Here is a 40,459-nt window from a genome sequence, read left to right as displayed (position 1 = left end):
CACGCATCGGTTCGGTCATCGCAGCGAATCATCTCAAACGCTCGGTATACGTTGACGCGGTGGGAGACGAGGTCGACATCGAATCGTCCGGCCTGCTCGACGGCCTCGATGGCACGGCGCGGGTCGAACGTGCGGAGCTGGTCGAGTGGCTGCTTGCGGAGGAGTTCACTGCCACGCAGATCGGTGAGGCGTTCGCGCCGATGCTCCTGGCGACACGCCGTGCCATGGGTGACGATGGCACCCTGGTGTCGGCTCGTCAGATCAGCGAAGAGGCTGGCATCGATCTGGAACTGCTGGAACGCATGCTGCGGGCGGTGGGCCTGCCCAGGGTGGATGATCCCGAAGCGCCCGTCCTGTCGAAGTCCGACGGGCAGACCTTCGCCAATGCCCAGAAGTTCCTCGAGTTCGGAATCACCGCCGACCACCTCGTGCTGGTCCTACAGGTGCTGGCCGAAGGTCTGACGCGGGCTGCGGACGTGATGCGCTACGCGGCGCTGGCAGCCGTATTGAAACCGGGCGCCACCGAACTGGACACCGCCAAGGCCTCCGAGGCGTTGGTCCAACAGGTCGCGCCGATGCTCGGCCCGCTGATCGAAGACACGTTGCGCCTGCAGTTGATGCACATCATGGAAACCGAAGCGGTGACCACCACCGAACGCGCTGAGGGGCAACCCCTTCCGGGCGCCCGCCTCGTGACGATCGCGTTCGCCGATCTCGTGGGTTTCACCCGCCTCGGTGAGGTCGTCCCTCCGGAGGATCTGGAGAAGCTCGCGCACCGGCTGGCCGATCTGGCCCGGGAGGTCGCGGTGCCCCCGGTCCGGTACGTCAAGAGCATCGGTGACGAGGTCATGCTGGTCAGCAGCGACCCCGTCGCGATGCTCGAAGCGGTCCTGGATCTCTTGGACGCCACCGAGTTGGACGAAGACTTTCCCAGGCTGAGGGTGGGCCTCGCCACCGGGATGGCCGTCAGCAGGGCCGGTGACTGGTTCGGCAGCTCGGTGAATCTCGCGAGCCGCGTCACCGGGGCAGCGCGTCCCGGTGCGATCCTGGTGTCGGAGTCCACCCGTGACGCGATCGGCGAGGTCGACGGGGTGACGTGGTCGTTCGTGGGGGCGAGGCGCCTCAAGAACATCAAGGACGAGGTGAAGTTGTTCCGGGCCCGCAGGGCCGAGAAGGCCTAGCCCCTACCTCTACGCTTAGGTGCACCGTCTCGATCCCGCCGCACTTCGCGAGACGCTCTGCACGACGATTGGAAGACTCATGCCGGAACGGCAGCTCGACCCGGGAGTAGCGAGTTTCCTTGCCGCCCGACCATATACGCGTGAAGAGGTGTTCGCCGAGCCCTGCCCCGTCCCGAACGCGCCTGGCGCGTTCGGCTGGTGGTTCCGTGCGCTTCCCCCGGCCATCGACGTTTCGGGCTGCGAACAACGCGACGGTCTGACGCTTCTTTACATCGGCAGCAGTCCGGGCCCGCCGCCCGCAACCGGGGCGCGGCCGATCGCCCAGGACCTGCACAAGCGCATCAGGTACCACTTCGGCGGCGGCGGCGGCGATGCGCACGGTTCGACGCTGCGCAAGTCACTCGGGCTCCTCCTCGCCAAGGAACTGGGCCTCCAGTTGCGCCGCGTCGGCTCGGGCAAGCGGCAGACGTTCGCAGGGGGAGAGGCGGTCCTCACGCAGTGGATGGCCGAGAACGCGCTGGTGTCATGGGCGATTCGTCCGGAGCCGTGGCTCTTCGAGGACGAACTGATCACCACGTTCGAGGCTCCGCTCAATCTGAACGACAAGTCGCGCAATGCGTTTTATCCGGAGTTGACGAAGATCAGACGCGACGCCGCGAAGAGGGCGGGCAAGATGCGCGTGCTCGCCGAGTGGTGATTAGCGCGATGGCGTGAACCGCCGCAACCGCAGGCTATTGCTCACCACGAAGACCGAGCTGAAAGCCATTGCTGCGCTGGCGATCATGGGATTTAGCAGCCCCAGTGCAGCCAGCGGTATCGCTGCCACGTTGTAGGCGAACGCCCAGAACAGATTGACCTTGATGGTGCCAAGGGTGGCGCGGGACAGCCGGATCGCGTCGGCGGCGGCCCGCAGGTCGCCCGTGACGAGCGTCAGGTCGGATGCCTCGATCGCCACGTCGGCACCGGTGCCCATCGCCAGCCCGAGATCGGACTGGGCCAGCGCCGCCGCGTCGTTGACACCGTCGCCGACCATCGCCACGACCCTGCCCTCGGCCTGGAGGCGCTTGACGTGGTCGACCTTGTCCGCTGGAAGCACTCCCGCGATCACGCCGTCGACCCCGGGGTCGATACCGACCCGGGCGGCCACCGCCAGTGCAGCGCGCTCGTTGTCACCGGTCAATAGAATCGGAGTCAGCCCGAGCCGGCGCATGTCGGAAATCGCCTGTGCGGCAGTGTCCTTCACCGTGTCGGCAACGACGATGACGGCGCGGATCGCATCGTCGACGGCGATCCACACCGGAGTCTGCCCCAGTGACTCGGCGTCGTCGGCGCCCGCGAGCAACTCGGCGTCAGGTTCGAGCCCGCGCTCGTCGCGCAGCCAGGCCAACCGTCCGGCCGCCACGCGTCGGCCCTCCACCACGCCGGTCACGCCCCTACCTCCATGGTTGGCGAACTCGCCGACGGCCGGCAGCGCACCTGCGTCGACCGCACGAGCTGTCACGGCACGGGCGATCGGATGCTCCGAACCGCTCTCCAATGCGCCTGCCAGTCGCAGAATGTCGTCGTCGCCCACCACCTTCACCACGCTCATCCGGCCGGTCGTCACGGTGCCGGTCTTGTCGAGTACGACGGTGTCGACACGCCGGGTCGACTCGAGCACCTGCGGGCCCTTGATCAGGATTCCGAGCTGGGCGCCTCGACCGGTACCCACCAGAAGTGCGGTCGGCGTCGCGAGACCGAGCGCGCACGGGCAGGCGATGATCAGCACCGCGACGGCGGCGGTCAGCGCGGCGGTCGCGGATCCGGTTGCCAGCAGCCACCCCGTGAACGTCAGCACGGCCAGCGCGATCACGATGGGAACGAAGACGGCAGACACCCGATCAGCCAGCCGTTGGACCTCCGCCTTGCCGCTCTGCGCGTCCTCGACCAGTCGCGCCATCTGGGCGAGTCGGGTGTCCCCGCCCACCCTCGTCGCGCGGACCTGCAGCAGCCCGCTGACGTTCACCGTCGCTCCCGTCACCTCGTCGCCGAGGCCGACCTCCATCGGCATGGACTCGCCGGTGAGCATCGACGCGTCGAGGGCCGAGGCGCCACCGATGACCACGCCGTCGGTGGCGACCTTCTCGCCCGGTCGCACGACGAAGACGTCGCCGACGGCGAGTTGATCCACGGGGATGCGCCGCTCGACGCCGTCGCGCATGACGGCCACGTCCTTGGCGCCGATGTCCAGCAGCGCGCGCAGTGCGGCGCCCGACTGCTTCTTGGCGCGGGCCTCGAAGTAACGGCCCGCGAGGATCAAGGTGGTGACGACCGCGGCGACCTCGAGATAGAGGTGGTGGTGCGGTTGTCCCGCGAGCACCTGGTAGGCCGACCAGAGGAACGACGCCAGCACCCCGACGGACACCAGCGTGTCCATCGTCGCCGCGCCGTGGCGCAGGTTCGTCACGGCGGCGCGGTGGAACGGCCACGCCCCCCACGCCACGACGGGGGTGGTCAGTGCCAGGGCCAGCCATTGCCACCCGGTGAACTGCCACGCCGAGACCATCGACACGGCGAGCACCGGCAGGCTGAGCACGGCGGACCCGACCAGCCTGCGCAGGTATCCGCTGTCATGGCCGTGCTCGTGGCGATGAACCGTCGCGGTGTAGCCGGTGGCCTTGACCGCGGCCACCAGGTCGTCGGCAGTCACGCCGTCGGGGAAGTCGACCGACGCCTGTTCGGTCGCGAAGTTCACGCTCGCGTGAACCCCGTCGATTCGGTTGAGCCGTTTCTCGATTCGGGCCGCGCAGGATGCGCAGGTCATCCCGTCGACGGCCAGGGTGAGATTGCTCATGAAGATGTTGCGACGTCGTACCCGGCGTCCTCGATTGCGGCGGCGACCGCTTCGGCGTCCGGCGTGCCGTCGACGCGTACCGTACCCGTGGCCAGTGCGACGTCGACGGCGGTGACCCCGGGGAGTGGCGAGACGGCCGACGTGATCGACGAGACGCAGTGCGCACAACTCATGCCGTGCACTTCCAACAAGACGCTCATGACAACCACTATATACCCGTAGGGGGTATGGGTAGTCGCGCCCGTCAGTTCGCCCCGAACGATCGCGCCAGCGACTTCTTGTCGATCTTCTCGCCTGCCAGGGTCGGCAGCGGCTGCGCGCGGATCTCCCATCGCGTGGGGATCGCGAAGTACGACAGCACGCCCGTCACGTGAGCGGTCAGGTCCTCGGCGGTGGGCGGTTCGGCGTCGGCCTGGTGCACCACCACTGCAACGAGTTCCTCACCGAGGTCGGGGTGCGGGATGCCCAACGCCGCCACCTCCACCACGGTGGGATGCGTGGCGATCGCGGCCTCCACGTGTGGGCAGGCGATGTTCTCGCCACCTCGGATGACGACGTCCTTGCTGCGGCCGTCGATGTAGAGGTAACCGTCCTCGGTGAGGTGGCCCAGGTCGCCGGAGTGCAGCCAGCCGTCGGCGTCGACGGTCTCCGCCGCCTGTACTCCCAATACTGCCGCATCGACCCCGACGTAGCCGTTCATCACCGTGGGCGAGCGGGCCAGCACCTCTCCGACCCCATCGTCGTCCGGGTCGGCGATGCGGATCTCCACGACGGGGTACGGCCGGCCCACGGTTCCGGGATGACGGCTCAGGTCCCGCGCGTCGGCCACCGTGAGGAAACCGCCTGCCTCGGTCATGCCCCAGGTGTTGCTCAGCCCGCGCTCACGCAGCCTGGGCAGCTTGGCCCTGATCCGATCGAGCAGAGCGGTGGTGACGGGCGCCCCGCCAAGGGGCCACGACTTCAGGCTCGACAGGTCGAACGAATCGAAGTCGGGGTGTTCGAGGATGCGAATTGCCATGGTGGGCACCGCACCCCAGATCTGAATGCCCTCCCGCTGAATGAGCGCGAGGATCTGGCCCGCATCGAAGCGTCCCTCGGTCATCACGATCTTCCCGCCGGTCAGGAAGTGGGTGAGCAGGCTCGACAGCCCGCCGACGTGGAACATCGGCGTGGTGGCCAGACTGACCACCTGCGTGGAGTCGTCGTCGAGCAGATGGGGCAGCCGGCCGGTCCGCTGCATGATGTCGTGCTGGTTGTAGATCACCGAGCGGCGCGACAGCTCAACGGCTTTCGGCATCCCCGAGCTGCCTGAGGTGAAGAGAATCAACGCAGGGTCGTCGGCGTCGGTGTCGGGTGCGGGGGAATCGTCGACGTCACCGGCGTCGAACGCCGCACATAGGTCACCGAGGGCGCTGCAGGGGGCGGTGACCGCGAGGTCGCCATCGGTCAGGACGTGCCGGGGTGCCAGAACCTCTACGGCGTGGTCGATTTCGGCGCTGCTCCACCATCGGTTGGCCAGGACGGGCACGGCACCCGACAGCCACAGCGCCCACAGCGCCACCACCCACTCGGGGCTGTTGTATCCGGACACCATGACGCGGTCGCCGGATTCGATGCCAAGGCCGGCGAGGTGCGCCCTGGCCGCGTAGGCCGCGGTGCGAAACCCCGTGAAGGTGATGCGCCGGTCGCCGTGGACGAGGAAGGGTCGGTCGGTCCACACCCGAGTCCCGGAGACCAGGTCGTCGAACGTGGACGGGCCACAGTCGTACACGAGACCGTCGTGGCCGCCGTAGGAACCCGCGCGGACCTCCGCGCTCCACACCTTGCTCGACGTGTGGGTCACTGCGTCGGGATCTGGATGCCCTCCGAGGGCTGGACGATGACGAATCCGTGGCCGTGGAAGGCGACCTGCAGCGCCTCGCCCGAACCTCGTCCGATCAGTGCGCCCGCCTTGAAGCTGGTCTTCAACTGGGTCTGCAGGTTCGCCGACCACGCCACCACGGCGTTGGTGTCGGCGAACGTCGGCGCCTCGGCGGCGTCGAGCACCACCGGCGGGCCGTCGGTCGTCAGTGCCACCCAGCCGGTGCCGCGCAGCGTCGTGTTGAACAGTCCGCCCGTCGCGATGCTGCCGCCCTTGACCCGTTCGATGTTCCAGTCGAGGTTGGCGGAGAAGGCGAGCACGTTCTTGCCGCTGATCGACAGGCCCGAGTTCGTCAGGTTCAGCAGATGCACGTCGTGGGCCTGCTCGGCGAGGAACACGTCACCCTGGCCCTGGCAGCGCATCAGCGGCAGGCCCTCGCCGGTCAGCGCCTTCTTGAGGAACTTGCCCGCGCCGCCGCCTTCGAACGCGAAGTCGACGTTGCCCTGGTAGGCGACCATCGAGCCCTGCCGCGCCATGAACGGATCGCCGAGGCGCACGCGCAGCAGCTTCGCGTTCTGGTTCGCGATCGGCTTGGCTTCCTTCTCGCTGAACCGGCCGTCGACCAGGTCGCCGCTGATGCCCGCGAAAGCGTCACCGGCGGGTTGACCGGGGTCGCCGCCCTGGACCGACGCCTGCGGGCTCGGCGTCTGCTGCTGAGCCTGAGGTGGCGCCCCGCCGAGCGGCGCCCTGCCGGCCTGGCCTTGATGGGACACGTGGTCGGACCAGCCCTGGCCGTCCCACCAGCGATAGTCGTAGCGGCCCTCGGGGTCCGGTTGCCAGCTGCCAGGTCCAGGTCCAGGTCCAGTCACCGTTTCGCTCCTCGGCTCGATTGCGGCGTGTCCACCAAGTCTCGCAGGAAGACTATGGCAACCGTCCGAAGTTCAGGTTGTCTCGCCCTCGGCGAGCCTTCCGACCTGGCATGCTGGGCAGATGTCCAAAGAAATCGATCCGGCGCGGGCGCGCAGTGCCCTCGAGGTCGTCAAGCAGCACCCGGGAATGGTCCTGTTCGTGGCTTCGCCAGGGATCATCGCGGTCGGTGTGGTGTGGGCGCTCGCCGGCGCGGGATGGGCGGTCCTGCTCCTGATCGCCATGGTCGTCGGCGGCAGTCTGGCGCTGGTTCGCAAGTTGCGCTGACGGCGTCGCGCTTTCGCCCTCGGTGAATTTTGCCCCAAACCGGCTGTAACAACGTAATCATGTAATCATGAAACAACATCACCGCGGCCGCCCCGGCGGCTGGCATCAGTCACAGCAACCCGACGCGAGTGACGCGTCTGAGTGGATCGCCGGACGCCTGCCCGAGAGCTGGTTCTCGGGCGATCCGACGGTCGTCGTCGATCGTGAGGAGATCACCGTCGTCGGCCGGCTTCCTGAAATCGATGGCGAGGAAAGCGACGCCCGCGCGTCCGGTCGGGCCGCACGCTTTCGTGAGGAGACGCGATCGGAGCGCATGCGCATCGCCGACGAGGCCGAGCACCGCTACGGTCGCAAGGTCGCCTGGGGCATAGAAATCGGGGCGGTCGGTGACCAAGGATACGAGCGAATCCTGTTCACGCACATCGCCGTTCCGGTGATGACGCGCCTGCGCCAGCCCGAGCGTCAGGTGCTCGACACGCTGGTCGACGCCGGTGTGGCGCGGTCGCGCTCCGATGCCCTGGTGTGGTCGGTTCGGCTCGTCGGCGAGCACACCGACGAATGGCTCGGCAAGCTGCGCGACGCGATGTCGAAGGTCGACGACGTGCGCGCCGAGGGCCCCGAGATCTAGGCCACCTTGCGATTTCGGCGCGTTTGTCCGCGCTCACCGCGGGTCAACGCGCCGAAATCGCACTAATAGCGAGGGGCTCGACTCCGACGTAGGACGAGCTCAGCGCCGACGTCTGCAACAGCGGGTCGATGGACTCGCCGTCGATCAGCAGGTTGCGGTTGACGCCGAAGGACTGCGGCTCGCGCCCGCCACGGGGTCGAAGATCCTCGAACCCCAGCCGTGGTCGACGACCACCAGGCCGCGCCGCAATCCATCCGACAGTGACGCGTCGAGTTCGACGGAGCCGACGGCGGAGAACACCCGCACCCTGTCACCGTCGCCGATGCCAAGTTCCGCCGCGTCGGCCGGATTGATCAACACCTCATTGTGCTTGCCCGAAGGATGCAGGCGGGCAGTTCGTTGAGCCACGAGTTCATCGAATGTCTGCGCCACCGATTGCCGAGGGTGAACGGATAGCCCTCGGGCGCCACCGGACTGGATGCGGCCAACAGTTCGCGCGCACGCGCGACGAACTCCGGTGGCGCGGCGTGCACCAACTTGTCGTCAGTGCGCAGCGCATCCCTGAAGCCCGAACTCCCGCGGCCCCAGCACCAGGCCGTGTGGGTTGTCGACCACGTCGCGTCACTTCAGCTTGCGGCCGTTGATCTTCCGCGACGTGGCGATCAGCAGGCGGTCGATCCAGTGGGGGCTGAACTCCAGTCCCGGTTGACGGCTGAGACGGGCGATCCGACGGGTTGCCGAGATGAACGAGTTGACGCCCTTCGTCCCGAACAGTGGCCCGCGCATCGCGATCGCGAGGTCGATCCAGATGCGCCACTCCTCGCGCGTACCCGGTGGCGGTTCGACCGCCTTGACCCGTACTGTACGAACGGCTCGTCGTGCATGCTGCTGGTGAACGCGGGCAGGTCGTTGCGTTCCAACCAGTGCACGGCGGGCAACAGCCAGTGCGCGTGGCGGTGGCTCTCGCGCTGCACGAAGTCGACGGCCACCAACAGATCCAATTGTTCAAGGGCCGCATCGAGTTTCGCGCCATCGGGTCCGGACACCACCGGATTGCCGGAGTTGATCACCAAGGCCCGGATCTGGCCGTCTCCCGGCGTGGTGATCTCATCGGGCAGGTCGGCGAGGCCGTGGGCGCCCGCGATCATCTCGCGGCCCCGCAACCTGCTCAGGTGGGCGGGTCTTGCGAGGTCGAACATCCGCAGCGCGTCGACGTATCCGCGTTCGAATCGGCGACCGCCGGGCCGGTCCATCCAGCCGGTGATGACGTTGAGAACGTGGCCGAGCCACTCTGCGATGGTGCCCGCTTCGTGCAGGGATACGCCGGTGCGAGTGACCACCATCGCGCCACGGGCAAGAGCGAAGTCGCGCGCTACCCCTTAGATCTGGTGTCGGGGGAGCTCGCACCGGGCGGAGAGGTCGTCGAGATAGGCGGCCTCGACGAGGGCGCGCAACTCGGGCAGGCCGGTGGCCAGATCGCGGCAGTCCTCCTCGTGCTCGAGCCCGTGGTCGAGGATCACCTTGACCATCGCCAGCAGCAGCTCCCAGTCCTGGCCGGGCCGCACCGCCAGGTGTATGTCGGCCCTCTGAGCGGATTCGGTGCGCACGGGGTCGCCCACCACCAGTGTGGCGCCGCCCTTCTGGCGATCGAGGGCACGCCGCCAACCGCCGGGCACGGTCTCCAGCCAGCTCCAGGCGCCGACGGCGGGATTCGTGCCCACCAGCAGGAAGTAGTCACAGTCGTCGATGTCGGACACCGGCGACATGAGCTGAGACCCGTACATCGCCTCCGAGACGACGTGCATGGCGTTCTGGTCGACAGAGCCGACGAAGTAGCGGCTGTGCGTGCCGATGGCATCCAGCCGGCCGTTCATGAAGATGATGTTCGACGACGAGAAGCCCGCCGGGTTTCCGTAGTACACCCCGATGGAGTCGGAGCCACCCGCGTCGATCAGCGCGTTCATCCGGGTCGCGATGTCCCCGATGGCCTCCTCCCACGACGTCTCGACGTACGAATCACCCACGCGGCGCATCGGATTGAGGATACGGCGCGGATGCACGACGAGCTGGTTGGCGGTGCGGCCCTTGGTGCAGAAGTCGTGCCAGCTGTGCGGGTTCTGCTTGTCGGGCCCGATCTTGGTGACCGTGTTGTCTTCGACGGTCACCTCGATACCGCATGACGCCAGGCAGTACCTGCAGAAGGTGTGCACCGTTTTGGGGCCCTGCCATTGCTCACGGCGCCATCCTGCCGGAACCACTCACCGCCGATCAGACGATTGGCATTGAGCAGATCGCTTGTTTCAGGCCTGCGTCATCGACCAGTACTCACCGCGGCGGGCGATCAGTTCATCGTGACTGCCTCGCTCGACGATCCGGCCCGCCTCCATCACCAGGATCACGTCGGCGTCGCGAATGGTTGAAAGTCGATGCGCGATGATGAAACTCGTTCGGTCCCTGCGCAGCTCGGCGGTAGCCTGCTGGACCAGGAGCTCGGTGCGCGTGTCGACCGAACTGGTGGCCTCGTCGAGGATAAGCAGGCTCGGCTGGGCGAGGATCGCCCTGGCGATGGTGATCAGTTGCTTCTCGCCGGTGCTGATGTTGCCGCCGTCGTCGGAGATCAATGTCTGGTAGCCGCCGGGCAGGGTGTGTACGAACCGGTCGACGTGCGCGGCCCGCGCCGCCGCGATGACCTGGTCCTCGTCGGCGTCCGGTCGTCCGTAGGCGATGTTGTCGTAGATGGTGCCGCCGAACAGCCACGTGTCCTGCAGCACCATGCCGATGCAGGACCGCAGCGCGTGGCGGCTCATCGAGGTGATGTCGACTCCGTCGATGAGGATGCGGCCCGAGTCCACCTCGTAGAACCGCATCAGCAGGTTCACCAGCGTGGTCTTGCCCGCCCCGGTCGGTCCGACGATCGCCACGGTGCTGCCGGGTTCGGCGAGCAGCGACAGGTCCTCGATGATCGGGGTGCCGGGACGGTATTCGAAGTCGACGTGCTCGAACTCCACCCGTCCCGGACCACGCCGGTCGGCGGCGGGACCGGGCGGATCGGGTGTCTGCTCCTCGGTGTCGAGCAGGTCGAATACGCGCTCCGCACTGGCGATTCCGGACTGCAGGGTGTTGTACATCCCGGCCACCTGGGTCAGTGGCTGGTTGAACTGGCGAACGTACTGGATGAAGGCCTGAATGTGGCCGAGCGTGATCTGGCCGGTCGCGACCTGCAGGCCACCGACGACGGCGACGCCGACGTAGCTCAGGTTGCCGACGAACGTCGTCGCGGGGGACACCAGGCCGGACAGGAACTGGGCGCCGAAGCTGGCCTCGTAGACGTCGTCGTTCAGTTCGCGGAACTTGTCCTCGGCCAGCGCGCGGTGGCCGAACGTCTTGACGACCGTGAATCCGCTGTAGGTCTCCTCGACGTGCGCGTTGAGCCGTCCGGTGTTGCGCCACTGCGCGATGAAGTGGTCGCGGCTGCGACGCGCGATCGTGCGGGTCGCCCACAGCGAGAGCGGCACTGTGAGGACGGTGATCAGCGCCAGCAGTGGCGAGATGAACACCATCATCACCAGCACGGCAGCCACGGTCAGGACGGAGGTCAACAGCTGGCTGATCGTCATCGACAGTGAACTCTGGATGTTGTCCACATCGTTGGTGACGCGGCTCAGCACCTCGCCGCGCTGCCGGGAGTCGAAGTACGCCAGGGGCAGCCGGTGCACCTTGGCCTCGACGTCGGCACGCAGCGCCACCATGGTGCGCTGGATGATGACGTTGAGCAGACGTGCCTGAATCCAGAGCATCAGGGACGCAAGCAGATACAGGCCCAGTGCCAGCAGCAGCGTGCGACCGACGGCGGCGAAGTCGACGCCATGGCCGGGGACGACGTTCATGCCGGACAGCAGGTCGGCGAAGGTGCCGTCCCCGCGTGCCCGGGCCGCCTCGACGGCCTGTTCCTTGGTGATGGACGCTGGCAGCTGCCTACCGATGACACCGCTGAACAACAGGTCCGTCGCATGCCCGAGGATGAGCGGGCCGACGACGCCGATCGCGATCCCGACGATGCCGATCAGCAGCACGATGGCGGTCGGTACACGTTGCGGCGTCAGCCGTTTCACCAGTCGGATCGCGGACCCCTTGAAGTCCTTGGACCTCTGACGGGGCGTGTCGAGGCCGGCGTTGAGTCGACGACCTACCGGTCCGGTCATCTCGGATCCCCCACGCCGTTTGATGTCGCCGCCGGGGCGGCTCCTGGGGCGAAGGTCGCCGCCGGGGCGGCTCCGGTGATCGCCTGCGAGTCCGCGAACTCCGCGTACACGGGGCAGTCGGCCAGGAGCGACTGGTGCGTTCCGGTGCCGACGACCTTACCGTTGTCGATGACCACGACCTGGTCGGCGTCGATCACCGTCGAGATGCGTTGCGAGACGATGAGCACGGTCGATTCCGCGCAGGCCTCACCGAGTGCGGCGCGGACGCGCGCGTCGGTGTGGACGTCGAGCGCGGAGAAGGCGTCATCGAACAGGTAGATCGCGGGCCTGCGGATCACGGCGCGGGCGATTGCGAGCCGCTGCCGCTGACCGCCGGAGAAGTTGATGCCGCCCTGGGCGACGGGCATCTGCAACCCCTCCGGGTGTGCGGAGACGAAGCCGTCGGCCGACGCGATGCGCAACGCCTCCCACATCTCGTCGTCCGTCGCGTCCGCCTTGCCGAAGCGCAGATTCTCGGCGACCGTCCCCGAGAACAGGTAGCCGCGTTGGGGCACCAGCCCGATCGTCGACCACAGCGTCTCGACGTCGTAGTCGCGCACGTCGATGCCGTCGACGGACACCGACCCAGCGGTCACGTCGAACAGTCGGCAGATCAGCGAGATCAGCGTCGACTTGCCAGATCCCGTCGACCCCACCACGGCGGTGGTGGTGCCCGGCCGGGCGGTCAGCGAGATCCCCTGCAGCACGGGCTTGTCGGCGCCCGGATAGCTGAAGGTCGCGTCGCTAATCCGGATCTCGCCCACACTCGCATCCGGTCGCCCGGGGTCCTCCGGGCTCGCGATCGCGGGCGTCGTGGACAGCACCTCGGAGATGCGCTCGGCGCACACTGAAGCGCGCGGCAGCATCACCAGCAGCAGCGTCACCATCAGTACGGCCATCAGGATCTGCATGAAGTAGGACAGGAACGCGATCAGTGAGCCGACCTGCATCTCGCCCGTGTCGATGCGCAAGCCGCCATACCAGATCAACGCGACACTGGACACGTTGATCACCAGCGTGGTGAGCGGCAGCATCAGCGCCTGTAGCCGGCCCACCGTCAAGGCGGTGTCCGCCAGCGCCTCGTTGGCATCGCGGAACCGGGCCCGCTCGTAGGGCTCCCTGGCGAAGGCGCGGATCACGCGGATGCCGGAGAGCTGCTCGCGCATGACGCGGTTGATGCCGTCGATCAGCCGTTGCATCCTGCGGAAGATCGGCAGCAGCCTCGACACGATCCAGAAGTTGGACAACCCCAGCAGGGGCACGCTCACCAGCAGCAGCCAGGACAGCCCCGCGTTCTGGTGCACCGCCATCGCGATGCCGCCGGCGCACATGATCGGGGCGGTGATGAGCATGGTGCACGTCATCTGCAGCAGCACCTGAATCTGCTGCACGTCGTTGGTGGTGCGGGTCAGCAGCGTCGGAGCGCCGAAGCGGGCGGTCTCTTCGGCCGAGAAGCCCGTCACGTGGTGGAACATCACCGAGCGCAGGTCGCGACCGAAGCCCATCCCCACCCGGGAACCGAAGTACACGGCGCCGGCGGCGCAGGCGGCCTGAAGTGCGGTGACCCCGAGCATGATCCCGCCGAGTTCGCCGATCGCGGCGGTGTCGCCCTTGGCCACGCCGTCGTCGATGATCGCGGCATTGATGGTCGGCAGGTACAGCGACGCCAGCGTGCTGATCACCTGAAACGCGGCGACGATGACGATCGGCGCGCGGTACGGCCGCGCATACCGTCGCAGCAGCGCCCAAAGCATTCCGCAACTGTTGCACATCGCGCGCGTTGGCAACCTGTCCGCCCACACGCCCGGGAATCCGGCGAAAACTCCAGGTCAGTCGGCATGTCGGTGGTTGTGCCACGAGGCTGCCGCTACAGTTGCGGGCGTGATTGCACGACGCGGCCGCCGCAGGGGTGGACGCAATGCCAAAGCGCTGACCGTGATGGCAGCCGCGATGATTCCGCTGTTCGTGGCCTGCTCCGGTGGCTCCAACCAATCGGCGGGCCCGGGCAACCCGTCGGGTCCCGCGCCTGCGGCAGACTCCAAGCACGGGCCGATGTTCCCGGAGTGCGCCGGTATCTCCGACGAGACGATGGCCCAACTGACCAAGGTCAACGGCCTGGTCAACACCGCACGTACGTCGGTGGGCTGCCAGTGGCTGTTGGGCGGCGGGATCCTGGGACCCCACTTCTCGTTCAACTGGTACCGGGGCAGCCCGATCGGCCGCGAGCGAAAGACCGAGGAACTGTCGCGCACCAGCGTGGAGGACGTCAACATCGAAGGACACGGCGGATTCATCGCCTTGAACGACGCCCCGCCACTGGGCCCCAGCCTGTGCGAGATCGGCATCCAGTTCGACGACGACTTCATCGAGTGGTCGGTCAGCTTCGCGGAGAAGCCGTACCCTGACGCATGTGACGTCGCCAAGGAACTCGCCCGCCAGTCGATCGTGAATTCGAAATGAGCTCCCCCAGCCGGGTGGCTGCCGGCGTGATGGCGGTGTTGGCCACGGTGATGCTGCTCGCCGGCTGCTCGCGGGACGTGTCGGGCCAGGCGGTCAAGGCGGGCACCGGAGGCAACACCCAGCGCAACGACAACTCGGCCAAGACGTACCCCAACCTTCTCAAGGAGTGTGACGTCTTGACGACGGACGTCCTCGCCAAGACGGTGGGCGCCGACCCGTTGGACATCCAGAGCACCTTCGTCGGCGCGCTGTGCCGGTGGCAGGCTCTGAACCCGTCGGGCCTCGTCGACATCACCCGGTTCTGGTTCGAGCAGGGCAGCCTGGACAACGAACGCAAGGTCGCGGACTTCCTCAAGTACCAGGTCGAGAGCCGCTCGGTGGCGGGCGTGCAGTCGATCGTGATGAAGCCCAACGACGCCAGCGGTGCGTGTGGCGTGGCGAGTGACGCGGCGGGCGTGGTTGGCTGGTGGGTCAATCCGCAGACGCCCGGCGTCGATGCGTGCGCCATGGCCATCAAGCTGATGGAGCTCACGCTCAACACCAACAACTAGTCGGCGTCACCTAACGAGGCACGTGGAAGGCGACCAACATCGCCGTGTGCAGCTCCAGGCGATGCCACGGCTGGCTGGTCCGCAGGACGGCGATCGCCGAGGTGGGAAATTTCAACGAGATCCGTTCGGCCGCTTCCGCATCGCTCACATCCGGATCTGACAGGCCCAGCGCCAGCGTGGACATGGTGGGTTCGTGCCCGACCACCAGTAGCGTCTCGACGCCGTCGTCCGTGCCGTTGACGAGGCGGATGACGGTGCCCGGCGCGGTGTCGTAGAGGTCGTCCTCGAAGCGCGCGTCCGCGCCGATGCCCGTGCGTGCGAGCGTCTGACGGGTGCGGGTCGCGGTCGAGCACAGCACCGCGCCCACCTCCGGGACGTTCGCCCTGATCCAGTCGCCCGCGAGGCCGGCTTCCCGGATACCGCGCGGTGCGAGTGGGCGTTCGTGGTCCGCGACACCATCGGGGTAGTCCGACTTGGCGTGCCTGAGTAGCAGCAGGGTGCGGTCGGGTGCGCTCATCGACACCACGTTAACCGGTACGCGTCGGGCGTATTGACGAGGTCGCTCGCGCACATGCCGACCGAGGTCCACCGACTTGTCAGGGCCCGGACCTACACTCGCCATGCCCGTCAAGGAGACGGGGAACGACGAGAGAGCCGAGGGGTCACCGATGCGCTTCCTGCACACCGCCGACTGGCAGCTCGGCATGACCCGCCACTTCCTCAACGGTGAGGCACAGCCACGATATTCGGCCGCACGTCGGGACGCCGTCGCAGGGCTGGGCGCGCTCGCGGCCGAGACGGGCGCAGAGTTCATCGTCGTCGCCGGAGACGTCTTCGAGCACAATCAGCTCGCTCCGCGCGACATCAGCCAGTCGCTCGAGGCCATGCGGGCCATCACGGTTCCGGTGTATCTGCTTCCCGGCAACCACGATCCGCTCGACGCCTCGTCCGTGTACACCAGCGCACTGTTCCTTGCCGAACGTCCGGACAACGTCATCGTGCTCAACCGCGCCGGAGTGCACGAGGTGCGTCCCGGCCTCCAGATCGTCGCGGCGCCTTGGCGTTCCAAGAAGCCGAACACCGATCTCGTCGGCGAGGTGCTCGACGGCCTCACCGCGGACGGCGTCACCCGTGTCGTCGTCGGCCACGGCGGGGTCGACCTCTTCGAGCCCGACAGGGACAAGCCGTCGTTGATCCGACTGGCGACCGTCGAGGCCGCGCTCGCGCGTGGTGCCGTGCACTATGTCGCGTTGGGCGACAAGCACTCTCGCACCGACGTGGGCTCGACGGGCCGCGTCTGGTATTCCGGCTCACCCGAAGTCACCAACTACGACCACATCGAACCCGATCCCGGCCACGTGCTCGTCGTCGACGTGGACGAGGACGATCCGGAACGCGCGGTTCGCGTGGCGGGCCGCCGGGTCGGCCGGTGGAGGTTCGTCACGCTGCGCCGATCGGTCGATACCGCGAGGGACGTCGTCGATCTCGACATCAATCTCGACCAGTTGCCCGACAAGGAACGCACGGTGGTGCAGATCGCGCTCACCGGCACGCTGACCGTGACCGACAAGGCGGCGCTCGACGCGTGCCTGGACAGGTACGCCCGGCTGTTCGCCGCGCTCAGCACCTGGGACAGGGAGACGGACATCGCCGTAGTGCCCGCCGACGGTGAATTCGACGATCTCGGCATCGGTGGCTTCGCGGCCACCGCCGTCGACGAACTGGTGGCCACCGCGCGTGCCGACGGCGGCCAGGCCGATGATGCGAGGGCCGCGCTTGCACTGCTGCTGCGCCTTGCCGAGAGGGGTAGCGCCGCGTGAAGTTGCATCGTCTCGTCTTGAGGAACTACCGGGGAATCGCATACCGGGACATCGAGTTTCCCGATCGTGGCGTCGTCGTGGTCTCCGGCGCCAACGAGATCGGCAAGTCATCGATGATCGAAGCTCTCGACCTGCTGCTGGAGGCCAAGGACCGCTCGACCAAGAAGGAAGTCAAGCAGGTCAAGCCGACGCACCTCGACGAGGGCGCCGAGATCACGGCCACGATCTCCACCGGACCCTACCGATTCGAGTACCACAAGCGTTTCCACAAGAGGCAACAGACCAGCTTGGCGGTGTCCTCTCCGGTACGTGAGCAGCTCACCGGCGACGAGGCACACGACCGTGTCCAGGCCATCCTCGCCGAGACCGTCGACACCGACCTCTGGCACGCCCAACGCGTGTTGCAGTCGGGATCGACTGCTTCCGTTGATCTTTCGGGCTGCGATGCGCTGGCGCGGGCGCTCGACGTCGCAGCGGGCCAGACGGTCACCATGTCGGGGTGCGAGCCGCTGCTGATCGACAGGATCGACGCCGAGTTTCGGCAGTACTTCACGGCGACGGGCAGGGCGACTGGACTGTGGGCCACCGCGGTCGGTCGTCTGCGCGAGGCTGAGCTGCAGGTCGAGTTGTGCCAGGCGGCGGTCGACGAGGTCGACCAAGCGGTGGCCGACCATGGTCGGACCGCTGATGAACTGGCTCGCCTCTCACTCGACGTGGTGACGGCCGTCAAGCGGCTCGAGGCAGCTCAGGCGGCGGCCGACACCATCAAGCAGCTCACCGACCGTCTCGCCCAGGCACGTGCCCTCGCCGAATCGGCCGAGATGGCGCAGGCTGCCTCCAACGCCGCACTCGGCGAGCGTCGCAGGCTGCGCGCCGAGCTGGCCGAACGATCCGCCACCATCACCGGTCTGGAATCGGCAGTGGAAGCCGCCGCGAGTGACGAGGTCGCCGCGAACGAGGTCGCCGTGGCCACCGCGGCAGCCTCGGCGGTCGCCCGGGTGGCGGCCGAAGGCTGCCAGGTTCTGCTCGATGCCGCCCGCAGCACGGTCGAGCGGATCGCCCGCCGTGACGAGGCGGAGAAGCTGACGGCCAGGCTCGCCAGGATCGACTCGGTCGAACGCGGACTGCTCGGCGTCGAGGCCGAATTCGCGCAGATCGCCTTGTCCGACGACGTGATGCGTGACGTCGAGCTGGCCGTACTGGCCACTGAGCGGGCCGCCGCGCAGGCCGAGTTGTCCTCGGCGCGAGTGGAATTCGATGCTGCCACCGAGGTTCGGCTCGTCGTCGCGGGCCAGCTGGTCGAGCTCTCGGCGGGCGCCACGTGGTCACAGAACGTGACGACCGCCACCGACGTCGAAGTGCCGGGTGTGGTGACGGTGCGGGTGGTGCCCGGGGCGCCTGCCGCCGACTCGCAGGGAAAGCTCGACAAGGCACGCCGGCTGCTGGACGTATTGCTGGAGGAGGCGGGTGTCGCCGACGTCGCGGCTGCGCGGGCGCTCGACAACAGAAGGCGGGAACTGGCGGCGTCCCGCGATCGGCTGCGGGCCACCCTCGATGGGCTGGTCGGCGATGACGCCGTCGACGCATTCCGGGCGCGTCTCGCCGAGGTGAGTGACGCACCGGTGTCGGGGGCAGGTGACCGTCGAGCCGAGGTGGCGCGTACCGAACTCAAGGCGGCCGCCGATGCGCACCGGCAAGCTGCCGTCGATCACGAGTCCCGCCGTGATGCCGCGGCTGCGGCCGCCTCGCGCGCAATCCAGCTCGCGGGGGCGGTGACCGTCGCGCAGTCCAAACTGACCACGGCACGCGACGAGGTCGCGGCGGCGTCGGAACGCCTTGTCAGGCAACGCGACTCACAGTCCGACGACCAGCTGGTCATTCAGGCCGAGGCCGACGGTGAACGGGCTCGCGCGGTGGCGGCTCGGGTAATGGCCATCGACACCGAACTCGCAGCCGCGGCACCGACGGCGGTGGCGGCCGAGCTGGCGGATGCCTCGCGCAACGCGGCCGATCTCGGCGAACGCCACGACGAGGTCGGTGGCCAGCTGCGTGAGCTGACGGCCCAGCTGAGGGTGTACGGGTCGGAGGGCCGCAAGGGACGGCTGGACGCCGCGCAGACCGAGCGCGAGCATGCGTCCACCGAACATGCCAGGATCCAGCGCCGCGCCGGGGCGGCACAGCTGCTCCAGTCAGTGATGACGCGCCACCGGGACCAATCGCGACTGCGCTACGTGGAGCCGTTCCGTGCGGAGGTCGAGCGCTTGGGTCGCATCGTGTTCGGTGGCGATTTCGAGGTCGAGATCGACGGCGACCTTCGCATGCTCACCCGTACGCTGCACGGCCGCACCGTCCCGTTCGACTCGCTGTCGGGCGGTGCCAGGGAGCAACTCGGCATCGTGGCTCGGCTGGCGAGTGCGGCGCTGGTAGCCAAGGAGGACGGGGTCCCGGTCGTCATCGACGACGCGCTCGGCTTCAGCGATCCCGACCGACTGGCGAAGATGGGCCAGGTGTTCGACGCCGTCGGTGGCGATGGCCAGGTGATCGTCCTGACGTGCAGCCCCGAGCGGTACGCCGGAATCGCCGGTGCACAACACCTCGAATTGAGCGAGTTCGGCGCGCCGGGTCGCGCTGACCGCAACTGAGCGCGCCCAACTCGCGGGGGTGGGGGGTCAGAAGTAGGCGTTGGCGGGAACGGGTGTGCCGTGCAGCAGGTTCTGGCCGATCGCGACCGCCTTGTAGGCCACGGGGTTGTGCAGGGTGATCGTCCGGATGTTGCGCCAGTGCCGGTCGAGGCCCTTCTGTCTGCTGGCCGCGCTGGCACCGCCGAGCTCCAACAGCCGGGTCGCGGCCTCGGGGGCGATCGCGTCGAGGTGGACCTTGACCTTCGCGACCTTCAGCTGGGTCTCGGTGGCCAGCTCTGCGTCCGGGTTGCCGTCGGAGGTCGAGGCGGCCGAGTTCGTCGCGGTGGCGATCGCCTCGGCGGCGTCGAGCACGGCCGCCTTCGCGATGTAGGCGGTGCTGGCCAGCTCGCCGAGCAGACGCTGCAGGTGTGGGTCGTCGGTGGGACGGTCGGTCGGGGCGTGGCTGAAGCTGCGGTCGCGGGAGCGCAACAGGTTCACTCCGTCGTCCACGACGCCGGCCAAGATGCCCGCGACCACCGCGTGGATGTAGAGCTGCAATGACGCGTATTGCACCGATGGCACCGGTTCGGCGTCGTACGGCACCTCGGCAAGGATCTCGTCGGAGGTGAGCGAAACGTTCTTGAAGATGGTGGTCCCCGTGCCGGTGCGGCGCTGGCCGAACCCGTCCCAGTCGTCGATGAGCTTCACTCCCGTGCGGTCCGCGGGCAGCACGACGGTCGCCACGGAGTCGTCGTCGGTCGTGGCGGTGACCGTCAGATAGTCGGAGAACAGGGTGCCGGTGCTGTAGAACTTCTCGCCCTCCAGCCGGTAGCCTCCGGCCGGATCGGGCAGCAGGCGGGTGTTGAACACCAGGCTGCCCACGGCGTTGCTGCCCTTCTCGCTGAACGCGTTGCCGAAGAGCTTGCCGTCCGCGACCTTGCGCAGCCATTGCAGCGACGCCGGGTCGCCTGGGCCAAATCCCCGGTCGTTCCGCTCCTGCCCGCCGAGCGTGCGCAGCCGCTCCTCTGTGAACCAGAAGTGCGTCCGGAAGATGTGGGCCACAATGGGATCGGCCCGAGCGACGTCGATCACCGCGGAGAACAGCTGCGGGACAGTCAATCCCGACCCGCCGAGCTCGTGAGGTAGCCGCAGTGTTCCGAAGCCTGCCCGCTTGAGTGCAGCAACCTGATCAAAGGGGTTCTCGTCGTTGAGGTCTCGGTCCTTGGCGCCGGCTGCTATGTGGGCCAGCAGCTCGTCCCACTGTGGCGAGCCGGGCAGAACGCGGCTGTTGTTCTCGACGGTGGTCATGGCATCGTTTCTACGCAAGACCACGCATGGCGGCACTGCTTTGGCTCGTGCCGAACCTAAGAGTCGAGGACGGGGCACAATGGTGGCCGATGACGATGAATGCTGGGCGCCGCCGAGTCCACGACAGGCTGGCGGCGCTGCCCGGTGTGCGCTCCGTCCGCAGGCCCATCCTGGCTGACGGGCCCGACGAGTTCGACCTGTTCTACGTCCGCGTCGGCGAGAAGTCCGCGCACCCGCTGGTGATCATCCCTGGCGGCCCCGGCGCGGCATCGGTGGCCCTCTACCGCGGCCTGCGCAAGCACGCCGTGGCCGATGGCCTGGACGTGATCATGGTCGAGCACCGTGGCGTCGGGATGTCCCGGCACGACGACGATGGGATCGACCTACCCCCGGAGGCGTTGACCATCGATGCCGCCGTTCACGACATCGCCGCGGTGCTCGGCGACGCTCAGGTCGACGAGGCGGTCCTCTATGGCACGTCGTACGGCACCTACCTGGCCGCGGGCGTCGGTCTGCAACACCCCGGACGGGTGCACGCGATGGTCCTGGACTCTCCGCTATTGGCGGCCGACGACGTCGATGCGGTGCGGGCGGCCGTCCGCCGGGTGCTGTGGGACGGCGACGAGCCCGAGACTGCCGAGCTCGCGGCGAAAGTGCGCACGCTCGTCGACGACGGTGTGCTCACCCCTGCGTCGACCCAACTCGCCGCCGACATGTACGGACTCGGCGGCCCGGAGCTTCTCGGTCGGCAGCTCGACCTGTTGCTCAAGGATCGCGATTGGGTGTGGGGCGCCGTCGGACTCGGCACTCGGCTGCTGGCCGAGCGCACGACGCCGTTTCACAACGAACCCGACCTCGTCGGCCGCATCGGCTACCGCGAGCTCAACTATGGCGCGGTGCCGGACGGCAAGCCGCTCGATCCCGCTGTGGCTCTGCGCGAAATGGCTACCGGCGAAGTCGATTTCGTCGCCGAGCCCTATGACCTCGTCGCGGCGATGCCGGGATTCACCTGGCCGACCGCGGTGATCTCGGGTGGTCGCGACCTCACCACCCCGCGCGCGGTGGCGTGCCGGATCGTCGACTTGATCCCCGATTCGGTGCTCGTCGACATGCCCACCACCGGACACAGCGTCATCGACACCAAGGAAGCCTCGGTGCTCGAGATCGTCAAGGCCGTGTACGCCGGTGAGATAGGTGAACTTTCCGGTCGGTCAGCGCAACTCGACGCGGAGCCGAGCCTGCTCAGTGTCCGCCTGCTGAGGCGGGCGATCACCGCCGCCGCGGCCGCGGAGTCGGTGGTGCCGTCCGTGGTGCCGCGGGCGGTTCGTCACGTCACCTCGACACCCGAGTCCCCCTCGACTTCTCGGCAGGGGAACGGCGGAACTACTTCATGAACCCGACGATGGTGTAGTTCAAGTCGCCGATGCCGGCCGGCCCGTAGTTGGCCAAATTACTGCGCACCGCCACGTTGCCGGGCGACTGGAATAACGGCAGGCTGAATCCGATCGCCCAGATCAGCTTGTCGAGTTCGTTGGCCTTGACGCGCGCCGCTACCGGATCAAGCTCGGCGAGCGTTTCCTCGATCTTGGCATCGATTTCCGGGCTGCCGATCTTTCCGTAGTTGCTCTCGCCCTTCGACAGGTAGATCTGGGTCAGTCCAGACAGAGGGAATGCGTCGCCACCCCAGGCGAACTGGGCGACGTCGAAGTTTCCCGGCGTGATGTAGTCACTGAACAGCGAGCCGCCTGCTGCGGCGGTCAACTGCAGGTCCACTCCAATCTGTGCAAGCGTGCTTTGGGCGATCTGCGCGATCTGCCGTGTGCTCTGGGCGTCGTAGAAGACATCGCGGATTACGAGTTTGCGACCGTCCTTCTCGCGGAATTGTCCGTTCATCGTCCAGCCCAGACCGTCGAGTTCGCGCTTGGCGGCCTCCGGGTCGAAGGGAATGCTGTTGTCCTGGTAGCCCTGCTGGCCCGCAACGTAGATGTGGTTGTTCAACGGCGTTGGCGTATCGACGAGCCCACGCTGGCTGACGCTGGCGATGGCTTGGCGATCGATTCCCTTGCCGACCGCAGCCCTCAATGCGGGGTCGGCCAGAATCGAGCCCTGTGCGCCGTTGAAGGTGAAGTGGTACCAACTGGCTGCGGGCGCACGGCGTATCGAGATGCCCTGCGTGCGTCGCGCGATCGTGAGTTCATCGAGAGTAGCGAGGCCGACGGCGTCGAGTGCACCGTTCTGTAACGCCGGGATCGTGGCCGCGTCAGCCAACACCGAATAGGTGACGGAGTCCAACTTCGGTGTCGCGCCCCACCATTTCGGGTTGCGGCCCAAGGTGATCCGCTGTGCGCCTTTGTCCACGTTCGTGACCATGAACGGACCCGCTGACGGGCCGGGTCCATTGAGCTGGCCACGGTTGAACGTATCGGGGTTGGCCGTCATGCTCTTGGGATAGAGCATGCCGTTGCCCGCGAACATGCCCTTCCACTCGGCGTAGTGCTTGGCGAAGGTGACGATGGCCTGCCGGTCATCGACACCTCTGGTGACCGATGCCACCCGTTCGCTGCCGTTTGGCGCGGCGATCTGGTATGCGGGATCGGTGCCCTTGGTGGCGGCGATCTGCGAGGCGATGTCCTCCCACGTGATCGGCGTTCCGTCAGTCCACACCGCCTTCGGATTGATCGTGTAGGTGACGACCTGGGGATCGGTCTTGGTGAGCTCGACGTCGGTGAAGTAATCCTTGTTCACCGTCGCCTCGCCGTCGGGAGAGATGACGAACGCGCGAGGCATCGTCCATCTGAGCAGGCCACCCAGTTCTCCGAGGTTGCCGTCCACTTGAAGGGTGTTGAAGTTGGGCGGATAGCCAGACAACGCCAGCCGCAGATCGCCACCGTCGCGCAGGGTGGCGGGGTTCTGTGGGTTGATGTCGTTGGTCTTGCCGATCTCCGCGTTGCCGCCCGCCGATGGCGGAGGCTGGTCGCCACCTGAACACGAGGTGATGGCGAGGCAGACCGCGAAGAGGGCACCGGCAAGACGTCGGGTGATCATCCTGCCGATGTTAGTGGTGCCGATTCCTTCCACGTGGGCGCCGCGTCGGGTCTGGGGCCTCAGCGCATGTCTCAGCCCGCTGCGGGTTGCGGTACGGCGCTCAGCAGACGTCGGGTGTATTCGTGCCGAGGATCTCCGAATACCGTGGTGGCAGGACCGGATTCGACGACAGAGCCCTTGAGCATGACGATGACGTCGTGCGCGAGGTGCTTGACCACGGACAGGTCGTGCGAGACGAAGAGGTAGGACAGCCCAAAGCGCCGCTGCAGATCCAGCAGCAAGTTGATGATCCCGGCCTGGATGGAGACGTCCAGGGCCGACACTGGCTCGTCGAGCGCCAGGATCTTCGGCTGAAGCGCGAGGGCCCGTGCGATGCCGATGCGCTGCTTCTGCCCGCCGGAGAACTCGGCAGGATACCGGCTGGCGTCCTCGTGGCGCAGGCCGACCACCTTCAGCAGTTCGATTACCCGTTCGTCGACGCCCTTCCGGGCGAAGCCGTTGGCGGTCAACGGTTCTGCCAGCACATCGAAGACGGGCAGGCGGGGGTCAAGTGAGGCGACCGGGTCCTGAAACACCACCTGCAGGTCCCCACGTAGAGAGCGCCGTCCCCGCGGGTCGAGGGTGCTGACGTCCCGGCCTAGCACCTCGATCGAACCGCCCTGAGGCTTGGTCAATTCCAGGATCTGGTGCAGTGTCGTCGACTTGCCGGACCCCGATTCACCTACGATTCCCAGCGTCCTGCCCTGTCGTAGCTCGAAACTGATTCCGTCGACCGCCCGCACCTCGCCGATCTGGCGTCGGAACACCGCACCCTTGGTCAGCTTGTACGTCTTGATCAGATTCTCGACGCGCAACACCACGGGAGCATCGGCATCGAGCGTCCATTCGGGCGGATCCGTCGAGACGCCGTAGACGTCGGGCGCCGAACGGCCCTCGACCTGGTCGGTACGAATGCACGCGGCCTCGTGGTCGGGCGCGATCTTCCGCAGTGCAGGCTCCTCGGAACGGCAGTCGTCGATCACCAGCGGGCAGCGGGGCGCGAAGGGACAGCCCGGCGCAAGGGCGGCCATCGACGGTGGGGCACCCGGGATCGGCACCAGTCGGGAGCCTTGGGCGGCGTCGAGGCGAGGCACCGACCCCAGCAGTCCGACCGTGTACGGCATGGCGCGGGTTCGGGCCAGGTCGGCGACCGGTGCCGTCTCGACTGCCCTGCCCGCGTACATCACCAGAGCCCGGTCGGCGAATTCGGACACCACACCGAGGTCGTGGGTGATGATCAGGACGCCGGCCCCGGTGACGTCGCGCGCTGTTCGCAGAACGTCGAGGATCTGCGCCTGCACGGTGACGTCGAGAGCTGTCGTCGGCTCGTCGCAGACGATCAGGTCGGGGTCGTTCGAAATAGCCATCGCGATTACGACGCGCTGACGCTCGCCGCCGGACAGTTCGTGTGGGAAGGACCTGGCCCGCCGATCGGGCTGGGAGATGCCGACGAGCTCCAGCAGTTCGACGGCCCGCGTGTGGGCGGCACGGCTGCTCAGGTCGCGTTGGTGCACGCGCACGGCCTCGGCGATCTGGTCGCCGACGGTGTAGACGGGCGTGAGGGCAGACATCGGGTCCTGGAACACCGTCCCGATGACCTGGCCCCGGATGCGGGACAGGCGTTTGTCGTCCAAGCCGACCAGCTCGTCGCCGTGCAATTGCACCGATCCCGATACCCTCGCGAACTCGGGCAGCAGCCCCACGATCGCCATTGCCGTCGCCGACTTGCCCGCTCCGGATTCACCGACCAGGGCGACCACTTCACGAGGTCGCACGTCGAACGTCATTCCGCGGACCGCGGCCACCTCTTCGGCATCGGTGGGGAAGGTGACCTTCAGGTCGGCCACTTGGAGTAGATCGCTCATTTGCGCCGCCGAAGCGTTCTGGATCCAGGGTCGAGCGCGTCCCGAAGCCCGTCGCCAATCTGGTTGGCGCACAGCACGATGAGCACCAACACGCCGGCCGGGAACAGGAAGACCCACGGAAACGTCGACACGGATGCGGTGCCGTCGGCGATCAGCGTGCCCAACGACACATCGGGCGGTTGGATCCCGAATCCGAGGAAGCTGAGCCCCGTCTCGGCCAGAATCGCGACGCCTACGTTGAGCGCGGTGTCCACGATGAGGATCGACGCGACGTTGGGCAGTACGTGGCGAACGATGATGCGCCAGTTACTGACACCCATATATCTTGCGGCCGTGACGAACTCGCGTTCGCGCAGGCTCATCGTCAGTCCGCGGACGATACGGGAGCTGATCATCCAGCTGAAGGCAGACAGCAGCAGGATGAGCCAGAAGGTGGTGTCCGAGTGCTTTATCCGCGGTGTGACGACCGCAATCAGGATGAAGCTCGGCACCACCAGAAGCAGGTCGACCACCCACATCGACGCGCGGTCTCGCCAGCCGCCGAAGTAGCCGGCCATCGACCCGACGGCGGCGGCGATGGTCGTCGAGATGAAGGCGACGAACACGCCTATCAGCAGCGACTTCTGCATTCCGCGCAGCGTCTGGGCCAGCAGGTCTTGGCCCAATGCGTTGGTGCCAAACCAGTGGCGCCCACTCGGCGGCTGCTGCAACGACAGGTAGTCGAGCTCGGCGTAGGTCCAGGGCAGCAGGGGCGGCAGCGCATAACATGCGACGAACAACAGCACCAGGATCGCCAGCGCCGCCACCGCGAGCCGGTTGCGCAGGAACCGCCGCAGCACGAGGGTGCGCCGTGATGCGAAGGCCCCCGCGACGATGCCGGACTGCGCGGTTGAGCTCTCCTGCGTGGTCACCGGTTCGGTCACGTCACCCTCACCCTCGGATCCAGCGCTGCGTACATCACGTCGGACAGCAAGCCGCCCAACAGGATCGTCGCACCGAAGAACAGGGTTACGGCGGCGACGACGTTGATGTCCTGATTCGTGATGCCCTGCACCACCCACTCGCCCATGCCGTGCCAGCCGAAGATCTGCTCGACGAAGACAGCGCCCGCGACCAAGCCGCTCACGCTGTAGGCGAACAACGTCGCCATGGGAATCAACGCGGTGCGCAGTCCGTGCTTGAACAGGGCTTGCCGCCGCGTCAGGCCCTTCGCGCGCGCGGTCCGGATGAAGTCCTGGCCCAGCACGTCGAGCATCGCGTTGCGCTGGTATCGGCTATAGCCGGCGATGGCGGACAGGGCGAGCGTCAGAGTCGGCAGCACCAAGTGCTGCAACCGGTCGACGAACTGGCTCCACGCCCCACCCACCGGGGTCGAAGAGGTCTCCCCGGTGTACTCGAACAGCTGAAACCCGAGTACGGAGTTGACCTTCAGTGCCACCAGAATCAGCAGGTTCGCGATGACGAACGTCGGCGTGCTGATCAACACCAGCGACGTGACCGTGATGACGCGGTCAGACAGCCGGTATTGGCGGACCGCGCCCCAGGCGCCGACCAACACGCCGATGAACGTGCCGACCAGCGAGCCGATCAGCACCAAACGGAGGCTGATCCAGATTCTTCGTCCCAGCTCGTCGGATACCGGCTGGCCGGTGATGGTCTTGCCGAAATCGCCATGCCACGCGCGCGACGCCCACTCGCCGTAGCGCAGGGGTATCGGCTTGTCGAGACCCAATTCAGTGGTCCTAGCGGCGATCACCGAGTCGGGTGGCCGCGGGTTTCGTTCCAGCAGGCTGTCGAGGGGATGAAACGTCAGCGACGCCAGCGCGAACGTGAGGAACGACGCCAGCGCCAGCAGTACGACGTAGTTGAAGGCCCGACGAGCCAGGAATCGCGTCATGTCGCGCCCGTCGAAAACCACATGGGCACAGGGTAGGAGATCGACGCTCGAAGACCGCGTTGCGGCACGGCGGTTGGCAAAGAGAACTCGCAGGGTCGATGCAGCCCGTTCACAGACGCAGGGCGTTCAGTTGGCGGTAGGCAAATAGTCCACAGATGGATCTACAGATCGGGTTTGTGACATGCATTACAACGCAAGGGTGTTCGCCGCAGTCGTGGGCGGCAGTGCCGTGGTGACCCTCGGGGCCTTGAGCGTGGGCGTCATAGAGGGTCAGATGGCACCAGCGTCGATGGCCGGACCCACTCAGATGTCGTTGGGCGCCACCAGTACTGAGTCCGCGCCGCCGAGTGCGCCCGCCATCGGCGAAGCCGCACCGGCGATCAAGGGTCCGGCGCCGCTCCCAAAGGAGGAGCAGGGACTTCCCGGCTGACGTGACGCCCGACTGAGAGCGGGATGGCTGGGCGCTGTGGGTTTGGTGAACGTCCGCTTCGGTTGCCCGAATGGTTGAAGGGGTTCAGCCCCCCTTCTTGGTACGTATTCGAGCTGGTCCTCGCCATGGGCGGGCTGTCCGTCGCCAGCACGAGCTGGGCCGAGCCCGAGCCGTCCACGCCGGGCCCGGTGCCGACCGAAGAGGCCACTACGGGAGAGACCACCACCGTGACCACGCCCGCGACCACGCCGACCACGTCATCCGTGCCGCTCGAGATCGAGGGCCCGGCGGCGTTGCCGTCGGAGCAGGAGGACGCGCTCTGATAACCGGCTAGTGACCCGGTGACAGGGGAGGCCGAATGGTGGACAACACCGCGGTCGCCCCTTCGCGTCTGGCGTTGATGGTCACTTGGTCGTCGACCTGAAACGGCGGCTGAGCCGCGGGGTCGACTTGTTGGATGAGGTAGGTCTGGACGAAGCCGTCGTCACTGCGGGCCGCGACGGAGGTGGCGGAGATCGCCGTGACCCGCCCCGTCTGCGACAGGAGCGTCGTGAAACCGCCATGGCCGTCCGCGACGACGTTCTCGCCGTGTAGCGAGTCGGTCCCATCGTGGGCCCGAAGTGGCGCGGGGAAGGCAGGCTGGTGGCCGTCGCCGTGCATCCCGCCCGACACGGCGTGAAAGCCGGTGTCGGTTGCCGCGGCGATCGCGGCACCGCCGACCCCGGCGATGGCCGCCGCCAGCGCGATGGCTCCGATCGTCCTGCGCGTGTCCCAGGTGTTCACGCATTCCACTGTGGACGAGTCACGTGTGCGCCAGCTGTGAACGGCCTTTCATCTGACCTTGTTGAGGATTCAAAGCCCGCGCATAGAATCGGCACAGGTGTCGCCCATTCGAAGGGTAAACAATGAGGGAGATGACCACCGCCAACGGCTCCGACCGCGAACACGCCGACCCCGCACGCGTCGTCATGCGCAGGTCAGACGGCAAGCCGATCAACGTGCTCGTGGTCGACGACGAGCCCGTCCTCGCCGAACTGGTCTCGATGGCCCTTCGCTACGAAGGCTGGGACATCGCGACTGCTGGCGATGGCGAGTCGGCGATCGCGCTGGCCCGCGAGAACCCTCCCGACGTCGTCGTGCTCGACGTCATGCTGCCCGACATGAGCGGGCTCGACGTGCTCCACGAGCTGCGGGCCCAGATACCAGGCCTGCCCCTGCTGCTGCTCACCGCGAAGGACTCGGTCGAGGACCGCATCGCCGGGCTCACGGCGGGCGGCGACGACTACGTGACCAAGCCGTTCAGCCTCGAAGAGGTCGTGCTGCGGCTACGTGCGCTGCTGAGGCGCACCGGGGTCGCCGACGAGACGGGTGGCGCGCAGATCGTGGTCGGCGACCTCGTGCTCGACGAGGACAGTCACGAGGTGACCCGCGGAGGGGAACCGATCGCGTTGACGGCGACGGAGTTCGAGCTGCTGCGGTTCATGATGCGCAACGCCAAGAGGGTGCTGAGCAAGGCACAGATCCTCGATCGGGTGTGGAGCTACGACTTCGGTGGCAGATCCAACATCGTCGAGCTGTACGTGTCGTATCTCCGCAAGAAGATCGACAGCGGCCGTGAGCCTATGATTCATACATTGCGCGGCGCCGGGTACGTCCTCAAGCCACCGCGATGAGCTCCGGTCGCCGCGGCGCACCTACTGAGTCACGCACCCGGATCTGGTCACCGCGGACGTGGTCGCTGCGGCTGCGGCTACTGGCTACTCAGGTCCTGCTGCTGGCAGTGGTGTGCGCGAGCATCGGCATCGCGACGGAGTTTGCGCTGCAACGCTTTCTGGTGCGTCAGCTCGACCAGCAACTCGTCGAGGCGGGCAGGCGCTCCGCAGCGATATTCGATCTACCCCCGCCTGCCTTCGACGGCTTCCCGCCGGGCTTCGGCCCGTCGAAGGAGCGTCCGTCGGGCTTCGGCCCGCCGGGGGAGGGCCCGTCGACGCAACCGCCCTTTCCGTACCGGGAGCGGTTCGACCCGGAGTTCGGGGCCGGCCCCGGATTCCTCAACGCACCCGGACAGGCGACGCGGACCGTCGGCGCGGTGATCTCTGCGTCCGGCGCCATCGACGCGGGTGTCATCAACGGCGACGGAACGCGCTCGACGATCGACGGTGAGTCGGCCGCCAAGCTCGCCAAGGTGCCACGGACACGCACCCCCCAGACGGTCGAACTCGACGGCCTCGGCCCCTACCGGGTGATCGCCCTGCATGCGCGACACGGCGACGAGACGATCGTGACCGGCCTACCGACGGCGGTCATCGACGACACTCTGTTGTGGGTGCTCGGCATGTTCTGCATCCTCGCGGTGATTGCCCTGCTCGCGGCCGCCGTCGCGGGCATTCTGGTGATCCGGCGCCAGCTTGCGCCACTCTCCAGGGTTACTGCGGCAGCCCGTGACGTGGCCGACCTCGAGCTCGACAAGGGTGAGGTGCTGCTGCCGAGCCGGATCGTGCGGGTCGATCCGGCCGGTGCGCATACCGAGGTCGGTCAGCTCGGATCGGCACTGAACCGCATGCTGGACCGCATCGCGAGCGCGCTGTCGGCGCGGCATGCGAGCGAGACCCGGATACGCCAGTTCGTCGCCGACGCCAGCCACGAACTCCGTACCCCGCTGGCTGCCATCCGCGGCTACACCGAACTCGCCCAACGGAAGCGGCGCGAGCTGCCCGACGACGTGGCGCACGCAATGAGCCGGGTCGAATCCGAGACCGCGCGCATGACGCAGCTCGTCGAGGACATGCTCCTGTTGGCCCGCCTCGACGCGGGACGTCCATTGGTTCAGGAAGCGGTGGACGTATCCAGGCTCATCGTCGACGCCGTCAGCGATGCCCACGTCGCCGGGCCCGACCACGACTGGTCGCTCGACCTGCCCGAGGAGCCGGTGTCCGTCATCGGCGACGAGGCACGCCTGCAGCAGGTGCTGGTGAACCTGCTGGCCAACGCCAGGACGCACACCCCCGGCGGGACGTCGGTGACGACGTCACTGGTCGAAGATCTGGGATCGGCAGTGCTGACGGTGGCCGACGACGGCCCAGGCATCCCGGCCGACCTGGTTCCGGAGGTGTTCGAACGGTTCGCCCGCGGTGATTCGTCCCGGTCGCGCCGCGGCGGTAGCACCGGTCTCGGTCTGGCCATCGTGGCGGCGGTCGTCAAGGCGCACGACGGAACGATCGACGTGCGAAGCGAACCAGGACGCACGGAGTTCGTGGTGAGACTTCCCAGACACCCTCCAGCTTCACAGCGACCCACAGCCCGAACCAATCGCGCGCCTAGCGGATTGCCAGAGAATCGATGAGGTGACTGCCGTTCTGCCGTGCGCCGCGTACGCCCTTGACGGCGACTCCATTGACCCTGACGTCCCCGCTGATGCCGCTCGCGTGCCCGCCGCCATCGGTGAACGCGTGGCGTTCGGCGTGCTGCTGGTCGTCACGGCGGCGCTCTACCTGTGGAATCTGTCAGCCAGCGGCTGGGCCAACGGCTTCTACTCGGCGGCGGCGCAGGCCGGTGCCGAGAACTGGACGGCGATGCTGTTCGGTTCCAGCGACGCAGGCAACGCCATCAGCGTCGACAAGACGCCCGCCGCGCTGTGGGTGATGGACGCCTCGGTGCGGCTCTTCGGACTGAGCTCGTGGAGCGTGCTCGTCCCGCAGGCGCTCGAGGGCATTGCTGCCGTCGCGCTGCTGTATGCAGCCGTACGACGTGCGGCGGGCCCGTCGGCCGCGCTTCTGGCCGGAGCCGTCTTCGCGCTGACCCCCGTGGCGGCGTTGATGTTCCGCTTCAACAATCCCGATTCGCTCTTGGTGCTCGCGCTCGTCGCGGGCGCTTACTGCGTGCAGCGGGCCTGCGAGCGCGACAGCAGTCGATGGTGGCTCATCGGAGCGGGCGCCGCGGTGGGCATCGGCTTCCTGGCCAAGATGCTGCAGGCGTTCCTGGTGGTGCCCGCGTTCGGGATCGCATACCTGATCGCGGCCGCCGTGCCTTTGCGCACCCGGCTGTTCAGGCTGGTCGGGGCCGCGGCCGCGATGGTCGTCAGCGGAGGCTGGTATCTGCTTCTCGTCGAGCTGTGGCCGGCCTCGTCGCGGCCCTACGTCGGCGGATCGCAACACGACAGCATCATCGAACTGGCCCTTGGCTACAACGGGCTCGGCCGCCTGACCGGCGACGAGACCGGGGGCCTTGGCAACATGAACTTCGACGTCGGCTGGGGCAGGCTGTTCGGCACCTCGATGGGCGCCTACATCGCGTGGCTCATCCCCGCGGCGGTGGTGTGCATCGCCGCCGGTCTGTCCATCACCCGCCGCGCGCCACGGACCGACCGGACGCGGACCGGTCTGATCATCTGGGGCGGCTGGCTGGTGGTCACCGCCGTCGTCTTCAGCTACGCCAACGGCATCCTGCACCAGTACTACACCGTGGCGTTGGCGCCGGCGATCAGCGCTGGGATCGGAATTGGCGCAATGCTGCTGTGGCGCAACAGGTTCGATGTGCGCGCCGCCATTGCGATGTCGGGCTCTGTGCTCGTCACCGTCGTGCTCGCCGCCGTGCTGCTGGCTCGCCGCACCGACTGGCTGCCATGGATGGGCACCGCGGTCGCCGTCGTCGGCGTCGGAGCCGCGGTTCTGCTCCTGGTGTCGGGTCGACTTCCGGCGCGGGTCGCGAGGGGCGTGGCAGCGTGCGCGATCCTGGCCTGTCTGGCTGCCCCGGCCGCGTACGCGCTCGCCACGGTGGCCACGCCGCACTCCGGAGCGATCCCGTCGGTAGGGCCACCGCGCGGTCACGGTTCCTTCGCCGGCCCGGGTGGCGGTCTTGGCGGTCCCGGCGGCGGGTTCCTCGACGTTCCCGAAGCGGGGCCCGCCCTGACGAACCTGTTGTCCGACGGTGCGGACCGTTACGAGTGGACCGCTGCGGCCGTCGGCTCGAGCAACGCCGCAGGCTATCAACTCGCGAGTGGTGCGCCGGTGATGGCGGTCGGCGGGTTCAACGGCACAGACCCCGCGCCGACCCTGTCCGAATTCCAGCGCGACGTCGCCGACGGTCGAATCCACTACTTCATCCACGGACATTCGATGTTCGGATTTCCCGGTGGCCACAACAGCAGCGGTAGCCACGACGCCGCCGACATCAGTGCGTGGGTCGAAGCGCACTACACCTCGGAACAGGTGGACGGCGTCGTCGTCTACGACCTCACGCAGGCGCCGAAGAACTCATAGCCGGCGCATAGCTTGCGCCAACGACCACCACACACCGCAGAACGACGATGGAGTCATGACAGACATGAAGGACGACGTGGTGCTGATGGAGGCCGCCGTGGTTTCGAGGCCCGCCTTCGCGCCGCGACCCAACGCCGCGTTGGAGGCCAGGGCACTGGGGGTTCCGGTGCTGGACGTGGTGATACCGGTGTACAACGAGCAGGCTGCGCTGGCCGATTCGGTGCATCGGCTGCACCGCTACCTGCGTGACAGCTTCCCGTATCCGGTCCGGATCACGATCGCCGACAACGCCAGCATCGACGACACCCCCCGCATCGCCGACGAGTTGGCCGCCGAGCTCGACGACGTCCGCGTCGTTCGGCTGGAGCAGAAGGGACGGGGTCGCGCGCTGCACCAGGTGTGGTCGCAGTCCGATGCCATGGTCCTCGTCTACATGGACGTCGACCTGTCGACCGATCTGGCCGCCGTCGCCCCGCTCGTCGCGCCGCTCATCTCCGGTCACTCCGACCTGGCGATCGGCACCAGGCTGGGCCGTGGCTCGCGGGTGGTTCGCGGCGCCAAGCGCGAGATCATCTCGCGGTGCTACAACCTGATCCTGCGCTCGACGCTGCAGGCCAGATTCTCTGACGCCCAGTGTGGATTCAAGGCGATCCGCGCCGACGTCGCCCACAGCCTGCTGCCCCACGTCGCCGACACCGGGTGGTTCTTCGATACCGAACTGCTGGTGCTCGCCGAACGTAGCGGGCTGCGCATCCACGAGGTTCCCGTCGACTGGGTCGACGACGCCGACAGCCGGGTGGACATCGTCGCAACGGCGGCCGCCGACCTGAAGGGTGTCGGCAGGCTTCTGCGCGGGTTTGCCAGTGGTTCCATCCCCGTGAATGCGATTGCCGCCCAGTTGGCTCCATCGCAGTCGTCGGCCACACCCAACTCGCTGCTGCGCCAAGTGGTGCGCTTCGGCGCCGTCGGCGTCGCGTCGACCGCGGCGTACCTCCTGCTGTTCATGCTCCTGCACGGCGTCATCGGCGCTCAGGCCGCGAATCTGGTGTCCCTGCTGCTCACGGCGATCGCCAACACGGCCGCCAACCGGCGGTTCACGTTCGGCGTGGCCGGCGGCGCGAAGGCGGCGCGCCACCACGTCGAGGGCCTCATCGTCTTTGCGATCGCTCTCGCGATCACCAGTGGTGCGCTGGCCGGCCTGCACGCCTTCGTCGAGCAACCGCACCGCCTGCTCGAGCTCTCCGTGCTCGTGCTGGCCAACCTGGCGGCCACCGCCGTCCGCTTCGTCCTGTTGCGCGGCTGGGTGTTCCACCCGCGCCGGACCCACTGACCGAGAAAAGGTAAGAACGATGGCGACATTGACCGCTGAAGACGTCCCAACGGACGCCGCGATCGAAGAGGCGGGGCCGCCGGATCCGCGTTGGACGCGGCCCGCGTTCTGGGCGCTGCTGGTCGGAACCGCGGTGCTCTACCTTCTGAACCTCGGCTCGTCGGGCTGGGCCAACAGCTATTACGCGGCCGCGGCTCAGGCGGGCACCCAGGACTGGAAGGCATTGCTGTTCGGGTCGCTCGACTCCGGCAATGCCATCACCGTGGACAAGCCACCTGCCGCAATGTGGGTGATGGGGTTGTCCGGCAGGCTGTTCGGATTCAACGAGTTCACGATGCTGCTGCCGGAGGCCCTGATGGGCGTCGGCGCGGTCGCGGTGCTCTACCTGACCGTCCGGCGCAGCAGCGGCCCGTCGGCAGGCCTGATCGCGGGCCTGGTGTTGGCGCTGTCGCCGGTGGCGACGTTGATGTTCCGATTCAACAACCCCGACGCGCTGCTCGTGCTGCTGCTGGTGGTGGCGGCCTACTGCACCGTTCGTGCCATCGATGCGAGCACCGTGCGGCGGATGTCGATGTGGATGGCGTTGACGGGCTGTGCGATCGGGTTCGCGTTCCTCACCAAGATGCTGCAGGCGTTCCTCATCGTCCCGGGCCTCGTGTTGGCGCTCCTCGTCGCCGCGCCCTTCGGCGTGTGGAAACGATTGGGCGCGTTGCTCATCGGGGGAGCGACGATGATCGTGTCCGCCGGCTGGTACATCGCGTTGGTCAGTCTGTGGCCAGCGGACTCGCGTCCGTACATCGCGGGCTCCACCGACAACAGCCTGTTGCAGTTGGCGTTCGGCTACAACGGCATCGAGCGGATCGCCGGGAACGAAGGCGGCGGTCCCGGTTCGGGCGGCCCCGGTCGCCACATGGGCGGCGGCGGCACGAACCTGTTCTTCGGCGGCGACCCCGGCATCGGTCGGCTCTTCGGGCCGTCGATGGGTGTTGAGGCCTCCTGGCTGTTGCCCGCGGCCCTCATCGGATTGGTGGTCGGGCTGTGGCTGACCTGGCGTGCGCCGCGCACCGATCGGGTCCGGGCCGGCTTGTTGCTCTGGGGCGGCTGGCTCTTGGTGACGGGCGCCGTGTTCAGCTTCATGGCCGGAACCGTCCACCCGTACTACAACGTCGCACTCGCGCCCGGGGTCGCCGCGCTGGTGGGAATCTCGGTGGCGCAGCTCGTCAAGCGCCGGAAATCGTTGGTTCCGCGGCTGGTGCTCGCCGTCATGCTCGCGGCCACCGGAGTGTGGTCGTTCGCACTGCTGAACCGGACGCCCGAATGGTGGCCGGTGGTGCGCTGGGTCGTGCTCGTCGGTTCGATCCTGATCGCCCTCGTGCTCGCGGTGCGCGCACACCGGCTGGGCAAGGCCACCGCGGCCGTCGTCGTCGCGGCGGCGATCTTTGGGCTCGGTGGCTCGGCGGCGTTCTCCATCTACAATGCCGCGAGTGTGCACAGCGGTCCCGGCACGATGTCGGGACCCCAGAAGGCGGGCGGCTTCGGCGGCCCGGGCGGCCCCGGCCGTGGCGGTGACAACGCGGAGGTCGCGGCGCTGATCAAGGGGACCGACAACCGTTGGGCCGCAGCCGCAATCGGCTCGATGTCGGTGAGCGACCTCGAGCTGAAGACCGGAACCTCGCTCATGGCGATCGGTGGCTTCACCGGTGGCGATCCGTCGCCGACACTGGCTCAGTTCCAGCAGTACGTCGCCGACGGTCAGGTGCGGTACTTCCTGGCCGACTCGGGCCGGGGTGGTCCTCCCCGACACCGGACGGGCTCGGCAGGCGACATCACGGCGTGGGTGGAGCAGAACTTCACCAAGAAGGACGTCGGCGGCACGACCGTCTACGACCTGCAGTCGAAGGCGTGACGAGGGGGTGACGCTGGTTGGAATCAGCCCGATTCACACCGTCGGAATCCGGTACCGTCCGACTAGCGTCACCACGTTCCCATGCCCGCGAACGCCAGGAGGATCCCGTGTCCGTGACCGACGAGTACCTCAAGAACAACGAGGCGTACGCCGCAGTTTTCAATCGGGCGTCCGACCGGCCGCAGCCGCTGCCACCCAGCAAGCACGTCGCAGTCGTCGCCTGCATGGACGCGCGCATGGACGTCTACCGGATCCTCGGACTTGCCGATGGCGAGGCGCACGTGATCCGAAACGCAGGTGGGGTCGTCACCGACGACGAGATCCGCTCCCTGGCGATCAGCCAGCGACTGCTGGGCACCAAGGAGATCATCCTCATCCACCACACCGACTGCGGCATGCTGACCTTCACCGACGATGGCTTCAAGCAGACCATTCAGGACGAGATCGGTCTGAAGCCCGAGTGGGCGGCCGAGGCCTTCCCGGACGTGGAGGAAGACGTCCGCCAGTCGCTGCGCCGCATCGAGGCCAGCCCTTTCGTCACCAAGCACGAGTCGCTGCGCGGCTTCGTCTTCGACGTGGCGACCGGCAAGCTCAACGAGGTCACGCTCTAGCCCGCCGAGTGCACGCTTGTCGACGGCCCCACTCGAGAACGCGTCAACAAGCGTGCACTCGGCGCGGGTGTCTGGCTCAGCCCACCTTGTAGGTTGCGATCGCCTTCGCAACCAGCTCGCCACCGGGAGTGACGACGTCGACATCGCAGTTGACCAAGGTCCGGCCGCGGCGCAGCACCCGGCCGACGCCGATCAGGTCGGTCGCACGCGCGGGAGCCAGGAACTGCATCGCCATCGACACCGTCACCCCGCGCAGCGAGGGGGCAGCCTCGACGCCGGCCCAGGCCGCAGCCATCACGGTGACGTCGGCCAGGGCGGCGATGGCACCGCCGTGCACCATGTCTCCCACCGTGGTGTTCAACGGATCCCACGGCAGCCGTAGCCGCACCTCGTCGGTGTCGAGGGCCTCGGCCACGATGCCGAGCTTCGTCACGAACGGGGACTGCGGGATGAACTGCGCCATGACCTCGGCGCCGGTGGGAGTCGACATGACGCCATGGTGTCTGCTTCACCGGGCGCGTTTCAACTACCCGCCGGGTAAGCGGCCCTGGACACGTCGACCTGTCGGGTCCGATGCGTTGACACGCCCACGCGCCGCCGGTACATTCCTGGGCATGATTGCAATTCTGGCTAACTCTACCAACTTAATGGAGAAGCCATGACCCTGATTCAAGGCGTCGACCAGCCGTCGGGGGGCCGTTATGAGCTGAGTCATCTGCGCTCTCTCGAAGCCGAGGCCATCCACATCATTCGCGAGGTCGCCGCTGAGTTCGAGAAGCCCGTGCTGTTGTTCTCCGGCGGCAAGGACTCCATCGTCATGCTGCACCTGGCGATCAAGGCGTTCAACCCGGGGCGCCTGCCGTTCCCCGTGATGCACGTGGACACCGGCCACAACTTCGACGAGGTGCTGGCCGCCCGCGACGAGCTCGTCGCCGAGTCCGGGGTGCGACTCGTCGTCGCCAGGGTGCAGGACGACATCGACGCAGGGCGCGTCGTCGAGACCATCCCGTCGCGCAACCCGATGCAGACCTTCACGCTCCTGCGTGCCATCAGGGAGAACAAGTTCGACGCCGCCTTCGGAGGCGCTCGCCGCGACGAGGAGAAGGCCCGCGCCAAGGAGCGGGTGTTCAGCTTCCGTGACGAGTTCGGCCAATGGGACCCGAAGTCGCAGCGCCCTGAGCTGTGGAACATCTACAACGGCAGGCACCGCAAGGGTGAGCACATCCGGGTCTTCCCGCTGTCGAACTGGACCGAGTTCGACATCTGGTCCTACATCGGCGCCGAGAAGATCAAGCTGCCGTCGATCTACTACGCGCATCGGCGCCAGGTGTTCCTGCGCGACGGCATGTTCCTGGCCGTGCACAAGTACCTGCAGCCGCGCAAGGATGAAGAGATCATCGAGAAGACCGTGCGGTTCCGCACCGTCGGTGACGTCACCTGCACCGGCTGTGTCGAGTCGTTGGCGGGCACGGTGTCCGAGGTGATCGCCGAGGCCGCGGTGTCGCGGCTGACCGAACGCGGGGCGACCCGCGCCGACGACCGGATCTCCGAGGCAGGCATGGAAGACCGCAAGCGCGAGGGGTATTTCTGATGGTGACTTTGTTGCGGCTCGCGACGGCGGGCTCGGTGGACGACGGCAAGTCGACGCTCATCGGCCGACTGCTGTTCGACTCCAAGGCGGTCATGGAAGACCAGCTGGCGTCCGTCGAGCGCACGTCGAAGGAACGTGGAAACGACTACACCGACCTCGCGTTGGTGACCGACGGCCTGCGGGCGGAGCGCGAACAGGGCATCACGATCGACGTCGCCTACCGGTACTTCGCCACGCCCAAGCGGAAATTCATCATCGCGGACACTCCGGGGCACACGCAGTACACCCGCAACATGGTCACCGGGACGTCGACGGCGCAGTTGGCGATCGTCCTGGTCGACGCGCGTCACGGCCTGCTGGAACAATCGCGGCGGCACGCGTTCCTGGCGTCGCTGCTCGGTATCCAGCACATCGTGCTGGCCGTCAACAAGATGGACCTCGTCGACTGGGATCAAAAGATCTTCGAGACGACTCGGGATGAGTTTCACGAGTTCGCCGCCAGACTCGACGTGCACGACGTGACGTCGATTCCGTTGTCGGCGCTCAATGGCGACAACGTGGTGACCAAGTCGGAGCTCACCCCTTGGTACGAGGGGCCTTCACTGCTCAGCCATCTCGAAGAGGTCTACATCGCAGGCGACCGCAACCTGGTCGACGTGCGATTCCCCGTCCAGTACGTCATCCGGCCGCAGACCCGCGAGCACGCCGATCACCGCAGCTATGCGGGCACGGTGGCCAGTGGCGTGATGCGCCCTGGTGACGAGATCGTGGTGCTGCCAACGGGTAAGTCCAGCCGCATCACCGCGATCGAGGGCCCCACCGGTCCGGTCGAAGAGGCCTTCCCACCCATGGCGGTCTCGATCAGCCTCGCCGACGACATCGACGTCTCCCGCGGCGACATGATCACCCGTGCCAACAACCAACCGCACGCCGTTCAGGACTTCGACGCGACAGTCTGCTGGATGGCCGACGAAGCGGCGTTGGAGCCCGGTCGCGAGTACGTCATCAAGCACACCACCAGGACCACCAGGGCCAAGGTGACGGCGCTGGACTACCGGCTCGACGTCAATACGCTGCACCGCGACAAGAGCGCAACGGCGTTGAAGCTCAACGAACTCGGTCGTGTCACGCTGCGCACCCAGGTGCCGCTGCTGCTCGACGAGTACTCCCGCAATGCGGCCACGGGATCGTTCATCCTGATCGATCCCGACACCAACCGCACCGTCGCCGCAGGCATGGTGCGCGACACCTCCCCCGCCGCCACCCGGGCGGCCAGCCCCAACGCGGTGCGCCATCAGAACCTGGTCACCGCACAGGATCGGCTGTCCCGGGGTAGCACGGTGTGGTTCACCGGCCTCTCGGGTTCGGGTAAGTCGTCGGTGGCGATGCTCGTCGAGCAGAAATTGCTCGAAAGCGGCTGTCCCGCTTACGTTCTCGACGGGGACAACCTTAGACACGGGCTGAATGCGGACCTCGGTTTCTCGATGGCTGACCGCGCGGAGAATCTCCGCAGACTGGCTCACGTCGCGACATTGCTCGCCGACTCCGGACAGATCGTGCTGGTGCCCGCCATCAGCCCACTCGAGGAGCATCGGGCGCTCGCCCGCAAGGTCCACGTCGACCAGGGCTATGACTTCTTCGAGGTGTTCTGCGACACCCCGCTCGAGGATTGCGAACGTCGTGATCCCAAGGGGCTCTACGCGAAGGCCCGTCGCGGCGAGATCACGCACTTCACCGGAATCGACAGCCCGTACCAGCGGCCCAAGAACCCCAATCTGCGGCTGACCCC

General features: G+C 67.4%; 33 protein-coding genes and 1 pseudogene. 19 read left to right on the top strand and 15 right to left on the bottom strand.

Annotation, left to right across the window (positions count from 1 at the left end; genetic code table 11):
* The first annotated feature begins 59 nt into the window (after positions 1–59).
* Together QOI01_RS35025 and QOI01_RS35020 are read left to right on the top strand one after the other, a co-directional pair.
* The gene (locus QOI01_RS35025) at positions 60–1,181 is read left to right on the top strand and encodes an adenylate/guanylate cyclase domain-containing protein (protein WP_526388669.1); all 1,122 of its coding nucleotides are present in this window, start codon (positions 60–62) and stop codon (positions 1,179–1,181) included.
* A 79-nt stretch (positions 1,182–1,260) separates the two neighbouring features.
* The gene (locus QOI01_RS35020; protein ID WP_526388655.1) at positions 1,261–1,878 is read left to right on the top strand and encodes a GIY-YIG nuclease family protein; all 618 of its coding nucleotides are present in this window, start codon (positions 1,261–1,263) and stop codon (positions 1,876–1,878) included.
* On the opposite strand, the gene QOI01_RS35015 is transcribed toward QOI01_RS35020, so the two are convergent.
* The 4 genes from QOI01_RS35015 to QOI01_RS35000 are packed head-to-tail and all read right to left on the bottom strand — an operon-like array spanning position 1,879 to position 6,744.
* Entirely contained in the window at positions 1,879–4,014 is a 2,136-nt protein-coding gene (locus QOI01_RS35015) for a heavy metal translocating P-type ATPase (RefSeq protein ID WP_526388653.1), read from the bottom strand.
* A complete protein-coding gene (locus QOI01_RS35010; RefSeq protein ID WP_526388651.1) occupies positions 4,011–4,214 on the bottom strand; it encodes a cation transporter in 204 nt (67 codons plus the stop codon). The genes QOI01_RS35015 and QOI01_RS35010 overlap by 4 nt, the downstream gene beginning before the upstream one ends.
* A gap of 44 nt (positions 4,215–4,258) precedes the next feature.
* Complete coding sequence (locus QOI01_RS35005) at positions 4,259–5,857, bottom strand: class I adenylate-forming enzyme family protein (protein ID WP_526388649.1); 1,599 nt, start codon at positions 5,855–5,857, stop codon at positions 4,259–4,261.
* A complete protein-coding gene (locus tag QOI01_RS35000) occupies positions 5,854–6,744 on the bottom strand; it encodes an AIM24 family protein (protein WP_526388647.1) in 891 nt (296 codons plus the stop codon). The genes QOI01_RS35005 and QOI01_RS35000 overlap by 4 nt, the downstream gene beginning before the upstream one ends.
* Before the next feature lie 121 nt (positions 6,745–6,865).
* Here QOI01_RS35000 and QOI01_RS34995 point away from each other — a divergent pair, with 121 nt between their 5' ends.
* The gene (locus QOI01_RS34995) at positions 6,866–7,069 is read left to right on the top strand and encodes a hypothetical protein (protein ID WP_526388645.1); all 204 of its coding nucleotides are present in this window, start codon (positions 6,866–6,868) and stop codon (positions 7,067–7,069) included.
* A 67-nt stretch (positions 7,070–7,136) separates the two neighbouring features.
* Positions 7,137–7,697 (top strand): ATP-binding transcription factor AbmR, encoded by a 561-nt coding sequence (gene abmR, locus QOI01_RS34990; RefSeq protein ID WP_526388643.1) that lies wholly within the window; start codon positions 7,137–7,139, stop codon positions 7,695–7,697.
* A 43-nt stretch (positions 7,698–7,740) separates the two neighbouring features.
* On the opposite strand, the pseudogene QOI01_RS34985 reads toward abmR, so the two are convergent.
* From QOI01_RS34985 to QOI01_RS34975, 3 genes and pseudogenes are all read right to left on the bottom strand, one after another.
* Positions 7,741–9,955: pseudogene (locus tag QOI01_RS34985) on the bottom strand (molybdopterin-containing oxidoreductase family protein).
* 42 nt (positions 9,956–9,997) lie between these two features.
* Positions 9,998–11,899, bottom strand: coding sequence for an ABC transporter ATP-binding protein (locus tag QOI01_RS34980; protein WP_526388641.1), 1,902 nt, complete (start codon positions 11,897–11,899; stop codon positions 9,998–10,000).
* Positions 11,896–13,692 carry an ABC transporter ATP-binding protein gene (locus QOI01_RS34975; RefSeq protein WP_526388639.1) on the bottom strand — a complete coding sequence of 599 codons (1,797 nt, stop codon included), beginning with the start codon at positions 13,690–13,692 and terminating at the stop codon, positions 11,896–11,898. The genes QOI01_RS34980 and QOI01_RS34975 overlap by 4 nt, the downstream gene beginning before the upstream one ends.
* Before the next feature lie 184 nt (positions 13,693–13,876).
* Between QOI01_RS34975 and QOI01_RS34970 the strand changes: the two genes are divergently transcribed.
* Positions 13,877–14,398, top strand: a complete 522-nt coding sequence (locus tag QOI01_RS34970; RefSeq protein WP_526388667.1) for a DUF3558 family protein — start codon at positions 13,877–13,879, stop codon at positions 14,396–14,398.
* The gene (locus QOI01_RS34965; RefSeq protein WP_526388637.1) at positions 14,395–14,949 is read left to right on the top strand and encodes a DUF3558 family protein; all 555 of its coding nucleotides are present in this window, start codon (positions 14,395–14,397) and stop codon (positions 14,947–14,949) included. Before QOI01_RS34970 ends, QOI01_RS34965 begins: the two co-directional genes overlap by 4 nt.
* Before the next feature lie 10 nt (positions 14,950–14,959).
* On the opposite strand, the gene QOI01_RS34960 is transcribed toward QOI01_RS34965, so the two are convergent.
* The gene (locus tag QOI01_RS34960) at positions 14,960–15,466 is read right to left on the bottom strand and encodes a SixA phosphatase family protein (protein ID WP_526388635.1); all 507 of its coding nucleotides are present in this window, start codon (positions 15,464–15,466) and stop codon (positions 14,960–14,962) included.
* 151 nt (positions 15,467–15,617) lie between these two features.
* Between QOI01_RS34960 and QOI01_RS34955 the strand changes: the two genes are divergently transcribed.
* Positions 15,618–16,769, top strand: a complete 1,152-nt coding sequence (locus QOI01_RS34955; RefSeq protein ID WP_526388665.1) for a metallophosphoesterase family protein — start codon at positions 15,618–15,620, stop codon at positions 16,767–16,769.
* Positions 16,766–19,411 (top strand): AAA family ATPase, encoded by a 2,646-nt coding sequence (locus tag QOI01_RS34950; RefSeq protein ID WP_526388633.1) that lies wholly within the window; start codon positions 16,766–16,768, stop codon positions 19,409–19,411. The genes QOI01_RS34955 and QOI01_RS34950 overlap by 4 nt, the downstream gene beginning before the upstream one ends.
* Positions 19,412–19,438: 27 nt before the next feature.
* Here the strand turns inward: QOI01_RS34950 and QOI01_RS34945 are convergent, their stop codons facing one another.
* On the bottom strand, positions 19,439–20,698 hold the full coding sequence (locus tag QOI01_RS34945; RefSeq protein WP_526388631.1) for an acyl-CoA dehydrogenase family protein: 1,260 nt from the start codon (positions 20,696–20,698) through the stop codon (positions 19,439–19,441).
* Between the two features lie 89 nt (positions 20,699–20,787).
* Between QOI01_RS34945 and QOI01_RS34940 the strand changes: the two genes are divergently transcribed.
* The gene (locus QOI01_RS34940) at positions 20,788–22,092 is read left to right on the top strand and encodes an alpha/beta fold hydrolase (RefSeq protein ID WP_526388629.1); all 1,305 of its coding nucleotides are present in this window, start codon (positions 20,788–20,790) and stop codon (positions 22,090–22,092) included.
* On the opposite strand, the gene oppA is transcribed toward QOI01_RS34940, so the two are convergent.
* The 4 genes from oppA to oppB form a co-directional block, all read right to left on the bottom strand.
* Positions 22,082–23,743 carry an oligopeptide ABC transporter substrate-binding protein OppA gene (gene oppA, locus QOI01_RS34935; RefSeq protein ID WP_526388627.1) on the bottom strand — a complete coding sequence of 554 codons (1,662 nt, stop codon included), beginning with the start codon at positions 23,741–23,743 and terminating at the stop codon, positions 22,082–22,084. The genes QOI01_RS34940 and oppA overlap by 11 nt on opposite strands.
* 71 nt (positions 23,744–23,814) lie before the next feature.
* Positions 23,815–25,647, bottom strand: coding sequence for an oligopeptide ABC transporter ATP-binding protein OppD (oppD, locus tag QOI01_RS34930; protein WP_526388625.1), 1,833 nt, complete (start codon positions 25,645–25,647; stop codon positions 23,815–23,817).
* On the bottom strand, positions 25,644–26,522 hold the full coding sequence (oppC, locus tag QOI01_RS34925; RefSeq protein ID WP_526388663.1) for an oligopeptide ABC transporter permease OppC: 879 nt from the start codon (positions 26,520–26,522) through the stop codon (positions 25,644–25,646). Before oppC ends, oppD begins: the two co-directional genes overlap by 4 nt.
* 44 nt (positions 26,523–26,566) lie before the next feature.
* Complete coding sequence (gene oppB, locus QOI01_RS34920) at positions 26,567–27,544, bottom strand: oligopeptide ABC transporter permease OppB (RefSeq protein WP_526388624.1); 978 nt, start codon at positions 27,542–27,544, stop codon at positions 26,567–26,569.
* 181 nt (positions 27,545–27,725) lie between these two features.
* On the opposite strand from oppB, the gene QOI01_RS34915 reads away from it, so the two are divergent.
* Together QOI01_RS34915 and QOI01_RS34910 are read left to right on the top strand one after the other, a co-directional pair.
* Positions 27,726–27,974, top strand: a complete 249-nt coding sequence (locus QOI01_RS34915) for a hypothetical protein (protein ID WP_526388622.1) — start codon at positions 27,726–27,728, stop codon at positions 27,972–27,974.
* 62 nt (positions 27,975–28,036) lie between these two features.
* Positions 28,037–28,297 carry a hypothetical protein gene (locus QOI01_RS34910; protein WP_526388620.1) on the top strand — a complete coding sequence of 87 codons (261 nt, stop codon included), beginning with the start codon at positions 28,037–28,039 and terminating at the stop codon, positions 28,295–28,297.
* Between the two features lie 7 nt (positions 28,298–28,304).
* Here the strand turns inward: QOI01_RS34910 and QOI01_RS34905 are convergent, their stop codons facing one another.
* Positions 28,305–28,757: a hypothetical protein gene (locus QOI01_RS34905; protein ID WP_526388618.1), complete on the bottom strand. Its 453-nt coding sequence runs from the start codon at positions 28,755–28,757 to the stop codon at positions 28,305–28,307.
* 185 nt (positions 28,758–28,942) lie between these two features.
* Here QOI01_RS34905 and QOI01_RS34900 point away from each other — a divergent pair, with 185 nt between their 5' ends.
* The 6 genes from QOI01_RS34900 (at position 28,943) to QOI01_RS34875 (ending at position 37,079) form a co-directional block, all read left to right on the top strand.
* Positions 28,943–29,647 carry a response regulator transcription factor gene (locus QOI01_RS34900; RefSeq protein ID WP_526388661.1) on the top strand — a complete coding sequence of 235 codons (705 nt, stop codon included), beginning with the start codon at positions 28,943–28,945 and terminating at the stop codon, positions 29,645–29,647.
* Positions 29,644–31,317: a sensor histidine kinase gene (locus QOI01_RS34895; RefSeq protein ID WP_526388616.1), complete on the top strand. Its 1,674-nt coding sequence runs from the start codon at positions 29,644–29,646 to the stop codon at positions 31,315–31,317. Before QOI01_RS34900 ends, QOI01_RS34895 begins: the two co-directional genes overlap by 4 nt.
* An 82-nt stretch (positions 31,318–31,399) precedes the next feature.
* Complete coding sequence (locus QOI01_RS34890) at positions 31,400–33,232, top strand: ArnT family glycosyltransferase (protein WP_526388659.1); 1,833 nt, start codon at positions 31,400–31,402, stop codon at positions 33,230–33,232.
* A gap of 64 nt (positions 33,233–33,296) precedes the next feature.
* The gene (locus QOI01_RS34885; RefSeq protein ID WP_526388657.1) at positions 33,297–34,562 is read left to right on the top strand and encodes a bifunctional glycosyltransferase family 2/GtrA family protein; all 1,266 of its coding nucleotides are present in this window, start codon (positions 33,297–33,299) and stop codon (positions 34,560–34,562) included.
* Positions 34,563–34,581: 19 nt separating this feature from the next.
* Positions 34,582–36,468 carry a glycosyltransferase family 39 protein gene (locus QOI01_RS34880; protein WP_526388614.1) on the top strand — a complete coding sequence of 629 codons (1,887 nt, stop codon included), beginning with the start codon at positions 34,582–34,584 and terminating at the stop codon, positions 36,466–36,468.
* A gap of 107 nt (positions 36,469–36,575) precedes the next feature.
* Entirely contained in the window at positions 36,576–37,079 is a 504-nt protein-coding gene (locus QOI01_RS34875; RefSeq protein ID WP_526388612.1) for a beta-class carbonic anhydrase, read from the top strand.
* A 76-nt stretch (positions 37,080–37,155) separates the two neighbouring features.
* Here the strand turns inward: QOI01_RS34875 and QOI01_RS34870 are convergent, their stop codons facing one another.
* The gene (locus tag QOI01_RS34870; RefSeq protein ID WP_526388610.1) at positions 37,156–37,569 is read right to left on the bottom strand and encodes a PaaI family thioesterase; all 414 of its coding nucleotides are present in this window, start codon (positions 37,567–37,569) and stop codon (positions 37,156–37,158) included.
* Positions 37,570–37,737: 168 nt separating this feature from the next.
* Between QOI01_RS34870 and cysD the strand changes: the two genes are divergently transcribed.
* Both cysD and cysN read left to right on the top strand, forming a co-directional pair.
* Positions 37,738–38,670: a sulfate adenylyltransferase subunit CysD gene (gene cysD, locus QOI01_RS34865; RefSeq protein WP_526388608.1), complete on the top strand. Its 933-nt coding sequence runs from the start codon at positions 37,738–37,740 to the stop codon at positions 38,668–38,670.
* On the top strand, positions 38,670–40,459 hold a 1,790-nt coding region (gene cysN / locus QOI01_RS34860), incomplete at its 3' end, for a sulfate adenylyltransferase subunit CysN (protein WP_526388606.1). The genes cysD and cysN, both read left to right, overlap by 1 nt.

The sequence above is a fragment of the Mycobacterium sp. genome (assembly GCF_032162605.1).
In the GTDB taxonomy this organism is placed as follows: Bacteria; Actinomycetota; Actinomycetes; order Mycobacteriales; family Mycobacteriaceae; genus Mycobacterium.
The sequence above is the reverse complement of the archived record's forward strand: the minus strand, read 5'-3'. Positions and strand labels throughout refer to the sequence as shown.

What these genes read in the sequence shown, in the direction of transcription:
- QOI01_RS35020 (WP_526388655.1), top strand. Translation starts at nt 1,261, where the DNA reads ATGCCGGAACGGCAGCTCGACCCGGGAGTAGCGAGTTTCCTTGCCGCC.
- QOI01_RS35015 (WP_526388653.1), bottom strand. Translation starts at nt 4,014, where the DNA reads ATGAGCAATCTCACCCTGGCCGTCGACGGGATGACCTGCGCATCCTGC.
- QOI01_RS35010 (WP_526388651.1), bottom strand. Translation starts at nt 4,214, where the DNA reads ATGAGCGTCTTGTTGGAAGTGCACGGCATGAGTTGTGCGCACTGCGTC.
- QOI01_RS34995 (WP_526388645.1), top strand. Translation starts at nt 6,866, where the DNA reads ATGTCCAAAGAAATCGATCCGGCGCGGGCGCGCAGTGCCCTCGAGGTC.
- abmR (WP_526388643.1), top strand. Translation starts at nt 7,137, where the DNA reads ATGAAACAACATCACCGCGGCCGCCCCGGCGGCTGGCATCAGTCACAG.
- QOI01_RS34980 (WP_526388641.1), bottom strand. Translation starts at nt 11,899, where the DNA reads ATGACCGGACCGGTAGGTCGTCGACTCAACGCCGGCCTCGACACGCCC.
- QOI01_RS34975 (WP_526388639.1), bottom strand. Translation starts at nt 13,692, where the DNA reads ATGCTTTGGGCGCTGCTGCGACGGTATGCGCGGCCGTACCGCGCGCCG.
- QOI01_RS34970 (WP_526388667.1), top strand. Translation starts at nt 13,877, where the DNA reads ATGGCAGCCGCGATGATTCCGCTGTTCGTGGCCTGCTCCGGTGGCTCC.
- QOI01_RS34965 (WP_526388637.1), top strand. Translation starts at nt 14,395, where the DNA reads ATGAGCTCCCCCAGCCGGGTGGCTGCCGGCGTGATGGCGGTGTTGGCC.
- QOI01_RS34960 (WP_526388635.1), bottom strand. Translation starts at nt 15,466, where the DNA reads ATGAGCGCACCCGACCGCACCCTGCTGCTACTCAGGCACGCCAAGTCG.
- QOI01_RS34955 (WP_526388665.1), top strand. Translation starts at nt 15,618, where the DNA reads ATGCGCTTCCTGCACACCGCCGACTGGCAGCTCGGCATGACCCGCCAC.
- QOI01_RS34945 (WP_526388631.1), bottom strand. Translation starts at nt 20,698, where the DNA reads ATGACCACCGTCGAGAACAACAGCCGCGTTCTGCCCGGCTCGCCACAG.
- QOI01_RS34940 (WP_526388629.1), top strand. Translation starts at nt 20,788, where the DNA reads ATGACGATGAATGCTGGGCGCCGCCGAGTCCACGACAGGCTGGCGGCG.
- oppA (WP_526388627.1), bottom strand. Translation starts at nt 23,743, where the DNA reads ATGATCACCCGACGTCTTGCCGGTGCCCTCTTCGCGGTCTGCCTCGCC.
- oppD (WP_526388625.1), bottom strand. Translation starts at nt 25,647, where the DNA reads ATGAGCGATCTACTCCAAGTGGCCGACCTGAAGGTCACCTTCCCCACC.
- oppB (WP_526388624.1), bottom strand. Translation starts at nt 27,544, where the DNA reads ATGACGCGATTCCTGGCTCGTCGGGCCTTCAACTACGTCGTACTGCTG.
- QOI01_RS34915 (WP_526388622.1), top strand. Translation starts at nt 27,726, where the DNA reads ATGCATTACAACGCAAGGGTGTTCGCCGCAGTCGTGGGCGGCAGTGCC.
- QOI01_RS34900 (WP_526388661.1), top strand. Translation starts at nt 28,943, where the DNA reads ATGCGCAGGTCAGACGGCAAGCCGATCAACGTGCTCGTGGTCGACGAC.
- QOI01_RS34895 (WP_526388616.1), top strand. Translation starts at nt 29,644, where the DNA reads ATGAGCTCCGGTCGCCGCGGCGCACCTACTGAGTCACGCACCCGGATC.
- QOI01_RS34885 (WP_526388657.1), top strand. Translation starts at nt 33,297, where the DNA reads ATGAAGGACGACGTGGTGCTGATGGAGGCCGCCGTGGTTTCGAGGCCC.
- QOI01_RS34880 (WP_526388614.1), top strand. Translation starts at nt 34,582, where the DNA reads ATGGCGACATTGACCGCTGAAGACGTCCCAACGGACGCCGCGATCGAA.
- QOI01_RS34870 (WP_526388610.1), bottom strand. Translation starts at nt 37,569, where the DNA reads ATGTCGACTCCCACCGGCGCCGAGGTCATGGCGCAGTTCATCCCGCAG.
- cysD (WP_526388608.1), top strand. Translation starts at nt 37,738, where the DNA reads ATGACCCTGATTCAAGGCGTCGACCAGCCGTCGGGGGGCCGTTATGAG.